Genomic DNA, 55,163 nt, shown 5'->3' with positions numbered 1-55,163 from the left:
TCACCAACACGATCTTGCCTTCATAATCCGCCAGCGACATTGCCTCGCCATCGTCCTCACGCTCAAAAGTCACGTCAGAAGCCGCTTGCGGCGCGTCATGGATCACGAGTTTCTTCATGTCCCCGTCGCGCAGCCCCGCGATGTCAGCCGTTCCGGCAAGGGCGGGGTTTGCACCTGCGACAAGCAGCGTATAAACGAAGCCGAGCACGAGATTTTTCATACGTCCCTCCAAGGGTATTCAACATGACCGACACGACCTCGAACAAAATGTGGGGTGGCCGTTTCGCCGCCGGACCGGACGCGATCATGGAGGCGATCAACGCTTCGATCGGGTTCGACAAACGGATGGCCGCACAAGACATCGCCGGGTCGCGTGCCCATGCCGCCATGCTGGCAGCCACGGGCATCCTGACTGATAACGACGCTGACGCGATACGGGAAGGGCTTCTCACGATCTTGTCAGAGATCGAAGAGGGCAAGTTTGAGTTCTCGGCAGCGCTTGAAGACATCCACATGAACGTCGAGGCGCGGCTGAAAGACCTGATTGGCGAGCCCGCAGGCCGTCTGCACACGGGCCGCTCGCGCAACGACCAAGTCGCGACCGATTTTAAACTCTGGGTGCGCGATCAGTTGGACGCCGCCGATGAGGGTCTGCAAGCGCTGGTCCGCGCGCTTTTGTCTCAAGCCGAGGCGGGCGCCGATTGGGTGATGCCAGGCTTTACCCATCTGCAAACCGCGCAGCCAGTCACATGGGGCCATCACATGATGGCCTATGTTGAGATGTTTGGCCGCGACCTGTCGCGCTTTCGCGATGCGCGTCGCCGTATGAACGAATGCCCGCTGGGGGCCGCCGCACTGGCTGGCACGTCCTTCCCGATTGACCGGGACATGACAGCCGAAGCGCTCGGCTTTGACCGCCCCGCCGCGAACTCCCTCGACGCCGTCAGCGACCGCGACTTCGCGTTGGAATTCATGGGCGCGGCAAGCATCTGCGCCATGCACCTGTCGCGCTTTGCTGAAGAGCTAGTCATCTGGTCCTCGGCACAGTTCCGCTTCGTGGCGCTGTCGGACCGCTTCTCGACCGGCTCAAGCATCATGCCGCAGAAGAAAAACCCCGACGCAGCTGAGTTGATCCGCGCTAAAGTGGGCCGCATTTTCGGCGCGAACACCGCGTTGATGATCGTGATGAAGGGGCTGCCGTTGGCCTATTCCAAGGACATGCAAGAAGACAAAGAGCAGGTCTTCGACGCTGCCGATAACCTGATGCTGGCGCTGGCCGCGATGACCGGAATGGTCGGCGATATGACCGCGGAGCGCGAGAACCTCGCCGCTGCTGCGGGCTCGGGATTCTCCACCGCCACCGATCTGGCCGACTGGCTGGTGCGCGTGCCGGGTCTGCCCTTCCGCGACGCGCATCACGTGACCGGCACGCTGGTCGCCATGGCCGAGGCGCAGGGCTGCGATTTGCCGGACCTTACGCTGGAACAGATGCAATCGGTGCACGCCGAGATCACTAAGGACGTTTTCGATGTGCTCGGCGTCGAAAACTCGGTAAACTCGCGCATGTCCTATGGCGGCACCGCCCCTGCGCAGGTGCGTGCCCAAGTCGAGCGTTGGAAGGAAATCCTGAAGTGAAACGCGCCCTCGCGACCCTTGCTTTGCTGAGCCTTGCCGCCTGCGGCGCGGATGGCGAACCAGTTAAACCGACAGCCAGCAGCACGATCACCATGTCGTCGTCGGGCGTGTCGGTCGGCACGGCTGTGGGTCTGCGGCGCGGGCCGTTCTCGCTGGCACTTGGGGTCGGGTCGTGAAGCCACTTTTGCAAATTACGCTGGTGGCCGGGACGCTTGGCTTGGCCGCTTGCACCCCGCCGCAGCCATCCGCGCGGCAAGAGGCGCCACCGCCAGCCGAACCGGGGATCAGCCTGTCGGGCTATGCCACCGTCGGCGTGGCAAAGACCTTCTGATGTCACCGTTGCGCATGCTCTACCTCGCCCTCGCGGTCTGGGGCACGATCCATCCGATGTATTACTTCGTCACATGGTTCAACGCCGAAGGCTGGAGCCTCAGCGCCATGGTCGATGCCTGGCACGCCAACGCCGCCGCCAGCGGGCTGGTCTGGGATCTGACCATCGCTGCCGTCACTTTGACCATCTGGATCATCGCCGAGGTCGCCGTGCGCCGGAATTTCCTCAGCTTGATTGCCATTCCCGCCACGTTCTGTATTGGGGTGAGCTGTGGCCTGCCGCTCTATCTTTTCCTGCGGACAGCGCCCATCAGATAAGCGGCGACGACATGGGGCCAAGCGCAGATGGATCATTTTCTCTATAAAGACGGTGTGTTGCATGCCGAAGACGTAAGCCTGGCCGAGATTGCCGCCGCCGTCGGTACGCCGGTCTATGTCTATTCCACCGCCACGCTGCTGCGCCATTTCCACCTCTTTGACGACGCGCTCTCGGGCATGGATCACTTGGTCTGCTACGCCATGAAAGCCAACTCCAACCAAGCCGTTCTGCGCACACTGGCGCAGGCGGGCGCGGGGATGGATGTGGTCTCGGGCGGGGAATACCGCCGCGCCAAGGCGGCAGGGGTGCCGGGGGATAAGATCGTGTTCTCCGGCGTCGGCAAGACCCGCGATGAGATCGAACTGGCGCTGACGGGCGGCATTCGGCAGTTCAACGTTGAGAGCGAGCCGGAGATGATCCTGCTTGATATCGTGGCGCGTGAGTTGGGCAAAGTGGCCCCGATCACCATCCGCGTGAACCCGGACGTTGACGCGAAAACTCATGCAAAGATCGCCACCGGCAAAAGCGAGAACAAGTTCGGCATCCCCATCGCCCGCGCCCGCGAAGTCTATGCCATGGCGGCCAATCTGCCGGGGTTGGAGATCGTCGGCATCGACGTGCATATCGGCAGCCAGTTGACCGATCTCGCCCCCTTTGAGCAGGCCTACGGCAAAGTGGCGGAACTGACCGAAGTGCTGCGCGCCGATGGGCATAACATCCGGCGGCTGGATCTTGGCGGCGGCTTGGGCATTCCCTATGAACGCTCCAACTCCGCCCCGCCACTGCCCACGGATTACGGCGCGATGGTGCAGCGCACGCTGGGGCATCTGGAATGCGAGATTGAGATTGAGCCGGGCCGTTTGATTGCCGGCAACGCGGGCGTCTTGGTGAGCGAGGTGATCTACCTCAAATCCGGCGAGGGCCGCGATTTCCTGATCCTTGATGCCGCGATGAACGATCTCATCCGCCCCGCCATGTATGACGCTTGGCATGACATCGTGCCGCTGAATGAACCCGCGCCGGGGGCAGAGCCGCGCCCGGTGGATATCGTCGGCCCGGTTTGCGAATCCGGCGATACGTTCGCCAAACAGCGGATGATGCCGGTGCTGGGGTCGGGTGATCTGGTGGCCTTCCGCTCTGCCGGAGCCTACGGCGCAGTGATGAGCAGCGAATATAATTCGCGGCCCCTGATCCCCGAGGTGCTGGTCAATGGCGATCAATTCGCGGTTATCCGCCCACGGCCAAGCTTTGACGAAATGATAAACCGCGATACCATCCCTGAATGGCTTTGACGGCATCCCGCCGCCGGGCCACCGGAGCGTGACGCATGGAAACATCCACTGACAAGACAGACGGGCTGCGCGCATTGCGGCGGCCCTTGCGGCTGACTTGGGCGGGGATGTGGGCCGAGGCGCTGGTGCAGGCGCTTTGGCCGATGCTGACGCTGCTGCTGGCGGTGCTGGCGCTGCTGATGATGGGGGCGCAGGACAATCTGACCGGTGATCTGCTTTGGGGTGTGCTGGCCGCTGTGGGCCTTGGGTTTCTCGGCACATTGGTTTTCGCGCTCCGGCGCTTTCGCATTCCCTCACAGGCAGAGGCCTTGGCGCGGCTGGATGCCAGCCTGCCGGGGCGGCCCATTCGGGCGCTTTTGGACGATCAGGCGATTGGCGCGGGCGACACAGCCTCGGCGGCGGTCTGGCAGGCCCATCAGAAACGTATGGCCGCGCGGGCCGCGCAGGCGCAGCCGGTCAAGGGTGACCTACGGGTCGCGCAGGCCGATCCCTATGCGCTGCGCTATGTGGCGCTGCTGGCTTTCGTCGTTGCACTGGTCTTCGGCTCGGTCTGGCGGTTGGGTGAGGTGACGCAGCTGACCCCCGGCGGGGCGGGCGGCACGCTGGCCTCTGGCCCGGTCTGGGAGGGGTGGGCCGAGCCGCCGCACCATACTGGGAAACCAACGCTTTATCTGAATGACCTTGAGGCCGGGGCGCTGTCTCTGCCTGCGGGCACGTTGATCACCCTGCGGCTTTACGGAGAGTTGGGTGCGTTGACGATGCAAGAAACCGTATCGGGCCGCGCGGGGGGCGCGACCTCAGAGCCCGCGCAGGATTTCACCCTGCGCCAAAGCGGCGAGATCAGCATCGAGGGTCCGGGCGCGCGGGCATGGCAGATTACAATGCTCCCCGACGCCGCCCCGCAGATCGAGCGACAAGGCCCGCCCGAGGTGACTGCTTTGGGCGAAATGAGCCTGCCGTTTGCCGCGCGGGATGACTACGGCGTCGAAGCAGGCGAGGCGCGGATCAGCCTTGATCTGGCCTCCGTCGACCGCCGCTATGGGTTGACCATCGACCCTGACACACGGCCCGAGATCGTCGTGCCGCTGCCCATGCCGATCACCGGTGATCGACGCGAGTTTGAAGAGAGCTTGATCGAGAATTTCTCGAAACACCCTTGGGCCAATCTGCCGGTATCTCTAGAGCTTTCCGTGCTCGACGCCGCCGAACAGCAAGCCGCGACGGAGGTGAGCCAGTTGACCCTGCCGGGGCGGCGCTTTTTCGATCCCGCGGCGGCAGCAGTCATCGAGATGCGCCGCGACCTTTTGTGGTCGCGGGCCAATGCCCCACGCATCGCGCAGGTGCTTCGCGCTGTAACCTATGCGCCGGGGGAGGACCTGCGATCGGATGTCACGGTTCTGCGGCTCAAGCAATTGATCCGCCGTCTGGAAATCCGGGCGCGTTATGGGCTGGACGAAGAGGTCAAGACCGAGATGGCCGAAGACCTCTGGGCGTTGGCGATTGAACTGGAAGAGGGCGTGTTGGCCGATGCGCTGGCGCGGATGCGCCGGGCGCAGGATCGGCTGAATGAGGCGATGAAGAACGGCGCGTCGTCGGCAGAGATTGCCGAGCTGATGGAAGAGCTGCGCCGCGCCACCGAAGAGTATCTAGAGCAACTGCAGCGCCAACAGGCGCAGGAGGGCGATGGCGAAGGCCAGCAGCCCCAAGGCGAGTCCATGCAGATGACGCAAGATGATCTGCAGCGGATGATGGACCGTATTCAAGAGTTGATGGAGCAGGGCCGCATGGCCGAGGCCGCAGAGGCGCTGCGCCAGTTGCAAGAGATGATGGAGAACATGCGCGTCACCCAAGGCCAGCCCGGCGAGGGCGGCAATTCACCGGGTGAGCAGGCGATGGAGGGACTCTCGGAAACCCTGCGCGAGCAACAGGGGCTGAGCGATCAGGCCTTCCGCGACCTGCAAGAGCAGTTCAATCCCGGCACTGGCGCGGGTGAGAATGAAGGCAACGAGGGCCGCAATGGCGGGCAGGGCCGCGGTCAGAGCCATGAGGGCCAGCAAGGGCAGGGCGGCCAATCCGGCGAAGACGGAGCCGAAGAGGGGCTGGCCGGGCGTCAGCAAGCGCTGCGCGATGAGTTGCGTCGTCAAGAAGGGCGTCTGCCGGGGCAAGGCACGCCCGAAGGGGATGCCGCGCGTGATGCACTGGACCGCGCCGGAGAAGCGATGGACCGCGCCGGCAAGGCCCTGCGCCGCGATGAGTTGGCCGAGGCGATCGACAATCAGGCACAGGCCATGGAAGCCCTGCGCGAGGGGATGCGGTCGCTTGGCGATGCGATGGAGCAAGAACAGGGCGAGGGCCAGCCCGGTCAAGGCACCGCTGAGGGCGACCGCCGGGCCGAGGCGCGCGATCCGCTGGGGCGCGAGCAGGGGGGCAATGGGGCCAATAGCTCGGACGCGCCGCTGGCGCAGGGGCCCGACGATCAGGGCCGCGCGCGGCGTTTGCTGGACGAAATCCGCCGCCGCTCGGGCGAGGCGGAGCGGCCCGAGGTTGAACGTGATTACCTCAACAGACTGTTGGATCGGTTCTAAGCGGGATCAGCCCTGTGACTGGGTCGCCACGGTGTCGAGCCAGACCAGCAGGTCTTGCAACTGCCCGTCCAGCCAAATGCGTGCGTCGTCCATCCATGCCACATAGGACGACAGGTAAGGATCGGCCTGCGGCAAGGATTGCGCAATCTGCGGCGCATAGACATAGACCGCCGCCAAGATGGCGGCCAAGGCGATCATCACGGTGAAGCCGCGCATGAACCCCCCGGATTTGCGCGGTTTTTCAGGGCGGTCGAGCGCGGCGGTGGGCGTTGGCCCCGCCTGCTGGCCCTGCGTGCGGTCGTGGCGCAGGGTTGAGTTGATCTCTTCGATATCGGGCAGCAGATCCCGGCGCGACGCGCTGCCGTAGGCGTCATTCTCGCGTTCGGGAACCGGCTCTCCGCGCATTTTGGCCATGCGCAGACGGGCCTCATGAGCGCGGCGCGCGTCTTGGTCCTCAGCCACACGATTATTTTCGGCGATGTCGGGGCGCGGGGCTTTCTTGGGCGCGGCATGGGGCGCGTCATCTAGGCCAAGGTCCGGTTGGCTTTCCAGCGGAGCAGACTGCCGACGTCGGCGGGCTTCTTGCTCTGCCGCGGCCTCTTGGCGCAGGATTTCCGCGATGGCAGGATCGAGCGGGCGTCGCACGGGTGCGGCGGCGGGTGCCGGACGCTCAGCCTCTTCTTCCGGGTCAAAGGAGTCGTTTTCGGAATCGCCGCCTTCAAGGTTGTCGTCTTCAAAAGCATCGTCTTCGATACCATCGTCCTCGTAATCCTCATCCCCGAAAGGCTGGAGATCAGGTAGACTGTTGGCCGCAGATGTTTCTTCATCCGCATCACCCGATGCGGGTTGCTTCATATGCATCATGTCATCGTCGAAATCTTCGTCAAAGTCGCTGTCGCCTTCTTCCGGCGCATTGTCGGGATGATGCTGAAACCACGTCTGCCCACAGTTGGAACATTGCACGTCACGCCCTGCCAACGGCATCACCTCATCGGGGACTTCGTATTGCGCGTCGCAGTTGGGGCAGATCAGCCGCATGGTCATTCCTGGGTTCGTTCGGTGCTCTCGGATCGTAACGGACAGCATATGTCCTAGAATAACGTAGGAAAAGTGATATCTGGGCAGGGTGCTGGGGTTCTGAGTGATTGAATCCTTTCCGGTGCTGAGGCACAACAGGTCGAAGTGTTTTAAGGTGGTTGCGTGATAGAGCTCGAAAATGTGGCCTACAGCTATGGCGGGGGCGAATTGCTGTCCGACATCACGCTGAAACTCGCCCCCGGATCGTTTCATTTCCTCACCGGCCCCTCAGGCGCGGGCAAGACCACCTTGATGAAGCTCTGCTACGGGGCCTTGCTGCCCACGGCGGGGCATCTGCGGATTTTTGGCACCGATGTGCGCGGGCTGGGCCGTGACGACATCGCGCTGATGCGTCGCCGGGTTGGCGTGGTGCATCAGGACGTGAAATTCCTCGACCATCTGCCGTTGACCGAGAATATCGCGCTGCCGCTAAATGTCTCTGGCCGTCAGGCCGAGGCCGGGGGCACCGATCTGGAAGAGTTGATGTCATGGGTCGGGCTTACCAACCGCGCCGACGCTCTGCCGCCTGAGCTGTCGGGCGGGGAGCGGCAACGGGCCGCCCTTGCCCGCGCGGTGATCATGTCGCCGGATGTGATTTTGGCGGATGAGCCGACGGGGAACATCGATTGGGAGATGTCGCAGCGGTTGCTTCGCCTGTTGATCGAGTTGAACCGCATGGGCAAGACCGTGTTGATCGCCACCCATGATCTGGGCCTGATCCGCGCCACCAAAGTGCATGTGCAGGCCCGCGTGCTGCGCATCGCCAATCGGCGCATTCAATTGGCGGGGGCGGATTTGTGAAGCGGTTCGACATCGGCGCCCTGCGCGCGATTTTCAAAGGCGACAGGCAGGCAGACCGCGTGGTGCCGCCCTCGGGTTTCACGGCGCAGCTGACCTTGTTTGCGGCGGGCGCAATGGCGTTTTTGGCGGTCTTTGCTTTGGCGCTGTCGCTCGCCTCGGGCCGCTTGGCGCAGGTCTGGGGGCAGGAGTTGGCGCAATCAGCCACGGTGCGCATCGTGGCACCGCTGGATCAACGCGCCGCCCAGACCGAGGCGGCGTTGAAGGTGTTGCAGACGACCAAGGGCGTCGCCTCGGCCCGCGCGCTGACGGATGCCGAACAGGAAGAACTGCTTGCCCCATGGTTCGGCCCGGAACTGGCGATGGAGAGCCTGCCAGTGCCACGGTTGATCGAAGTGGTCGAGGAAGGTGAAGGGTTAGACCCGGTGGGTCTGCGCCTGCGTCTGTCTGCTGAAGTGCCGGGTGCCGTGCTGGACGATCACAGCCGCTGGCGCGCGCCGCTGGTTGCCGCGGCAAGCCGGTTGCGGCTGCTTGGCTGGATCTCGACCCTGCTGATTGGGGCGGCGGTGGCGGCCATGGTGACACTGGCCGCGCAGGCGGCATTGGCCGCAAATGCGCAGGTGATCGCGGTGCTGCGCTTGGTGGGGGCGACTGACGACTATATCGCCCGTGCCTTCATCCGCCGTTTTACCCTGCGTGCGCTTTTGGGTTCGGCGGCGGGCACGGTGCTGGGCATGGTGGCCATCATCTTGTTGCCCGATGCAGGCGAAGCGGGCGGTTTTCTGACCGGCTTGGGCTTTCGCGGCTGGCATTGGGCGGTGCCGCTTATGGTGCCCTTCTTGGTCGGTGCGGTTGCCTTTGCCGCCACCGGGGCCGCTGCGCGGCGCACATTGAGGGAACTGACATGAAGCTGCTGCAATGGATCCGGTCGATCGTCTATATCGTTCAGGTGACCGTGGCCATGCCGGTGATCGGGCTGGCCTTCGCCCCATGGGCGATGTTCTCAAAACGTGGGGCCTATGCCGCCTGTAAGGCCTATGCTGGATGGGCCATGTGGTCGGCACGCTGGCTGATCGGGCTGCGCTGCGAGGTGCGGGGCAATGTGCCCGATGGCGAGGTTCTGGTGGCGGCAAAGCACCAGTCGTTCCTTGATATCATCATGATCTTCCACGCCTTGCCGCGTGCGAAATTTATCATGAAACGCGAGGTACTCTGGACCCCGGTGATCGGGCAATACACCAAGCGGATGCAGATGATCGCCGTGAACCGTGGCAAGCGCGGGCAGGCGATTACGCAGATGATGGCCGACGTGAACGCCGGTCGAGTGGAGCCAGGGCAGATCGTGATCTACTCCCAAGGCACCCGGGTCGCACCGGGTCTGAGCGCGCCTTACAAGGTCGGCACGGCAGTGCTTTACGATCAACTGGGGCAGGTCTGCGTGCCGGTGGCGACCAATGCAGGCTACTTCTGGCCACGTCGAGGGTTGTACCGCCGTCCGGGCTTGGCTGTGGTGGAGTTCCTCGCGCCAATTGAGCCGGGGTTGGACAAACGCGCCTTTATGGCGCGGTTGGAGCAGGAAGTAGAGAGCCACTCGGATGCGCTGCTGCGCGAGGCAGGGTGGCGGCCGGCTGAAGGGGCGTAGGCCCGGTTAAGCGATCTCCTTTCAAAAGGTCCCGCCCGGTGGTACACCGGGCAGCGTCATGCCAAAGGCACGCCTCCGGCATGACCCGCCCCCCTGGGACGACGCTTTCAGCACCACCCCGCGGGCCGGCGCTACCCTTCGCGTTTGTTCGGCACGCCGAGTAGGCCGCCGTAGCAGTGCTACGCGGGATGCGAAGATTGTCTCTCTAGGAAGCCGTTAAAGTGGCGGCGCCGCCGTTGGGAGGTGGAAAGAGCAGGCGTCACTCTGCATGTCTCTACGCATCGACATGACCCCGAGGGGCCTCGTCTTCCGTGAATGTCGCGACGTAGAGGGTTGTAGGGCAGGGGCGTAAAGATCGGGTTGTCTGAGCGTGCGTCCTACGCGCAACGAAAAAGGGCGGACCTTTGGCCCGCCCCAGTCGCTTACATGTGGATCGGCCCGTCACCGCAGGCCAGTGCGGCTTCGCGCACGGCTTCGGAATAGGTTGGGTGCGCGTGGCAGGTCATCGCCAAATCCTGCGCCGAGGCGCCGAACTCCATCGCCACGCAGACCTCGTGGATCAGATCGCCCGCGCCGGGGCCGATGATGTGGCAGCCGAGGATGCGGTCGGTTTCCTTGTCCGCGATCAGCTTGACGAAACCGTCACCGGCAAAGACCGCCTTGGCCCGCGCGTTGCCCATGAAGGAGAACTTTCCGACTTTGTACTCGCGGCCCGCTTCCTTGAGCGTCGCTTCGGTCTCGCCGACGCTGGCGACCTCCGGATGGGTGTAGATCACGCCGGGGATCACGCCGTAGTTCACATGGCCATGTTTGCCCGCGATGACTTCGGCGGCGGCCATGCCCTCGTCCTCGGCTTTGTGCGCCAGCATTGGGCCTTCGATCACGTCACCGATGGCGTAGACGCCTTTGACGGAGGTCTCCCAATGCTCGTTCACGGCGATCTGGCCGCGCTCGGTCATCTTGACGCCGAGATCATCCAGCCCCAAGCCTTTGACAACGGGTTTGCGGCCTGTGGCGACGAGCACGGTGTCGGCCTCGATCTCATGTTCGCTGTCGTCCTTGCGCAGCTTGTAGCTGACCGTGGCTTTGCCCTTGGCAACTTCGGTCTTCTGCACGGCGGCGCCCATGACAAAGTTGATACCTTGTTTTTTCAGCATCCGCTGGAAGGTCTTTTGCACCTCGGGGTCCATGCCGGGAGTGATCGCATCAAGGAATTCAACCACGGTGATTTCGGTCCCCAGACGCGCGTAGACGCTGCCTAGTTCCAGCCCGATGACGCCCGCGCCGATGACGACCATCTTTTTAGGGATCTTGCCCAGTTCCAGCGCACCGGTGGAGGTGACGACGGTTTTCTCGTCGACTTCGACGCCCGGCAGGGAGGCCGCTTCGGAGCCGGAAGCGATGATGATGTTGTTGGCCTCATGGACCTCATCACCGACCTTGACCTTGCCCGCTTCGGGGATCGATCCCCAGCCCTTGAGCCAGTCGATCTTGTTCTTCTTGAACAGGAATTCGATGCCCTTGGTGTTGGTCTCGATGGTCTTGTCTTTGTAGGTCAGCATCTGCTTCCAATCGACGGAAGGTGCTTTGCCTTTGAGGCCCATCTCGTCAAAATTATGCTCGGCCTCATGCAGCATATGCGTGGCGTGCAAGAGCGCCTTGGAGGGGATGCAGCCGACGTTGAGGCAGGTGCCGCCCAGCGTCTTTCGGCCCTCTACACAGGCGGTTTTCAGGCCCAGTTGGGCGCAACGAATGGCGGCAACATAGCCGCCGGGGCCGGAGCCGATCACGATGACATCATAGCTCGACATGGGTAGTCTCCTTAGCAGTCTGCTGTTGCAGGCAAGGTATGCGGCGCGCATATCGGGTGCAAGCGCCGCTGCCTGCGGGTGTGGGGAATAGATTAAATGAGCGCCGCCAGCAGCATCAGCATGGTCGCGGCAAAGCCGATGATCCAGATGACCGAGCGGTGTGGGCGCAGCCCGAAGGCATAGGCGGGGACGTAGAGCACGCGGGCGATCAGATAGACCCAGGCGCAAGCGGCGGTGAGGGCGGTGTTCTGGCCCGACATCTGCACCACGCCAACGGCAATGCCGAACAGGATTAGCCCCTCGAAGTGATTGTCCAGCGCCCGGCCCAGACGGGCAGTGCGGTCTGACAGTGCGCGGCTCGGCTCGCGGTCGCGGGCCGACATGGTGTAGCCGGAGCCGATCTCGCGGTTGGCGGGCACGGCATAGACCACGAATTGCAGCCCTTGCAGCAGGGCCGCGAGGGTCAGGACGGTCAGCTCAACGCTCATGCGGGTTTCACGAAATAGGCGGTGGAACTGGTCACCGTGCCCTTGTCGTCGCTGCTCAGCGCGTTGGACCGGGACAGCCAATCGTCGGCTCTCTTGCGGTCGTTCACGTTGAGCAGGACGGAGGCTTTGCTGCTGCTGTCGGCGTGTTGCCAGATTTGCAGCACCGACAGCCCCGCATCGCGGCGCGCTTCGGCGTCGGCGTCAAAGGCTTGTTTCCAGCTTGCGAAATCGGTGACGTCGAAGTGGCAGATCATCTGCATTTGGGTGCCCTTTCAGAGCGCGTGAAAATAAAGAACGGCGGTGGCGGCATAGCCCGCGAGCCAGGCCAGCGTGCGGATCGTCGGAACGCCGAGCGCATAGACGATGACGTAGATGATGCGGGCCAGCAGGAAGACTTGCGCGGCCAAGAGCGTGGCGCTGTTGTTGCGGCCCAGCATTTCGATCAGCAGCACGGCAGGGGCGAAAAGCGCCAATGCCACGACGGAGTTATTCAGCGCGCGCTCGAGCCGAGCGGTCATGCCGGTGGTGGTGCGGGTCTCGTCGCGCGAGGACATGAGATAGCCCATCGAGAGTTGCCGGGTGGCGCCCAGCACTTGCAAGAGGATCGTCAACATGACGAGAAGGCCATAGGCGGCGAGGAGGGTTGTTTCGGTCATGGATCAAAGCCTTTCAATATGTGGGTTACCCCACCAGCGGCAGATCGGCAGGGCGGGGCCAAGCCCCGCCCTATCTTATCACAGATCCATCAACAGACGGCGCGGATCTTCGAGCATCTCTTTGACGCGGACGAGGAAGGTGACCGCCCCTTTGCCGTCGATGATCCGGTGATCATAGCTCAGCGAGATATACATCATCGGACGGATGACGACTTCGCCGTTGATTGCCATCGGGCGGTCCTGAATCTTCGCCATGCCGAGGATACCGGACTGCGGCGGGTTCAGGATCGGTGCGGTCATCAGCGAGCCGTAGACGCCGCCGTTGGAGATGGTGAAAGTGCCGCCGGTCATGTCGGCCATGGTGAGCTTGCCGTCACGGGCCTTTTTGCCCATGGCGTTTACGGCTTTTTCGATCTCGGCAAAGGACATCGCATCAGCGTCTTTGATCACCGGCACCACGAGGCCCGTGGGCGTGCCTGCTGCGACGCCCATGTGGACGTAGTTCTTGTAGATGATGTCGGTGCCGTCGATCTCGGCGTTGACCTCGGGGATTTCCTTCAGCGCGTGGCAGCAGGCCTTGGTGAAGAAGGACATGAAGCCCATCCGCACGCCATGCTTCTTCTCGAAGTCGGCCTTGTAGGTGTTCCGCAGTTCCATGACCTCGGTCATGTCGACCTCGTTGAAGGTGGTCAGGATCGCGGCGGTGTTCTGGGCCTCTTTGAGGCGGCGCGCCATGGTCTGCTTGAGGCGGGTCATCTTGACCCGCTCTTCGCGCGACGCGTCATCGGGGGCGGAGGCGGGGCGCGGTGCGGCGGGTTTGCCTTCGGCTTTCGGTGCGGCGGTGGTGCCGGCGGCCACGGCCTTGGCCACGTCTTCCTTCATCACCCGGCCATCGCGGCCCGAGCCTGTGACCTGATCGCGGCTGATGCCAGCTTCGGCCATGGCTTTCTTGGCCGAAGGTGCGTCTTCGACATCTTTGCCATCGGCGGCTTTGGTTTCGGGCGCGGCACCGGCACCGGATTTGGCGTCTTCGCCCTTGGGGGCCGCGGCACCAGAACCGGAGGTCAGGACGGCCAGTGTGGCGGAGGCTTCAACTGTGCTGCCTTCCTCTGCGAGGATTTCGGCCAACACGCCAGCGGAAGGCGCGGGGACTTCGACGCTGACCTTGTCGGTTTCCAACTCGCAAAGCATTTCATCGGCTTCGACCTTGTCGCCGACCTTTTTGAACCAAGTGCTTACGGTCGCTTCGGTCACCGACTCGCCCAGTGTGGGTACTTTGACTTCAATGGTTTCGCCTTCGCGGGCAGCCACATCTGCCGAGCCTGCGTCGATCGCCTTGGGCGCATCGCCGCCCCGGTCGGACTGGGACACGGCCTCATCATCCTCGGTGGCTTCCTTGGCTTTCGGCGCGGCCGCAGAGCCGCTGTCGCCTTCGCTGACATTGGCCAGCAGGGCATCGACGCCCACGGTTTCGCCTTCTTGCGCCACGATCTCGCTCAGAGTGCCCGCAACGGGGGAGGGCACTTCGACGGTGACCTTGTCGGTCTCCAATTCACAGAGCATTTCATCCACCGCGACGGTATCGCCGGGCTTCTTGAACCATGTGGCAACGGTGGCTTCGGTGACGGATTCGCCCAGCGTGGGTACGCGTACTTCGCTTGTCATGGTCTTAGTTTCCTTTGATGGTCAGCGCCTCGTCGACGAGGGCAGCTTGTTGTGCTTTGTGCTGGCTAGCCAGACCCGTGGCGGGCGAGGCGGCGGTGGCGCGGCCCACATAGGAGGCGCGGCCATGTTTGGCGTCGATGCGGCCCAGAACCCATTCGATGTTGGGCTCGATGAAGGTCCAGGCACCTTGGTTCTTGGGCTCTTCCTGGCACCAGATCATCTCGGCCTGCTTGAAGCGTTCCAGCTCTTTGACCGCGGATTGCGCGGGGAAGGGGTAGAACTGTTCGAACCGCAGGATGTAGACATCGTCGATGCCGCGGGCGTCGCGCTCTTCCAGCAGGTCGTAATAGACCTTGCCCGAACACATGACGACGCGCTTGATCTTGTCATCCGCGACCAGCTTGGTGTCGGAATTGCCGTGCTGCGCGTCGTCCCAAAGGACCCGGTGGAAGCTGGAGCCGGTGGTGAATTCCTCGGCCTTGCTGACGGCAAGCTTATGGCGCAGCAGGGATTTCGGGGTCATCAACATCAGCGGCTTGCGGTAGCTACGGTGCAACTGGCGGCGCAGGATGTGGAAGTAGTTGGCGGGAGTGGTGCAGTTCGCCACGATCCAGTTGTCGCCGCCGCACATCGTCAGGAAACGCTCCAGACGGGCCGAGGAGTGCTCTGGCCCTTGACCCTCATAGCCATGCGGCATCAGGCAGACGAGGCCCGACATGCGCAGCCATTTGCTTTCACCTGACGAGATGAACTGGTCAAACATGATCTGTGCGCCGTTGGCGAAGTCGCCGAATTGCGCCTCCCAAAGCGTCAGCGCGTTGGGTTCGGCGAGGCTGTAGCCATATTCAAAGCCCAGAACCGCATATTCGCTGAGCATCGAGTCGATGACCTCATACTCGGCCTGACCCTCGCGGATGTGGTTCAGCGGGTAGTAGCGGTCTTCGTTGTCTTGGTTAACGAAGGCCGAATGGCGCTGGCTGAAAGTGCCGCGCGTGCTGTCTTGGCCCGACAGGCGGACCTTGTAGCCCTCGGTCAGCAGGGAGCCAAAGGCCATGGCCTCAGCCGTGGCCCAGTCAAAGCCTTCACCGGATTCAAACATCTGCTTTTTCGCTTCGAGCAGGCGCCCGATGGTCTTGTGCAGCGGGAATTTATCCGGTGCGCTGGTGATCGCTTTGCCGACTTCTTGCAGGGTTTCGGGCGCGATGGCCGTCTTGCCGCGCTGGTAGGACTTCTTCTTTTTGTCCATGTGGGACCATTTGCCATCCAGCCAGTCCGCTTTGTTCGGGCGGTAGTCTTTCCCGGCCTCGAACTCATCGTTGAGCTGGTTCTGGAAGGCGGTCTTCATGTCCTCGATCTCACCCTCAGGGATCAGACCGTCGGCCACCAGACGCTGGGTATAGAGGCTCAGCGTGGTTTTCTGTTTTTTGACGCTCTTGTACATCACCGGGTTGGTGAACATCGGCTCGTCGCCTTCGTTGTGACCGAAGCGGCGGTAGCAGAAGATATCGATGACCACGTCCTTGTGGAACTTCTGGCGGAATTCGGTGGCCACACGGGCGGCGTGGACGACCGCTTCGGGATCGTCGCCATTGACGTGGAAGATGGGTGCTTCGACCACCAGCGCGTTGTCGGTGGGATAGGGAGAGGAGCGCGAGAAATGCGGCGCAGTGGTGAAGCCGATTTGGTTGTTCACCACGATATGCATCGTGCCGCCGGTTTTGTGACCCTTGAGGCCCGAAAGCGCGAAACATTCCGCCACGACCCCTTGGCCAGCAAAAGCCGCATCGCCGTGCAGCAGAATTGGCATCACCGCCGTGCGGTCCTTGTCGTTCAGCTGGTCCTGCTTAGCGCGGACCTTGCCCAGCACCACAGGGTTCACCGCTTCAAGGTGCGAGGGGTTGGCGGTCAGCGACAGGTGAACCGAATTGCCGTCAAACTCACGGTCCGAGGACGCGCCGAGGTGGTATTTCACATCGCCCGAACCATCCACATCGTCAGGCTTAAAGCTGCCGCCTTGGAATTCGTTAAAGATCGCGCGGTAGGGTTTTTGCATCACATTGGCGAGCACCGACAGGCGGCCCCGGTGGGGCATGCCGATAACGATGTCTTTGACGCCCAACTGGCCGCCGCGCTTGATGATCTGCTCCATCGCGGGAACAAGGCTTTCGCCGCCATCAAGGCCAAAGCGTTTGGTGCCCATGTATTTGACGTGCAGGAATTTCTCGAAGCCCTCGGCTTCGACCAGCTTGCTTAGGATCGCCTTGCGGCCTTCTTTGGTGAAGTGGATTTCCTTGCCGTAGCCTTCGATCCGTTCCTTCAGCCAACCGGCCTGCTCAGGGTCGGAGATATGCATGTATTGCAGCGCGAAGGTACCGCAGTAGGTGGAGCGCACGATGTCGACGATCTGCTTCATGGTCGCGACTTCAAGGCCCAGCACCTGATCGATGAAGATCGGGCGGTCCATGTCGGCATCGGTGAAACCGTAGGACTTCGGATCTAGCTCTGGCTGGTTGCCAGTGTCGCGCATGCCCAGCGGGTCGAGATCGGCGGCCAAGTGGCCCCGGATGCGGTAGGCGCGGATCAGCATCAGCGCGCGGATGCTGTCGAGCACGGCTTGTTTGACCTGTGCGTCGGAAACCTCAACCCCCTTCTCGACGGCTTTGGCCTTGATCTTGTCGCCCGCGGCCTGTGCTTCGGCAGGTTCGGGCCAGACGCCCGTCAATGCGCCCATCACCTCGCCCGCAGGCGCTGGCGGCCAATCGCGGCGCGCCCAAGAGGGGCCAGCGGCCTCGGCCTGCGCGGTTTCGGCGTCATCGCCCATCGCTGCAAAAAACGCCTGCCATGCTTCGTCGACCGCATTGGGGTCATTGGCATAGCGGGCATACATCGCCTCAAGATACTCCGCGTTTTCGCCTTCCATGAAAGAGGACGCGTGGAACTGGTCGTTGGCGGGTTGGTCGGTCATTGGGTCACCTTTGTTCGGCGGGGCAGACGGGACGGGGTCAGAATCAGGGTCGGTCTATAGTGAGGCCGCAGGCGGGGGGCCATAGGCATTGGTATTGGGGTCGGAAGGGCGGGTCAGCCACCACAGGAAGATCAGCGAAACGATGAGTTGGATGAGGCCCAGAACGGCAAAAACTGCCATGCCGCCCATCATCGCGTCCATATTCTCCATATAAGCGGCTGAATCGCTGCCCATCATCATCGCATCGGGGTCGGGCATGGCGGGGGCAAACAGGCTGGTCAGCAGGCTCAGGCCCGCCGGAAGGGCAATGTACCAGCCCGGTTTGCCCGTGTCCTGCAAGCGCCGAGCGCCCACGGCCAGAAGGGGGATGATCACCGCCAGCGTAAAGACGAGGTTCAACGCCCACCAAATCAGCGAAGTGACAATGCCGCCGATGACGACAGCCAGAAAGAACCACCAATACTCAGATCGCGGGGCGCGGCCTTGAAAGCGGGCGTATTTCTCCGTCAGGCAGGTCTTGATCGCAGTTTGAAAATCCATTGTGCCCTCCTTCGCTATCGGCGCCGCCGGGTGGTCGTTTTGGTCTCGTACCGCGGAGGGTAGCCCTCCGCGGTCATTTTCAATGGGGCGGCCGCAGGGCCAGCCCGAAGGGGTTAACCCTTGCCGATCGCTTCCTTGACCGCTTCGCCCAGTGTCGCGGGGCTGTCTGCCACGACGATACCGGCTTCTTTCATCGCTTCGATCTTGCTCTCCGCGTCGCCTTTGCCACCGGCGACAATCGCGCCTGCGTGGCCCATACGGCGGCCGGGAGGGGCCGTCCGGCCCGCGATGAAACCAGCGGTCGGCTTCCAGCGGCCTTTCTTCTTTTCGTCGGCCAAGAACTGTGCCGCTTCCTCTTCGGCGGAGCCGCCAATTTCGCCAATCATGATGATCGACTGTGTTTCTGGGTCGGCGAGGAACATTTCCAGCACGTCGATATGCTCGGTCCCTTTGATCGGGTCGCCGCCGATGCCGACAGCAGAAGACTGGCCGAGGCCCATGTCGGTGGTCTGCTTGACCGCTTCATAGGTAAGCGTGCCCGAGCGCGATACAACGCCAACCGAGCCGCGACGGTGGATGTGGCCCGGCATGATGCCGATTTTGCAGGCGTCAGGCGTGATAACGCCGGGGCAGTTTGGGCCGATGAGGCGCGACTTGGAACCTTCGAGCGCGCGGGCGACGCGGGCCATGTCCAGAACCGGGATGCCTTCGGTGATGCAGACGATCAGCTCCATCTCGGCGTCGATCGCCTCAAGGATCGAGTCGGCGGCGAAGGGGGGCGGCACGTAGATCACGGAGGCGTTCGCCTCGGTCACATGCTTGGCTTCGTGCACGGAGTTAAACACGGGCAGGTTTAGATGCGTCTGACCGCCTTTGCCGGGTGTGACGCCGCCAACCATCTTGGTGCCATAGGCGATGGCCTGTTCGGTGTGGAACGTCCCCTGCGAGCCGGTCAGACCCTGACAGATGACTTTGGTGTTTTCGTTGACTAGTACGGCCATGATTTCTTCCTTGGTCGGTGATATTTAATCCCGGGGGCGGGCCCCGGGGGCGTCAGACGCGGTGCGCCCGGTTGGTGGGATGCGCTGTGGTTGGCGGGTTGCCGGGCCACAGCAGGATGGCGGCGAGGAACATGACCGGGATGCCAAGCTCCCCGATCTCCTCGACGACGAAGGCGGTGCGTTCGGCATCGGCAGAAATTTCGATCCCCAAGGGGGCGAGTTTCCGGGCGATGCCGTCGAGCAGTTTGTAAATCACGGTGAAACCGATCCCGAGCAACACGGCCCCGGCCCATGCCCGCCCCTGAAACAGGGCTGCAAGGAAAGGCCGGACGTGGCGCCACAGCATCAGCAGGATTGCACAGATGATCATCGCGAGGATCAGCGCCGCGACCAGTCGTTCGCCCAGTGGTACGTCTGCGCCGGTATATTGCCGGGCCTTGAACAGGCCGCGGGTGAACAGCGATTTGTCGAGGTCGAGCTCGCGTGCTGCCATGACGGCCAGCACCAGCGGTAGGTACCAGACCCGCAGAACCGCGCCGCGTAACGTCCAGATCAGCGCTGCAATGCACAGCAGGTAGCCCACAACGGAAAGGCTTTCGTAAAAGCCACCTTCCGCCAGCAAAGTTTCCTGAGTGGCGATGGGCAGTGTGTTCACGGTGAACATCTGCATGGCAAACGCCAGCCCTAGCGTCAGCAAAAGGGTCCAGCCCTGGCGTTGAGAGGCGGTCATTGTGACACCTCTCCGGTCAAACCAAGCCCATCATAAAGCCGGTCAACAGCCATGAAGGTCTGCGTTGCGCCCTCCGCTTGGCGGGTGCCAATATGCACCACGGCCACGCGACCGCGCAGCAATTCGCGCCCCTCGATCAACGCGGTGCCGGGGGCGGCGCTATGGGTGTCGGGCAGGGGGATCGCATCGCCAAAAACGGGCGGGGTGGCCATTTGCGCGCGCAGGGCGGTGATGGCCGCAGTGGTGTGATCGCCATCAAAGGCCACTTCGCAGCGCCGCTCTACACCGCGCGGGGCGTCATTTGGGCGTGGCTCTAGGCTGTCGTCCCAGAAGGTGAGGGCGAAAGGTGAATCATCGACGGTCATATTAGCGCGGGCTTGCGCCTCGGTCTGGCCAGCCTTGAAGCACCAGTCATTGAAGCTTGAGATCGCCACCTCTTCTGGTCCGCCAAAAGCGGGGGCGGCCAAAAGGCCGGTCAGGAGGAGGGGTGGCATCAGCGACATCAGAAAAGACGCTCGTTATCGTCGGCGAGAAAATCGAGAGCGCGCAGGGTCAACAAACCGGCGCCCATCACCATCAGGCTCCGGCCAATGGAGCCGGTGAGGTTGGACGGCAAGATCATCGCCAAGCCGTCACGCGATTTGCGCGCAGCGCGGGCCAGACCCCGGTCGAGGCGTTTTCTGTTCTCAGGCTCGGGCAGCCGCAGGGCATCAGGTTGCCATTGCCGGATCAAAAGCCCGGCCCCCAATAGCGCAATACCCGCGAGAACGGGAGAGGATTTGGGAGATTGATCCATGCTGACCTCGTTGCATCCTTGGGTTTGCGCGGCGCTGTTTCGTCGCATTTGCCCCTGCCGCAGCGGGGCGGCAAGAACGGTGGTATCGGCCACTCCCGCAGGCGCGGGGGCTTGTAGGAATGGCCGGGTAAGGGCTTAGCCTTTGACCGCTTTCACGATCTTTTGCGCGCCATCTTTCAGGTCGTCGGCGGCGATGACGTCAAGACCGGAGTTGTTGATGATCGCTTTGCCTTCTTCGACGTTGGTGCCTTCGAGACGGACAACCAGCGGCACTTTCAGACCGACTTCTTTCACCGCGGCGACAACGCCCTCGGCGATGACGTCACAACGCATGATGCCGCCGAAGATGTTCACGAGGATGCCTTTGACGTTCTCGTCAGAGGTGATGATCTTGAAGGCCTCGGTGACTTTTTCCTTGGTGGCACCACCGCCTACGTCGAGGAAGTTGGCAGGCTCGGCACCGTAGAGCTTGATGATGTCCATCGTCGCCATGGCAAGACCCGCGCCGTTCACCATGCAGCCGATCTCACCGTCGAGCGCGATGTAGTTCAGGTCATACTTGGATGCTTCGAGTTCCTTGGAGTCTTCCTCGGTCTCGTCGCGCAGGTTGGCGATGTCGGGCTGGCGGTACATGGCGTTGCCGTCGAAGCCAACTTTCGCGTCGAGCACTTTCAGGTCGTTGCTGGGCATGACGATTAGCGGGTTGATCTCAAGCATCTCCATGTCCTTCTCGATGAAGGCTTGGTAGAGTTGACCCATCAGCTTGACGCACTGCTTGACAGCGGTGCCCTCAAGACCCAGCGAAAAGGCAACGCGGCGGCCGTGGTAGGGCTGGTAGCCGGTGGCCGGATCGACGGAGAAGCTGAGGATTTTCTCAGGCGTCGCTTCGGCGACTTCTTCAATGTCCATGCCGCCTTCGGTGGAACAGACAAAGGAGATGCGGCTGGTCTGGCGGTCTACCAGCAGGGCGAGGTACAGCTCACGCTCAATGTCGGAACCATCTTCGATGTAGATGCGGTTGACCTGCTTGCCTGCGGGGCCGGTCTGGTGCGTGACCAGCGTCTTGCCCAGCATCTTTTTGGCTTCTTCAGCGGCTTCTTCCACGGATTTGGCAAGGCGCACACCGCCCTTTTCGCCAGCGGAGGCTTCTTTGAAGCTGCCTTTGCCGCGGCCACCTGCGTGGATCTGCGCTTTGACAACCCAAAGCGGCCCGTCCATTTCGCCGGCTGCGTTTTTGGCATCTTCTGCCTTCAGCACAACGCGGCCTTCGGAGACAGGGGCGCCATAGCTGCGCAGGAGGGCTTTTGCCTGATATTCGTGGATGTTCATGAAAACGGTCCCGTTTCTGTTCCAGTTGCCCCGTAGTATGGGGTTCACTCTCGTTCCTGTAAGGGTTTTTTCGGAGAAAGCTGGGTTTGACCAGCTAAAAATGTCATTTGTGATCACACGGTAAATGCGTGTGATCACAAATCCGCTCAACACGTCCGAATCGGCTGATTTTTGCTTGTAATGCGGGGGATAGCTGGCCTGCCCGAGAGGGCAGACCAGTGGTTTAGCGCGGCATGAGCGCCCAGTAATCGAGGTCAAGCAAAACCTCGGGGCGGTATTTACCCGCGTCGTCGCGCAGTTCAAACGGTGCGCCGCCTTTGGTGGCGACTAGCCGCAAGCGTATGGCCCCAATACCGGGGGCAAAGGTCTCGGCCTTGTCGAGCACTTCGGACCACGCGCGGACGGTATCACCGGCCAGACAGGGGTTGGCATGTGCCCCGCCGTTGAGGCCCACGACCATCTGCGCATTGGCCAACCCGTTGAACGACAGCGCCCGCGCCATGGAGATGACGTGACCGCCATAGATCAGCCGCGAGCCATCGGGGCGGGCGGAGGTGTCGAAATGCACCTTGGCCGTGTTCTGCCACAGACGGGTGGCCATCATGTGCTCGGCCTCTTCGATCGTCACGCCGTCCACGTGGTCGATCTTCTCCCCCACGGCGTAGTCGCCCCAGCGGTGCGGCTCTCCGGCGAGGGTGAAGTCGTAGTTGGTAAAATCGAGGCCCTGCGGGATGCGCAATTGATCCACGGTCAGGGCGTCGGGCAGATCGGGGACCGTGGTCTGGGGCGCCGGGGCGTCGGGATTGCCTTTGCGGACCATGACCCAGCGGACATAGTCCAGCACCCTTTCGTCATTGTGGTTCAGCCCCGTGGTGCGGACCCAGACAACGCCGGTCTTGCCGTTGGAGTTCTGCTTAAGGCCGATCACTTCGCTTTCGGCGCGCAGTGTGTCTCCGGGCCAAACGGGCAACAGCCAGCGGCCCTGCGCATAGCCCAAGTTTGCCACGGCATTAAGCGAGACATCGGGGACGGTTTTCCCAAAAACGATGTGAAAGGCGATCATATCGTCGAGCGGGCTGGCCTTCAGCCCGCAGGACTGGGCGAAACTATCGGCGGAATAGAGCGCGTGACGCGCGGGATATAGCGCATGATAGAGTGCGCGTTCGCCCGCGCCGACGGTGCGGGGCACCGCGTGATGCAGCACCTCGCCCAGTCGGTAATCCTCGAAAAAGCGGCCGCGGTTGGTCTTGCTCATTACTGCTCGCCCAGTTTGATGTCGGGCGAATAGGTGCCGGGGGCGTCCTTCACCACGGCTTGGCCGCAGCGCATGACCCCGGCTTTGTGGTCCCACGTTTGGGTCGGGGTACCGTAAAGCTCCCAGCCCTTGTTCAGCGCATCGGTGACCTTGTGGCAAAAGGCGGAGGTGTCTTCTTCGGAGAGGAAGCGGTAAACTTTCATGGGAGGCTCCGGATCAATTGGGAAAGGGGATAACGCCGAGCCATGTGTGAATGCCGGCGACGAGAACAAAGAGGATCGTGGAGATCACGATGAGGCGGATATAGGTGGCGCGGCCTGCGTGGGGCGGGGGTGTCCAGCCCGGCTCGGCCCGGTTGATGAGGATCACCTCGCTCACCGCCCAGCCCAGCATGGTGCCGAAGAGCAGGATGGAGGCGAGATCACCGTTCACCAGTAGGTGCGCAGTGGCCCAGATTTTCACGGCCAGCAGTTGCGGGTGGCGGGTTTTATAGGCGGGCCAGGCCTTGGCCCCCTTGGCGGCGCTTGAGCCGAAGACCCAGAAGGCCATGAGCATCAGAAGGTTGTTAAGGTGCGTCAGGAAGCTCGGCGGGTTCCAGACCGGAATGAACTCCGCCGCGCGGTAGCCCCAGATGATGAGGGCCAGCGCCACGACCAGTGCGGCGGCCACCGCGCCTCGGCCCGCGGTCCCCATCTGCGCCCGTTGGGCGGGCATCAGGCGTTTGAAAAGATGGGCACCGATCCAAAGGATCAGACCGAGGATAAGGATTGTCATGGCGAGGGCTCCGGGCTCATGGCTGCAATTGCCGCCAGTTTTGCCAGTGTTTCGCGGGCGGTGGCAACATGGAGATTTTCCACGATCTTTCCGTCGACGACCGCCACGCCCTGACCAGCGGCCTGCGCCTCTTCATAAGCGTCGATCTGGCGGCGGGCGAGTTCGGCTTCGTCCTCCGATGGGGTGAAGGCCGCATTGGCGATCTCGAGCTGCGCGGGGTGGATCAGGGTCTTGCCATCAAAGCCCATGTCGCGGCCCTGTTCGCATTCGGCGCGCAGCCCATCCTCGTCTTTGAACGCATTATACACGCCGTCGATGATCGCCACGCCATGCGCCTTGGCCGCGAGCAGGCAGAGGCCAAGACCGGTGATCAGCGGCAGGCGATCGGGACGGAAGCGGGTTTGCAGGTCTTTCGCCAGATCGTTGGTGCCCATGACCATAGCCTGCAACTGGCGATGTCCGGCGATGGCGACGGCGTTCAACATCGCGCCGGGGGTTTCCATCATCGCCCAGAGTTGCACGTCGCCGACAATCTCTGTCAGCGCTTCGAGATCTGCAGGGGAGCCGACTTTGGGCAGCAGAATCGCATCAGGTTTCATCGCAGCGGCGGCACGGGCGTCATCTGCCCCCCATTCGGTATCCAGCCCGTTAATCCGCACCACCCGCATCCGCGCGCCGTAGCCACCTGTGGCCAGCGCCTCAGCCAGTGTTTCACGTGCGGCGACTTTCTCCTCGGAGGAAACGGCGTCTTCGAGGTCAAAGATCACCGCGTCGCAGGCCAGTCCGCGCGCTTTGTCCAAGGCGCGTGGCTTGGAACCGGGGATGTAGAGAACGGAACGCAGCGGGCGGGTTGTGGCGGTCATGTAGGGCTCCTCGGGCAGGGCGGCACATGGGCCGCCTAACATTGTTGCGCACAGAGGGGCATTTTTGTGCAAAAACTTCAAGGCAAAATATGCCGCATTGCAGCGAGCGCTGTTGCGTAGCTGTTCCGGGCTGCGGGTTAACCACTCCTTCAGGCCTAGGGCGCAGTCTGACTGGCATCGCATCTGCAGCAGGATCACGACAGGCAGGTGCAGTCATTTCAACCAAGGCAGCCCGCGGGCCGGTGCGAAAGACAACGCATGGCCAACCTCAGGGGCCACGCCTTTTGACGCGAAGGCAGATGCTATGACCCGTCTAATGAAGATACTTCACCTTGCGGCCCTGACCGCGGCGTCGGCCCTCGTGCTGGCCACGACGACCGAGGCGCAGACGCCCCGCAATTGCGCCCCGCGCGATCATGTGGTGCTGCGGCTGGCCGATGGCTATGGCGAAACGCGGCAGTCGATGGGGCTGGGCGGCGATTATGCTGTGGTTGAGGTTTTTGCCTCTGACCAGACCGGCAGTTGGACGATCACGGTCACCGGCACCAATGGGATCACCTGTCTGGTCGCGTCGGGGCAGGGATTTGAAGAATTGGCCGAAGGGCTGCCGGCAAAGGGCAATGACGCCTGACAACACTATTATATAGTTAAAGCGCGGGCGGCCATTGGCCGCCCTTCTCGTGTTTGGGGTAGGGTGGTCAAAGCTATTTATTTCAGCCGCCTTGGAACTGGATGAGGCCATCCGGGTTGTGGTTCCAGAAGAGCGAACAACGCTCGCTATCTGGAAGGAGTATTACAATGAAACGTTTTCTGAGCACCACGGCCATCGTACTGACCATGTCCGGCGCAGCCTTTGCTGACGCGCATTCCGAAGGCTTTGGCAACGTCGCCGTTGAGCAGACAGACTTCCTGGCATCCGACCTGATCGGCATGCGGATCTACAACTCGGAAGCTGAAGTCGAAGCCGACGCGACCCTCGCAGCAGATGCTGAAAAAGAATGGGACGACATCGGTGAGATCAACGACATTATCGTGTCCCAAGATGGCGACGTGACTGCCGTGATCCTCGGCATTGGCGGCTTCCTTGGTATGGGCGAGCGTGACGTCTCCATTGCCATGGACAAGATCAAAATTCTGGCTGACGAAGACGGTGAGCGCTTCTTGGTCGTGAACACCTCGAAAGAGATGCTGGAACAGGCACCTGAATTCGAGCGTCCGATGGTAGAAGGCGAAGCCATGGACGGCGCGGCAATGAACGAAGCCGAGACCGAAACCGAGGAAATGGCCAACGAAGTTGAGACCGAGACTGAGGAAGCGGCTGCTGAGGTAGAGACTGAGACCGAAGAAATGGCTCAAGAAACCGAAGCCGAGACCGAAGAAATGGCCAACGAAGTAGAGGCCGAATCCGAAGAAATGGCACAAGAAGCTGAGCAGATGGCTGAGAATGCCGAAGCTGAGACCGAAGAAGCCGTTGAAGGTGAGAACACCACAGTCATCACCGGTGACGAAACCGTTGAGCGTGAAATGCTGCCGCGCCCCGAAGTTGAGCGTGAAGGCTATGCCGCTGCCGAAGCTGAAATGATCCAGCAGATGACAGCCGAAGACCTTGAAGGCTCCTATGTATACGGCGCCAACGACGAAACCGTCGGTGAGATCGACACCCTGCTGATCGGGGACGACGGCAAGATCGACCGTGTCGTGATTAACGTTGGTGGTTTCCTCGGTCTGGGTGAAAAGCCAGTTGCCGTGACCTTTGATGAACTGCAGATCCTGAAAAACGTCGAAGGTGATGATGTACGTATCTACATCGACAGTACCGAAGAGCGTCTGGAATCGCAGCCTGAGTACCAAGGCGAATAAGCCTTCGCTTTAGACTTGAGCTATTGGCCGCCCCTCGGGGCGGCCTTTTTCGTTTTAGCTACAGGGCTTAGCAACCTGCGATTGGTCGAACTTGCACGGGACGGTGCATTTCGGTATCTCCGGCGCAAATGAAACCTCTGTCGGAGACATGACCATGGCCAGACCCAAGATCGCGCTTATTGGCGCGGGGCAAATCGGCGGCACTCTCGCCCATCTCGCAGCACTGAAAGAACTGGGCGATGTCGTCCTTTTTGATATTGCCGAGGGCACACCTGAGGGCAAAGCTCTCGATATCGCGTCGTCCGGCCCCTCGGGCAAGTTCGACGCCACCATGTCGGGCACCCAGGACTATGCGGACATCGCAGGCGCGGACGTCTGCATCGTGACCGCTGGCGTTGCACGCAAGCCGGGCATGAGCCGCGATGACCTGCTGGGCATCAACCTCAAAGTTATGAAATCCGTGGGCGAGGGCATTGCCAAGCACGCCCCCGACGCCTTTGTCATTTGCATCACCAACCCGCTTGATGCGATGGTCTGGGCGCTGCGTGAATTCTCTGGCCTGCCGCATGAGAAAGTCTGTGGCATGGCGGGCGTGCTCGATTCCGCGCGCTTCCGTCACTTCCTTGCAACCGAGTTCAACGTCTCCATGAAAGACGTCACCGCCTTCGTTCTGGGCGGCCATGGCGACACGATGGTGCCGCTGGTACGCTATTCCACCGTTGCGGGCATCCCGCTGCCCGATCTGGTGAAGATGGGCTGGACCACGCAAGACAAGCTCGACGCGATCGTACAGCGTACCCGCGATGGTGGTGCCGAGATCGTTGGCCTGCTGAAAACAGGTTCCGCCTTCTATGCGCCTGCAACATCTGCGATTGAGATGGCTGAAAGCTATTTGAAAGACCAAAAGCGCGTGCTGCCTTGCGCCGCCTATGTTGACGGTGCCTACGGTCTGAACGGATTCTATGTGGGCGTTCCCACAGTGATCGGTGCCGGCGGTATTGAGCGTGTGGTCGAGATTTCGATGAACAAAGACGAACAGACCATGTTCGACAACTCGGTCAACGCGGTCAAAGGTCTGGTTGAAGCCTGCAAAGGCATCGACGAGAGCCTTGCGTAAGCCATAGACTCACCCGAGTCTGAAAGCGCGTCCCTTTGCGGGGCGCGCTTTTTTGATAGGACGGGAACGATACACATATTTTGTGATCACACGTTTGTAAGCTGTGATCACAAATTTGCACAGTTCGTCGTCAGACTGTCATTTTTCCATCGAAACACCGGCCAAACCCCGCAGATTCCCCGCAGTTCCCCGTGACAGTCCTGTAAAAACCGCTATCAAGATGCAAAGCACAGGACAAAGCACAGGACAAAGGACCGCGCCATGGCCGATGTGAACCGGGGTAACCGCCCGCTTTCCCCGCATTTGACGATCTACCGCCCACAATTGACCTCTATGACGTCGATTCTCACCCGGATCACCGGCAACGCGATGTTGATCACCGCGCTGTTGATCGTGTGGTGGTTCCTCGCCGCGGCGACGTCGGTTGAGTATTTTGATACCGTGAACGGGATCATGACCAGCTGGTTCGGTGATCTGGTGTTCACCCTGTCGCTTTTGGGTCTGTGGTATCACACGCTCGCCGGCATCCGACACCTGATCTGGGACACGGGCCGCATGCTCGACGTGCCGACCGCGGAAAAGCTGGGCTGGACCGCGCTGATTGGGTCGGTCGTGCTGACCATCCTGACCATCATCATCGTTTGAGGAGCGACACCATGGCATACATGACAGATCGCAAACGCGCCCGCGGCCTTGGCTCGGCGAAAACCGGTACCGCGCATTTCTGGGCGATGAAAGTCTCTTCGCTGGCGCTCTTGGTGTTGATCCCGCTGTTCGTCTTTACCTTCGGCAGCGCGCTTGGCGGTACGTACGAAGAGATCCTCGCCTATTACGCGCGGCCATTCCCGGCCATCGTGGCGGCCCTGACGCTGATCGTGGGCTTTAAACATTTCAATGACGGTGTGCAGGTGCTGATCGAGGACTATGTCCATGGGCTGGCCAACAAGATCGCCCTCATCGTGATGACCATCATCAGCTACGGCGCAGCAGCGGTCGGCGTTTTCGCCATCGCCAAGCTCGCCCTGTAACAATACGCCCAAACGGGAGACCGATTAAATGGCAGCATATGAATATGAAACCCACGAATATGACGTTGTCGTGGTGGGGGCAGGCGGTGCTGGCCTGCGCGCGACTTTGGGCATGGCGGAGCAGGGGCTGCGTACGGCCTGTATCTCCAAGGTTTTCCCGACACGAAGCCATACTGTAGCGGCGCAGGGCGGCATTGCCGCGTCACTGTCCAACATGGGCCCTGACAACTGGCAGTGGCATATGTATGACACGGTCAAAGGTTCGGACTGGCTGGGCGACACGGATGCGATGGAATACCTCGCCCGCGAAGCGCCTAAGGCGGTTTACGAGTTGGAGCATTACGGCGTGCCCTTCTCGCGCACCGAAGAGGGCAAGATCTACCAGCGTCCCTTTGGCGGTCACACCACCGAATTCGGCGAAGGCCCCCCCGTGCAGCGGACCTGTGCCGCCGCCGACCGGACCGGCCACGCGATCCTGCACACGCTTTACGGCCAATCGCTGAAGCAGAACGCGCAGTTCTTCATCGAGTATTTCGCCATCGACCTGATCATGTCGGATGACGGCGTTTGCCAAGGCGTGCTCTGCTGGAAGCTCGACGACGGCACCATGCATCTGTTCAGCGCCAAGATGGTGGTGCTGGCGACGGGCGGCTATGGCCGGGCTTATTTCTCGGCGACCTCTGCCCACACCTGCACCGGCGACGGTGGCGGCATGGCGGCCCGTGCGGGCCTGCCGCTGCAAGACATGGAATTCGTGCAGTTCCACCCCACCGGCATCTACGGAGCAGGCTGCTTGATCACCGAAGGTGCGCGCGGCGAAGGCGGGTATCTGACCAACTCCGAGGGCGAGCGTTTCATGGAGCGCTATGCGCCGACCTATAAAGACCTCGCGTCGCGTGACGTTGTTTCGCGCTGCATGACGATGGAAATCCGCGAAGGCCGTGGTGTGGGCGAGAACAAGGATCACATCCACCTGCACCTGAACCACCTGCCGCCAGAAACGCTGGATCTGCGCCTGCCGGGCATCTCTGAGTCGGCGCGCATCTTTGCCGGGGTGGACCTGACGAAAGAGCCGATCCCGGTGCTGCCGACGGTACACTACAACATGGGCGGCATCCCCACGAACTACTGGGGCGAAGTGCTGAACCCGACTGCCGACAACCCAGACGCCATCGCACCCGGCCTGATGGCCGTGGGCGAAGCGGGCTGTGCTTCGGTACACGGTGCGAACCGTCTGGGCTCCAACTCGCTGATCGACCTCGTGGTCTTTGGCCGCGCCGCCGCGATCCGCGCCGCCAAGATCGTTGACCCCGAGACGGCTGTACCGACGCCCAACATGGCTTCGGTCGAGAAAGCCTTTGACCGCTTCGACGGTCTGCGCAATGCCAAGGGCGGCACGCCCACGGCGGAGCTGCGCCTTGAGATGCAAAAGACCATGCAGGCCGATGCTGCCGTCTTCCGCACCGACAAGACGCTGGAAGAGGGCCGCGTCAAGATGATCGAAGTGGCCGACAAGCTCGACGATCTGCATGTCACCGACCGCAGCCTCGTGTGGAACTCTGATCTGATGGAGACGCTGGAGCTGACCAACCTGATGCCCAACGCCACCGCCACGATCACCGCCGCCGCTGCCCGCAAAGAGAGCCGGGGCGCACACGCGCATGAGGACTACCCGGATCGGAACGACGACGAATGGCGCAAGCACTCGCTGGCGTGGTTCGATGGCAATGACGCGAAACTCACCTACCGCGCCGTGCACCTCGATCCGCTGACCAAAGAAGACGAAGGCGGGATCGACATGAAGAAAATCGCCCCCAAGGCACGGGTGTATTGATGGTTCGCACAGCACTCATCGCGGCCACGTTTGCAGCTCTTTCGGGCTGTGTTGAAGTTCAGCAGGCAGTGGATGACACCGCCCGCCAAACTTCAAAAGGCGTGGTGACCGAAGTTCTGGCCACCCGCTTTCCACAGGTGCCTAAACAGCTGATCACCCCCTTCACCGATTGCATCATCGACAATGCCGACGCGCTGGAACTGCGCGAATTGGCCCGCGCCACCGTGGTCGGCGTGGACGACACAACAACGGGCACCGTGCGCACGATTCTGTCGCGCCCCGAGACCCGCACCTGCCTGCTGGCCGCCGCGCCTGCAGCTGGCATGACGCTTTAGGAGACGCACAATGGTTCAACTGACGCTTCCCAAAAACTCCCGCATGACCAGCGGAAAAACATGGCCCAAGCCGCAAGGCGCGACCGACCTGCGCGAGTTCCACATCTACCGCTGGAACCCCGACGACGGGAAGAACCCGGCGCTCGACACCTATTTCGTCGACATGGACGATTGTGGCCCGATGATTCTCGACGCGCTGATCAAGATCAAGAACGAGATCGACCCCACGCTGACCTTCCGCCGCTCCTGCCGCGAAGGCATCTGCGGCTCCTGCGCGATGAACATCGATGGCATCAACACGCTGGCCTGTACGTACGGCATGGAAGAGATCAACGGCGTGGTCAAAATCTACCCGCTGCCGCATATGCCGGTGGTCAAAGACCTGATCCCCGACCTGACCCACTTCTACGCCCAGCACGCCTCGATCCAGCCCTGGCTGGAAACCGAGACACCCGAGCCCCGCAAAGAGTGGAAGCAGTCGATCGACGACCGCGCCAAGCTCGATGGCCTCTATGAGTGCATCATGTGCGCCTGTTGCTCGACATCCTGCCCCAGCTACTGGTGGAACGGCGACCGCTACCTCGGGCCGGCCGCGCTGCTGCACGCCTACCGCTGGATCATCGACAGCCGGGATGAGGCGACGGGCGAGCGTCTGGACGATCTCGAAGACCCGTTCAAGCTCTACCGCTGCCACACGATTATGAACTGCGCCAAGACCTGCCCCAAGGGGCTGAACCCGGCAGCGGCGATCGCCAATATCAAGAAGCTGATGGTCGAACGGACCGTCTGATCAACACAAGGCCCGGCCAAGCGCCGGGCCTTTGGTTTTCTTATGATCCTACCCTTCGTCATCGTTATCGTCTTTGTGATCGTGCTGATCTTTGCCCGTCGCAACGCGCCCACGCGTGACTGCCGCTGGCGCGAAGACCGGACGGGCGACAAGGGCGCATTGCGCAAATACCACTGCGTCGCCTGCGGCGCCGAAGCCTATCGCAGTGAAGGCCCGCCCGACCGCTGCCTCAAGGGGCTCGACACCCCGCGTCTGTGACTTGCTTTTGCTCCTAGCCCACCGCAAGCTTGCCGGAAAAGGGGAGGCGGCAATGGGCAGTGAGCGTTTCAAAGCAGATGTGATCGTGGTCGGCGCGGGTCTGTCCGGCATGGTCGCCGCCCATGAGTCGGTGCTGCGCGGCCGCCGGGTTCTGCTGCTGGACCAAGAAGGCCCGCAAAGCCTTGGTGGGCAGGCGTTCTGGTCGCTCGGCGGTCTCTTTATGATCGACACGCCCGAGCAGCGCCGCATGGGCATCCGCGACAGCGCCGAACTGGCCTATCGCGACTGGATGGGCTCGGCCCAGTTCGACCGACCCGAAGACGCCAACCCCCGAAAGCTGGCGGAAGGCTTCATCGACTGGGCGGCGGGCGATATGCGCGGCTGGTTGCAAGGCTTTGGAATGCGCTGGTTCCCGGTCGTCGGCTGGGCCGAACGTGGCGGGGCTGGGGCCCACGGCCACGGCAACTCGGTCCCGCGTTTCCACATCACATGGGGCACCGGCACGGGCGTCGTCGCCCCCTTCACGCAGCTGATGCAGGACCATGCCGCCGCCGGCAAGCTGCGCCTCGCCTTCCGCCACCGCGTCACAGAGCTCGTCACCACCAACGGCGCAGTCACAGGCATCGCGGGCGAAGTATTAGAAGACAGCGACGCCCCCCGCGGCCAAAGCACGCCACGCAGTGTGACAGGCCAATTCGAACATGCCGCCGAAGCCGTGATCCTCACCACCGGCGGCATCGGCGCCAACCACGATCTGGTGCGGCAGCACTGGCCCACAGACCGCCTCGGCCCCGCGCCAAAACGCATGGTCAGCGGCGTGCCGGATTACGTCGATGGCAAAATGCACGCCATTGCCGCCGAGGCCGGGGCTGGGCTGATCAACGAAGACCGCATGTGGCACTATTGCGAAGGCGTCCAGAACTGGAATCCGATCTGGCCCAACCACGGCATCCGCATCCTGCCCGGGCCCTCGTCGATGTGGTTTGACGCCAAGGGCAACCGCATGGAAGCCCCCTGCCTGCCAGGTTTCGACACGCTCTCAACCCTGCGGCGGATCCTGCAAGCGGGTGAGCACAGTTGGTTCATCCTGACCCAAAAGATCATCGAAAAGGAGTTCGCCCTCTCCGGTTCAGAACAGAACCCCGATCTCACTTCCGGCAGCTGGCGGGAGGTACTCAAATCCCTCCTCGGCAAAGGCGCGACAGCGGCGGTGGAGGCGTTCAAAGACCACGGCGCGGATTTCATCGTGGCCGACGACCTCGACACGCTTGTCGGCCGCATGAACGCGCTCACCCCCGACGCGCCCGTGATCCTCGATCACCTCCGCGCCCAGATAGAAGCCCGCGATGGCCAGCTCGACAATCCCTTCGCCAAGGATGCTCAGATCACAGCGATCCGCGGCGCGCGCGCCTACCGCGGCGACCGCCTGATCCGCACCGCAAAACCCCACGCCATTCTGGACCCCGCAAACGGCCCGCTGATTGCCGTGCGCCTCAATATCCTCACGCGGAAATCGCTCGGCGGGTTGCACAGCGACACGAAAGGCCGCGTCCTGACCCCCAAAGGCAGCGTCCTCCCCGGTCTCTACGCTGCCGGTGAGGTCTGCGGTTTCGGCGGCGGCGGCTACCACGGTTACAACGCCCTTGAAGGCACCTTTCTGGGGGGCTGCCTCTACTCCGGGCGCCTCGCTGGTCAAAACGCCTGACGCCCTCCACCACAAAAGCCAAAGGCGCGACCCCCGCCGCGCCTCTTCATCCTTTTTCAAATACCGTCCGCACTCTCAGCGGCCGCCACGATCAGGCGAAAGCCGCTTCCAGCGCAATCTCGACCATATCGCCAAAGCTCTTCTCGCGGTCTTCCGAAGGAAGCGCCTCGCCGGTCTGCAAATGGTCGCTCACAGTCAGGACCGCCAGAGCCCGCCGCTTGTGCCGCGCGGCGAGCGTGTAAAGCTCCGCCGCCTCCATCTCGACGCCAAGAATACCGTGGCGCACCATCTGCTCGTCCAGATCGGGCCGTTCGGCATAGAAAACATCCGAGGAATAGATGCCGCCCACATGGGTTTTGGCCTCCAGTTTTTCAGCCGCTTCCACGGCGGCGCGGAGCAGGCCCCAATCGGCGCAGGGGGCGTAGTTCAATTCGCGGAAAATACCGGAAGAGGGGGAGGTGATGGTGCTGGCGGTCATGGCGATGATGACATCGCGGATGCCGACATGGGCCTGCATCCCCCCGCAAGAGCCGATGCGGATCAGAGTCTGCGCACCGTATTCCATCATCAATTCATTGGCGTAGATCGAAAGCGATGGCATGCCCATGCCGGAGCCTTGGATCGTCACGCGATTGCCGCGCCATGTGCCGGTAAAGCCCAACATGCCGCGCACCTCGTTAACCAGTTCAGCCCCTTCCAAGAAAGTCTCCGCCGCCCATTTCGCGCGGTATGGGTCGCCGGGCATCAATACGGTTTCAGCGATATCGCCGGGTTTTGCGCCAATATGGACGGTCATTTCTGTCTCCTGATGTTTGGCGCATTTTGCCTGTGGGGCGCGCGGTTCACAAGGGCAGTGATAGGCTGGCTCGGGTTGACGTAAAGTCCGCGCGGGGAAAGGCGGAAAGACGCCGTGTCAAATTCACTATTGCGTTAATGGCATGAAAAAGGCGCCGGTGAATACCCATTCACCCGGCGCCCAATTCTCGCAATTCGGGAATAGATTAGACTCGCATCGACTCCGGATCGCTGCCTTTTTCTACTTGGGCGCGAAACCAATTCGGCTGGCGGCCTTTTCCCGTCCAAGTCTGGGACGGGTTTTCGGGATTGGCAAACTGGGGTTTCGATTTCGGACCCGCAGCCGCTTTGCGCGGTTTCTTAACCTTTTTAGGTGCGGGTTTCTCATCTGCCAAGTCATTGAGGGAAAAGCCATATTCCGCCGCTGCCTTCTCGGCCGCTTTGCGTGCGGCACGCCGCTCACGCGACTGTGCTGCTTGCAGCGCCTTTTTGACATCCGACAGAAGTTTCTCCAGATCCTTGCGGCTCATGGATTTCAGGTCTTTTTCCATATCTGATATTTCCTTTCCAGATTGTTCTGGTCAGGGGAATTATAGGGCGAATTGCATAAATGCACGATATATTTTTGTCGGACTACTCTGCGGCGACCGATGTGGGGTCTGCGAGGGTAATGATATCCTGCATAATAATGTTTAATTCGAAGTCTTTCGGCGTATAGACCTGCGCCACCCCGGCAGCCCGTAAGCGGCTTGCATCGGCTTCGGGAATAATACCACCGACAATAACCGGCACGTGATTTAGACCCGCGTCATTCATACGTTTCATCAGATCTTCGACCAAGGGCACATGAGACCCGGAGAGGATCGACAAACCTACCACATGCGCGCCTTCCGTCTGGGCGGCCTCGACGATTTCAGAAGGGGTCAGGCGGATGCCCTCATAGCTGATGTCCATGCCGCAATCGCGGGCGCGCACGGCGATCTGTTCGGCCCCGTTTGAGTGACCATCAAGCCCCGGTTTGCCGACAAGGAACTTGAGCCTGCGCCCCAGTCGGTCGCTGACCGCATCCACCGCATCGCGCAGATCGTCCAGCCCTTCGGTTTTGTTGGATTGACCGGCGGAAACCCCGGTGGGGCCACGATATTCTCCGTGAACGGCGCGCATTTGGGCAGCCCATTCGCCGGTGGTGACGCCGGCCTTGGCCGCGGCGATGGAGGCGGGCATGATGTTCTCGCCCTTTTCCGCAGCAAGACGCAGATCGGCCAGTGCTTCCTTGACCGCCTGCGCGTCGCGCTCCTCGCGCCATGCCTCAAGGCGGGCCAACTGGTCGGCCTCTGCGCCCGGATCGGATTGCATGATATCACCCGCGCCGGTCATCAGCGGAGAGGGCGCACCCTGCTGCCATTTGTTCACGCCGACGACGATGGTTTCGCCGCTTTCAATTCGGCGCAGGCGGCCGGCGTTGCTTTCGACCAAACGACCCTTCATGTAATCAATCGCGGAAATTGCGCCACCCATTCCATCTAAGTTCGCCAATTCGGCACGTGCGCCTTCTTTAAGTAATTCAACCTTCGCGTCGACCGCCGGGTTGCCGTCGAAAAGATCGTCGAATTCTAGAAGGTCCGTTTCATGGGCCATGATCTGCTGCATTCGCATCGACCATTGCTGGTCCCATGGGCGGGGCAGGCCGAGAGCTTCGTTCCATGCGGGCAATTGCACAGCGCGGGCACGAGCTTTTTTCGACAGGGTCACAGCCAGCATTTCAATGAGAATACGGTAGACGTTATTCTCAGGTTGTTGTTCGGTCAGCCCCAGTGAATTGACCTGCACCCCATAGCGGAAACGCCGGAATTTTGGGTCATCCACGCCATAGCGCTCGCGGCAGATTTCATCCCAAAGGTCTACGAAGGCACGCATTTTGCACATTTCGGTGACAAAGCGGATGCCTGCGTTCACGAAAAAGGAAATACGGCCCACCAATTGCGGGAAATCTTCCGCGGGGACACGGGGCTTTAGGGCATCCAACACGGCCGTCGCAGTGGCCAGCGCAAAGGCCAATTCTTGCTCCGGCGTCGCACCGGCCTCTTGCAGGTGATAGGAACAGACGTTCATCGGGTTCCATTTTGGCACGTTGGTATAGCAATATTCGGCCACATCCGCGATCATCTTAAGCGAGGGCGCCGGCGGGCAGATATAGGTGCCGCGGCTGAGGTATTCCTTGATCAGATCGTTCTGCACCGTGCCCTGCAGCGCGGTCACATCCGCGCCCTGTTCCTCGGCCACGGCGATATAAAGCGCCAGCAGCCAAGGGGCCGTTGCGTTGATCGTCATGGAGGTGTTCATCTGCTCCAGCGGAATGCCATCAAATAGCGCGCGCATGTCGCCGAGGTGGTTCACCGGCACGCCAACCTTGCCCACTTCTCCGCGGCTCAGGAGGTGGTCGCTGTCATAGCCGGTCTGGGTCGGCAGATCGAAAGCGACCGAGAGACCGGTCTGCCCGCGCTCAAGGTTGGAGCGGTAAAGCGCGTTGGAGGCGGCGGCGGTGGAATGGCCCGCATAGGTGCGAATGAGCCAGGGGCGGTCTTTCTGCGGTTGCGTCATTGGGGCCTCTTGAATCTGTTTGGCAATAAAGTTGCGTCATGCTGTTGATAGGCGAAACAATGTGGCGCTGTCAATTCGCTGCGTTGCGGCATCGTCTGTGCCGCTGCGGCGCGGGTAGAAACAGATAAATATTGTCCTCTCAGTCCCGCGCTGTAAGGGTTAACCCATGACGCAGACCGTGCAATTGCCCCTTTGGCTGTTCATCCTCATCGTGGTTTTCGCAGCCGTCACGGCGCTGAGCCATTTTCTGCTGCCCTCGGTGCGCTGGTTCTTTCGCCGGCGGCTTGAACGGGCGGTGGCGCGTCTCAACAAACGGCTCACGCGGCCGATTGAGCCGTTCAAACTGGCGCGGCGGCATGACATGATTCAGCGGCTGATCTATGATCCTGAGGTCAGTCAAGAGATCGTTAATTACGCCCGCAGCAATGGCGTGCCCGAGAACGTCGCCTTTCAAAAAGCCCGTGATTATGCGCGTGAGATCGTGCCGCGTTTTTCCACCTTTGCGTACTTTAGCTTTGGCATCCGGCTGGCGCGGCTTCTGGCCAATGCGGTCTACCGGATCGAGACAGCGGCGAGCAACGAGACGACTTTTGCTTCTCTGCCCCGCGACGCCACGGTGGTTTTCGTTATGAACCACCGCTCGAACATGGACTACATGCTGGTGACCTACCTCGCCGCGCGGTCCTCGGCGCTGAGCTATGCAGTGGGGGAGTGGGCGCGGGTCTGGCCGCTAAGCACGCTCATTCGCTCCATGGGGGCCTACTTTATCCGACGCCGTTCGCGCGGGGCGCTCTATCGCAAGGTGTTGGCGCGTTATGTGCAGATGGCCACGGCTGGCGGCGTAACGCAGGCGTTTTATCCCGAAGGGGGGCTGAGCCTGACCGGTGCGCTCCAGCCGCCGAAGGTTGGCTTGCTGTCCTATGTGGTTGAAGGCTTTGACCCCGAGGGCGAACGCGACATCATCTTTGTGCCAGTGGCGATTAACTATGACCGCGTGCTGGAAGACCGGGTTTTGATCGCCGCCGGGCAGCGCGGCGACCGTCGCTTTGGTGCGCGGATCACGGTGGTTGTGGGCTTTGTCCTGCGCAAGATGTGGCGGCGAATGCGGGGGCATGACACGCGGTTCGGGACCGCTGCGGTGACCTTTGGTGATCCGTTGTCGTTACGGCGTACGGGGGCGGAGGTGCCGGTCTCGGAACTGTCGGAGATGTTGATGGACCGGATCGCACAGGCGATGCCCGTGCTGACGGTGCCGCTGATCGCGCGGGTCATGTTGCAGGCGCAAACCCCAATGAGCGAGTCGGAATTGCTGTCGAAGGTCGGCGCTACGCTGGGGCAGATGCCGCAGCGTAACCGCGTGCCAAAGCCCGAGGTTCTGCCCGAGCGCGTGGCCCGCGCCACGGCTCGGCTGATGAAACGTGGCGTCATTTCTGAAGGTGCACAGGGGTTGGAAATCGTGCGGGGGCAGGAGCCTGTTTTGGCCTTTTACGCTAATTCTATCGCGCATTTTCCGAGCGAAGATGCTGCACCTGCGGCGGAAATTGCTGCAACTGCTGGGTCATAAAATTACAAAAGTAGAGTGGCAGGGGTTGCAATGTTGCGCGGCGGGTCATATCCCAAAAGAGAGCCGCCGCGATTCTGCAGTGCGGCACAGACCTTTTAGACACCGATCACCGGCAGGAGGCCCACATGGCACTGGATACGAAACACGCCGACTATGACGCCCCGCAAAAAGACCTTTATGAAGTGGGCGAGATGCCCCCGATGGGTCACGTTCCAAAACAGATGTATGCTTGGGCCATCCGTCGCGAACGGCATGGCGATCCGGACAGCGCAATGCTGCAAGAAGTGGTCGATGTGCCAGAGCTCGACAGTCAAGACGTGCTGGTCTTGGTCATGGCGGCAGGCATCAACTACAACGGTGTCTGGGCCGCGCGCGGCGTGCCGATCAGCCCCTTTGACGGCCACGGCGAACCTTATCACATCGCGGGCTCTGATGCCTCGGGCATCGTCTGGGCGGTAGGCGATAAGGTCACGCGCTGGAAGGTCGGCGACGAGGTGGTGATCCACTGCAACCAAGACGATGGCGACGACGAGGAATGCAACGGCGGCGATCCGATGTATTCCCCCAGCCAGCGGATCTGGGGCTATGAGACGCCGGACGGCTCCTTTGCGCAGTTCACCCGCGTGCAGAGCCAGCAGCTTATGCCGCGTCCCAAACACCTGACATGGGAAGAGAGTGCCTGCTACACGCTGACGCTGGCCACCGCCTACCGTATGCTCTTCGGTCATGAGCCGCATGACCTGAAGCCGGGCCAGAACGTGCTGGTCTGGGGTGCGTCGGGTGGCCTTGGCTCCTATGCGATCCAGCTTATTAACACCGCAGGCGCCAATGCGATCGGCGTGATCTCGGACGAGAGCAAGCGCCAGTTCGTGATGGATTTGGGTGCCAAGGGCGTGTTGAACCGCAAGGACTTCAACTGCTGGGGCCAACTGCCCACGGTGAACACGCCGGAATATAACGAGTGGTTCAAAGAGGCCCGCAAGTTCGGCAAGGCGATCTGGGACATCACCGGCAAGGGCGTGAACGTCGACATGGTCTTTGAACATCCGGGTGAGGCGACATTCCCGGTCTCGACCTTCGTTGTGAAAAAAGGCGGCATGGTGGTGATCTGTGCCGGGACGAGCGGCTTCAACCTGACCTTCGACGTGCGCTATATGTGGATGCACCAGAAGCGTCTGCAGGGCAGCCACTTTGCCCATCTGAAGCAGGCGAGCGCGGCCAACAAGCTGATGATGGAACGCCGCCTTGATCCTTGCATGTCCGAGGTCTTTAGCTGGGCCGATCTGCCTGAGGCGCATATGAAGATGATGCGCAACGAGCATAAGCCGGGCAACATGTCTGTTTTGGTGCAGGCGCCGACGACCGGGCTGCGCACGCTGGAAGATACGGTTATGGCGCGCGACTGAACCTGACTGATAGATTAAAACCAGAACCCCCGTGGCCTCGGCTGCGGGGGTTTTTCGTTTGGCTGTAACCGGAACAGAGACTTAGTGCAGCCTGCCCCACCATTTAAGGGGGGGCGAAAAGCGCGGATGGTACGAATTCACGCACATGCTATGGTTGTATTAATCTGCCATTAACCAAAGCTGGGCGACTCTCATGCGAGATGATTGGATATTGGACGTATTGGCCGATCTAAGGGCTTTCGCCATGGCAAACCAACTGCCCCGTACTGCGGAACAGTTGGACGACGCGGCGCTTATCGCTCTGGCTGAAATGTCCGTGCAACGCGAAAGGGCCGCAGGCCGGGCGCATGAGGATAGAGCCGCATCTGGAACAAATTTGGGAAAGGCTGGCGCAGGCTGATGGGCAGCCAGCCCTTGAGCGCGCTTGCGCAGATCTGCGCGATCACTATGGCATTTTACATGTTGCCTATCATCGGGTTGATACGGCGGGTGCGCAATATGGCTGCGGCACCTATGGACCGCTCTGGCCAGAACGTTATCAGAACCGAAACTACCTGCGCATCGATCCGGTGGTCAGCGGCTGCTATCGTCGGTTTGAGCCAGTGGACTGGAAAGACCTTGATTGGTCCTCCCGTGCGGCGCGGAAATTCCGGCGGGACGCGCTGGATCATGGGGTGGGCGATCAGGGGTTTTCGGTGCCTATTCGGGGTCCGCATGGGCAGTTTGCGCTGTTTACCACCAATCACAGCTGCACCGACGCGGTCTGGGCCGCATTCACCGCGCGGCACCGGCGCGATCTGATCTGGGCGGCGCATTGTTTCAACGAAAAGGCGCTAGCGCTGGCCCCGGATCGTGCACCGGGGGCGGTGCAGGCGCTCTCCCCGCGAGAGGTGGATGCCATGACGCTGCTGGCGGTGGGCTATAGCCGCGCGCAAGTGGCCGAACGGCTGTCGATCTCGGAACACACGCTGCGCGCCTACGTGGAAAGCGCGCGGTTTAAGCTCGGGGCATCCAACACCACCCACGCCGTCGCACGCGCGCTGAGCCGGGGGCTGATCTTCGTCTGAGCCAGTTATTGCGCGAAATCAGAAGCGGGCTGGGCGAAGCCATCTGGCCCCCGGCGCAGGGCTCATTTAGGGTCGCCCAATGACATCTACTGCGCTCACCTATTCCGAAGACCAAGCCGCCGCCCATGACCGGGTGGCCGAGATGCTGCGCTCTGCGGGCATTGATCTGGACGATTCATTGTTGATGCCGCCTGCGGGCGGCCCGGATCAGGTGATGGCGGTGACCGGCAAGGCCGGATCGGGCAAAACGCTACTGCTGGCCGAGCTTTATCGTGCCTTGGAAGCGGCGGGCGTCGACATTGTGTCGGGTGATTACGAATCGCGCAAGAAACGTGAGAAACGCACGTTGGCGATCCTCGCGCCGACCAACAAAGCGGCGAGCGTCTTGCGTCTGCGCGGCGTGCCTGCGACGACGATCCATCGCATTCTCTACACGCCGGTTTACCACCCCGAATACGAGCGCATCGCGGAGTGGCTGACCGGGAATGGCGAAAAGCCCGACATCGAAGGGCTGAGCGAGGTCGCGCTGGACCGGGCAGCGGCGTTTTTCGCGAACAACAAATCCGTGCCCGGGGCGCTGGCGGCGGCGGGGCTGCGGGGCAGTGATTTCATCACCGGCTGGAAACGGCGGGAAGAGCCGCTCGACATTGGCTTTGTCGACGAAAGCTCGATGCTGGATGACAAACAGTTCGAAGACCTGAAAGAGATTTTCCCGACGCTGCTGCTGTTCGGCGATCCGGCGCAGTTGGCCCCGGTGGGGCAATCCGGCACGATGGTGTTTGAGAAGCTGCCCGAAAAGCGGGTGCTGAACCTCAACCGCATTCACAGGCAAGAGGCTGATAACCCGATCCTCGATATCGCCCATGCGCTGGCCGATCCACAGCTTGAGTTTCATGACTTTGAGCGGATGATCGAAGACGCGGCGCGCAAGGATGATCGCGTGGTCTGGGGTCAGCGGGTTGAAGTTGATCTGATGGCCCGCAGCCCGGTTCTGGTCTGGCGGAATGCCACGCGCATCCGGCTGATTAACGCCTTTCGCGCCGTGCATGGTGCGCCGGAGGATGCGCTGCTGGCGGGGGAGCCGCTGATCTGCGACGGGATCGAACTGCCGCTGAAGCATCGCAAGAAGCGGCTAGACCTCGAGGCGCGGGGCCTGATCAAGGGCGCGCAGGTGGTCTATCTGGGCGAGGGGCGTAAGCCGGGGTTCAGCCGGTTGCACGTTATCGGTGCCGAAGACCCGCAGGTCAGTGCGGCGTCGATCGTTAAAATCGAAAAACCGGATGAGGAAGAGCCCTTTATCCCCTTCGCCGCGCGGATGGGGGCGACCTTTCTGCACGGCGCGGCGGTGACGATCCACAAGGCGCAGGGCAGCCAGTGGGAAAACGTGCAGGTCTTTGCCCCCGATCTATACGCCGCCGCACGGATGGGGCGCTCTGAGGCCGGGCAACCGCTGTGGAAACGGCTGGCCTATGTCGCCATCACCCGCGCGCAGGAGCGGCTGATCTGGGTGGTGCGGAACCGTTTAAGCAAGCCGTCCGGCCCGCTGCGCGTGGACGATCTGCGTGCCGCCCCTGCAGCGGCGCTGACACTTGAGGCGACCGAGGACGGCGCGGCTTAGCGGCGCAGCAGCCCAAAGACGGCAGAGGCGCCCCAGCCCGCGGTAATGGCGATAAAGAGCGACAGCAGCCCGTAGATAAAGGCCTGCTCATGGGCGAGGTTGAATAGCCATCGCTCCATCCCGACTTTGCGCACGTCGATCACCGTTTCATATTGCGCCACCACATCGCCGCCACGGGTCAGAAAAATCCGCGTGTCATAGGCGCCCTCGGTGAGCGAGGCGGGCAGGGCGACGGCGGCGCGGAAAAGGGTTTGTTCGTCAACCTTTACGCCGTCTTCGATGACTTGGTAGAGGTTCGCATCCTTGCGCACGCGGATCAGCGCATCGGTGAATTGGGTGGGGTCTGCGATCTCCATCGGCGCACCGACAGAGCGGATGGCGCGAGGGATGGAGATGCGGTGGCGCAGGTCTTCGATACGTTTAAGCACTTCGGACAGCGGGCCAGAGGTGACCACGGCATAGAAGCTGGGCGCGCGGTCGACCTCAATTGCGTCAGTGTTGACCCAGATGCCAAAGCGCCGCTCTTTGCGCCGCACCATGATCGGGGTCGAGGGGCCAGAGACGGTAACGACCACTTCGAGCGGCGCGCCCTCAGGGATCGGCGTTTCACGTTTGACAGCGCCGTAGACGAGGATTTCGGACCCGTCGAAATTGGTGGTGATGGAGACTTCGGCTTGGCTGAGGCCCAGCACGATCTCCTCTTCCGCCGTGGCGGTGAGGGCCGTGAGCATCAGGCCAGCGAATGCGAGAACTGCGCGGATCATTCTGCCGCCACCGGGCTAAGGGAATAAAGCTCGGACGGCTCTAGCAGCAGATCGAGCGCCAGCTTGCCGCAGACTGCGAGGACCAGCACCGCCAGCAAGATGCGCAACTGTTCGGCCTGCATCCGCACGCCGATCCGCGTGCCAACCTGTGCACCCAGCACCCCGCCGACCAGCAAGAGCACCGCCAGCACGATGTCGACCGTCTGGTTGGTGGTGGCGTGCAGCATGGTGGTGAAACCGGTCACGAAAATGATCTGCAACAGCGAGGTGCCGATTACCACTTTAGTGGGCATGCCCAGCAGATAGATCATCGCGGGCACCATGATAAAGCCGCCGCCAACGCCCATGATGGCCGAGAGCATCCCGACCGCCGCGCCAACAAGCACCGGGGGGATCACCGAGATATAAAGCCCCGAGACACGGAAACGCATTTTGAACGGCAGCCCGTGGACCCAGTAGTGCTTCTTGCGCTGGACCCGGCCCCCCTTGCGGGTGCGGCGGATCGCGCGGAGCGATTCAAAGAACATCAACCCCCCGATGATCCCAAGAAAGACCACGTAGCAAAGGGTCACCAGCAGATCGACCTGGCCGAGCGACTTCAGGTAGTTAAAGATGAACATGCCGATGCCGGAGCCGATGAGGCCGCCCGCCAGCAACACCCAGCCCATTCGGAAATCCACAGTGCGCCGTTTGAGATGCGCCAGCAGGGCCGAGAAGGACGAAGCGACGATCTGGTTGGTCGAGGTGGCCACAGCCACGGCGGGGGGGATGCCGACAAAGAACAACAGCGGCGTGATCAAAAAGCCGCCGCCGACGCCAAACATGCCCGATAGGATGCCCACAATTCCGCCCAGTCCCAGAAGGAGGAAGGCGTTAACCGATACCTCGGCGATGGGCAGGTAGATTTGCATGACGTTTCCTAGCCTCTAACGGCCGCGCAGTTCAACATAGCTTGTCGCGATAAGGCGACCACTGAGATAGGTTGCGCCGATCCGGCCCTCGTGTGCAAGGGCCGGAAGGAAGTGTCAGCGTTCTTTCACATAGGGCTCGCCGCCCGCGCGGGGCGGGATCGCCTTGCCCACGAAACCAGCGAGGATCACCACGGTCATCAGATAGGGCAACGCTCCGAGAAGCTGGCCCTGAACCTTGATGCCAATGACCGCTTGGATCACGTCGGGCCGGGTTTCCAGCGCGCCGAAGAGGCCGAAAAGCAGCGTGGCCCAGAGCGCGTACCACGGGCGCCACTTGGCGAAGATCAGCGCGGCCAGCGCGATAAAGCCACGTCCCGCCGACATGTCTTTGACAAAGCCCGCTTGAAGCGCGGTGCTGAGGTACGCCCCCGCCACGCCGCAGAGCAGCCCGGCGATGCCCACGGCGGCATAGCGCAGACCCACGACCGAGACGCCAGCAGTGTCCACTGCGGCGGGGTTCTCGCCCACGGCACGCAGGCGTAGGCCGAAGCGGGTGCGGAACAGGATCCACCATGTCAGCGGCACGGCGAGGAAGGCGGCATAGACGAGGATCGAATGGCCCGAGATTAGCTCTTCGTAGAGCGGGCCGATTACCGGCACGTTCTCCATCGCCTCGGCGAAGGGCAGGGTGATCGGCTCGAAGCGGGCACCGCCAAAGAGCGAGGGCGTGCGGCCGCCCTGGGCGAACCAGTCCTGCGCGATCAGCACGGTCATGCCCGCGGCAAGGAAGTTGATCGCCACGCCGGAAATCAGCTGGTTGCCGCGGAAGGTGATCGAGGCGAGGCCATGCACGGCGCTGAGCGCCAGCGAGGAGGCGATGCCCGCCGCCAGACCGATCCAGACCGAGCCGGTGATCGAGGCGAGTGCTGCCGAGAAGAAGGCGGCAGCTAGCATCTTGCCCTCGAGCCCGATGTCGAAGACCCCGGCGCGTTCGGAAAACAGACCAGCAAGGCAGGCCAAGAGCAGCGGCGTGGCAAGCCGCACAGTGCTGTCGAGCAATTGGATGAGCGTGATATAGTCCATAGGTCAGACCCGCTTTCTCAGGGGGGTAATTTGGGTCATTCCGCGCCCTCCGACTGGGCGCTGCGCGGGTCGGGTTTCGGCTCGGCCTCGGAAGCCGTCGACGGCGGGCCGGGGCGGCGGAACATCAAGAAGAGACGTTCCAGCGGCATCCGCACCATATTGTCGAGCGCGCCTGTGAAGAGGATCACAAGCGCCTGGATCACGACGATCAATTCGCGCGGGATCGAGGTCCAGAGCGCCAGTTCCGCGCCGCCTTGGTAGAGGAAGCCAAACAGAAGTGCTGCGAAGAAGACGCCGACGGGGTGTGAACGCCCCATCAGAGCCACGGCGATGCCGATGAAGCCCGCGCCCTCGGTCGCGTTCAGCACCAGCCGCTCGCTTTCGCCCATAACGTTGTTGATCGCCATCAGGCCCGCCAGCGCGCCCGAGATGATCATCGTGATCATGGTGATGCGCACGGGCGAGATGCCGGCATATTTCGCCGCCGGCTGTGAATGGCCATAGGCGCGGATTTCATAGCCAAGGCGCGTGCGCCAGATCAGCATCCAGATCACCACGCAGGCCGCCACCGCCACCAGAAGCGAGACGTTGGCGGGCGCGGATTTGGAGAAGGCGATGCCAAAGGGGGCCAGCAACTCATGCAACGTTGGCAGATGCACGGCTTCGGGGAAGCGGGCGCTGGCCGGGTCCATGCTGCCGGGCGGGCGCATGAGGTTCACAAGCACGTAGTTCAGAAGTGCTGCGGCGATGAAGTTGAACATAATGGTGGTGATAACCACATGGCTGCCGCGCTTGGCCTGCAGCCAGCCGGGGATCGCGGCCCAGACCGCGCCAAACAGCCCCGCCATGACACCACAGCCGATCAGCGCCAGCGTCCAATGCGGCCACGGGATATAGAGCGCGGCAATGGCGACGCCCAAACCGCCGAGCATCGCCTGACCTTCGCCGCCGATATTAAAGAGCCGCGCGTGGAAGGCGACGGCAACGGCAAGGCCGGTGAAGATGAAGTTGGTGGCGTAGTACAGCGTGTAGCCCCAGCCATAGGTCGAGCCGAGCGCGCCCTTGACCATCAGCGTCACGGCGGCAATCGGATCTTCGCCGATGGCGAGGATCACCAGCGCCGAAAGGATCGCAGCCAGCAGCAGCGAGATCAGCGGCACGAGGATCACCTCGGCCCATTTTGGCATCACGTCCATTTCAGACCTCCTTGCTGGCGTCGCCGCCCGCGCGGGCGAGATTGGCCTCGACCTCGGCCACGCTGTGTTCATTCTCAGTGTTGGTGATGCCAGCCATCAGCAGCCCCAGTTCTTTCTCATTGGTCTGGTCGGGTGCGCGTTCGCCCATGATCTGCCCGTCAAACATCACCGCGATGCGGTCCGACAGGGCGAGGATTTCTTCGAGCTCGACCGAGACCAGCAGGATCGCCTTGCCCTGATCGCGTAGAGCGATGATCTGTTCGTGGATAAACTCGATCGCGCCAATGTCGACGCCGCGGGTGGGCTGGCCGATGAGCAGCAAGTCGGGATTGCGCTCGATCTCGCGGGCCAGAACAATTTTTTGCTGGTTGCCGCCGGAAAAATTCTTGGCCGCCAGCGTCGGGTCGGGCGGGCGCACGTCGAAGCGGGCCATCTTGTCTTCGGCGTCGGCGCGGATCGCGGCGTGGTCCATCAGCATGCCGCTGTTGAAGCGATCATCGTGGTGGTAGCCGAAGACGTTGTTCTCCCAAGCCTGAAAATCCATGATCAGGCCTTCGCGCTGGCGGTCTTCGGGCACATGGGCCACGCCGCGCGCGCGGCGCGACTGGCCGTCGCTCTTCTTGCCCGAGAGGTCCAGCGGGGTGCCGTTGAGGGTCACGCTGCCGGTGCCATCGGCATAGCCGCCCAGCACTTCTAACAGTTCCGACTGACCGTTTCCCGCGACACCCGCGAGGCCCAGCACTTCGCCCGCGCGGATCTGCAGGTCGATGCCGCGCAAGCGTTCGACGCCCTTGTCGTCGACAACGCGCAGGCCCTTGATGTCGAGGATCACCTCGCCCGGGGTGGCGGGCTCCTTGTTCACACGCAACAGCACCTTGCGCCCGACCATCAGCTCGGCCAGTTCCGGCGGCGAGGTCTCGGCGGTTTTCACGGTGGCGGTCATCTGGCCGCGGCGCATGACCGACACGGTGTCGGTGATCTCCATGATCTCGCGCAGCTTGTGGGTGATGAGGATGATGGTTTTACCTTCAGACCGCAGACGCCCAAGAATGCGGAACAGCTGGTCCGCCTCGGCGGGGGTCAGTACGCCGGTCGGCTCGTCGAGTATGAGGATGTCGGCCTGACGGTAGAGTGCCTTGAGGATCTCCACGCGCTGCTGCATGCCCACGCCAATGTCTTGGATCAGCGCGTCGGGGTCGACGTTGAGGCCGTAGTCCTCGGCAAGACTAACCAGCGTCTTGCGGGCCTTGGCGAGCGACGGCTTGAGCAGGCGGCCATCTTCGGCGCCCAGAATGATGTTTTCCAAAACGGTGAAGTTCTCGACCAGCTTGAAGTGCTGAAACACCATGCCGATGCCCGCCGCGATGGCGGCTTGGCTGTCGGGAATGTCGGTCTTTTTGCCACTGATGAAAATCTCACCCGCGTCGGCTTTGTAGAAGCCATAGAGGATCGACATAAGCGTCGATTTGCCCGCGCCGTTCTCGCCGATAATGCCGTGGATCGTGCCGGGCATGACGCGGATCGAGATGTCTTTGTTGGCCTGCACCGGGCCGAAGGCTTTGGAAATGCCCTTAAGTTCAATCGCGGGAGCGGTATCGGTCATATCAAAAGGTCCTGCGGGCGTTGCGGCCCTTGATCTGGAATTGCCCCATCTCTGTCCGGGTCACGGGGTCATGTTCGGAAAGGGCCGCGCCGATGATACGGCGCGGCCCTAAGGGTCAGTTTAGGTTAATCTAAGTTCAGAAGTCCAGCGCCGGGCAGCTGTCGTTCTCGTAGTAGGAGACCACTTTGATTTCGCCGTCGATGATCTTCTGGCGCGCTTCTTCGACTGCGGCCTTCATTTCTTCGGTGACGAGATCGGCGTTATGCTCGTCCATGGCGACGCCGACACCTTCTTCGGCAAGGCCGAGGGTAACGACTTCGCCAACTTCGAGGTCTTCGCCCGCCATCATCGCGTCATAGACGGCGACATCGACGCGTTTCAGCATCGAGGTCAGGACTTTGCCCGGGTGCAGGTGGTTTTGGTTGCTGTCCACGCCGATCGACAGGATGCCCTCGTCGGCGGCTGTTTGCAGCACGCCAACGCCAGTGCCGCCCGCCGCGGCATAAACCACGTCAGCGCCTTGGTTGATCTGTGCCTTGGTGATCTCGGAGCCCTTGACCGGGTCGTTCCAGGCTGCCGGGGTGGTGCCGGTCATGTTGGCGACGATCTTGGCGTCGGGGTTGGTGGCCATGACGCCTTGGGCATAGCCACAGCCGAAGTGACGGATCAGCGGCACGTCCATGCCACCGACAAATCCAACGGTGCCGGATTTGGAGGCCATCGCGGCCATGACGCCGACGAGGTAGGAGCCTTCATGCTCGGCAAAGCTGACCTGACGGACGTTGGGCAGGTCGAGCCAGTTGACGTCAACCACGGCGAATTTCGTGTCTGGGTAGTCAGGCGCGACTGTGGAGAGCGGATCGGCCATGGCGAAACCCATGGTGATGATCGGGTTGGCCCCGGACTCGGCAAAGCGGCGCAGGGCTTGCTCTCGCTGTGCTTCGGACTGCATTTCGATCTCGGCGAACTTGCCGCCGGTTTCTTCGGCCCAGCGGGTCGCGCCGTTGAAGGCTGCCTCGTTGAAGCTTTTGTCGAATTTGCCGCCAAGGTCAAAGATCAGCGCGGGTTCGGCCAGCGCGGCGCCCGATGTCAGGGCCATGCCTGCGGCTGCGCCGAGGAATTTCGTCATGAGGGTCATTTATCGTCTCCCGGTTGTGGTGCCGGGCGGTCTGGCAAATGCTGCCGCCACGGCGTTTGTGGATCATTCGATCAGGTGTAATTTAGGGCGCAGGCGGGGGGTAGGGTCAACCGCTTTTTGCGGTCAACGCTGCGAGATCGCCACAGTGACCATGGGTCAACCTGCGTTGCAGAATGCATGCATCAACCGCCACCGCATCCTTGCGCGCATAATAGGCACGGCGGATGGCGATTTGGGCAAAGCCTTCATCCACGTAAAGCGCGCGGGCCGGGTAATTGTCGGCGGCGACCTCAAGAAAGGCGCTGTCGCAATCCACGGGCAGGGCGGCCAGCCAATCGCGCAGCAGGGCACGGCCAAGGCCTTGGCGCTGGTGAGCGGGGGCGACGGCAAGGGTCAACAGTTCGGATTCGCCCGCGATGGTCCGGGTCAGGGCAAAGCCACCGGGGCGGGTAAAAAGCTGCACGAAGGGGCTGTCGAGCAAGCTGGCGAACTCCGCTTCCTGCCACGGCCTGTCTTGGGTAAAGGCGGCGGCATGAAGGGCGGCAAGCTCTGCCGCTGTCACGGCAGCAGCACCGGCGCAGCGTCGCGTGCGGGTGCGGCATCGGCGGGGCGCAGGTAAAGCGGCGCGGGACGTGGTGGGGTGTTGTCATAGCGGCGGGCGGTAATGCGGGCGATAGCTTCGGCCACTGGCATCGCGGGGGGCTCTCCGCCCGAGCCGATAAGGGGGCCGGTGAAGATGGGGAGAGTGGCGGCGTCGTAAAGAGCGGGGGTGGAAATCGCTGCGTTGTCAAAGCCTTGAAGGAAGACCTGTTCGCGGCGAGCATCAACGGCGCAGGCGCAGGGGCCGGTATGGCCCTCCCGCAAAGCGTCAAAGGCATCGACCCCGACCGCTGGAATGCCAAGGCCAAGCGCCAGCCCTCGCGCGGCGGAGACGGCGATGCGGATGCCGGTGAAATTGCCCGGACCGATGCCGACGCCAAGCGCCGTGAGGTCGCCATAGGCCACATTGGCCTCATCCAGCAGTTCTTCGCAAAGAACCAGCAGCCGTTCGGCTTGGCCCTTGGTCATCGGTTCAACCCGTGCCGCCAGCACCCGGTCGCCCAACAGCAAAGCGGCCGCGCAATGCGCGGCCGATGTGTCGAAGGCCAGAATCAGCGGCCCGCTTGCGCTATGCTCAGGCAACCGGGCGAACCTCTGTCACCTCGGGGATGTAGTGGCGCAGCAGGTTTTCGATGCCCATTTTCAGCGTTAGCGTGGAAGATGGGCACCCGGCGCAGGCACCTTGCATGTGCAGATAGACAACGCCGCGCTCAAAGCCGTGGAAGGTGATGTCGCCACCATCTTGGGCAACGGCAGGACGCACCCGGCTGTCCAGCAACTCTTTGATCTGGCCGACGATTTCACCATCCTCACCGTCATGTGCGGCGTGGCCCGATGTGGGCTGGTGGTCGGAGGCCATGACCGGCTCACCGGATTGAAAGTGTTCCATGATCGCGCCCAGCAGGGCGGGCTTCACATGGTCCCATTCCACGGCGTCTTGTTTGGTCACAGTAACGAAATCGGTGCCGAAGAACACGCCCGTCACACCCTCAACTGCAAAGAGCCGTTGGGCCAGCGGCGATGTCGCCCCGGCATCGGGGGTCGGGAAATCAGCGGTGCCCATCTCCAGCACGGTCTGACCCGGCAGGAACTTGAGCGTTGCGGGGTTCGGAGTGGATTCGGTCTGGATGAACATAGGGTTTACCTCGCTTTCGGCGTGGGTCTGATATGCGCCCGCAGGGGCTGCAAGTCAAGGTTTAGAACCGTTCTAAATGGCGAATGGCTGTGTCAGATGGGGGCGCGATCAGGTGATTGCCTCCAGCCGTTCCTTACTGAGATCACCCGGCACAATGGTGATCGGCACTGGCAAGGCACCGGCAGAGCGCGACAATTGCGTGACCAGCGGGCCGGGGCCTTTCTTGCGGTCACCGCTGGCGCCGAGCACCAGCACACCGATGTCCGGGTCGTCTGAAAGCTGTTGGATAATCTCATCCGTGGGCTCGCCTTCGCGGATGATCAACTCAGGATCGACGCCCTGTTTGTCGCGCATCCATTTGGCGAAAACCTCGAAATGCACTTCGATCCGTTCCCGGGCCTCTTCGCGCATCAGGTCACCGACACCGATCCAATGGTTGAACTCTTCCGGCGGGATCACCGACAGGACAGCCACGCCGCCCCCGGTGCGCGCCGCGCGCAGGGCGGCAAAGCGCATGGCATTCAGACATTCAGTGCTATCGTCCAGCACCACTAGGAATTTCCGCATCAAACCCTCTCTCCGCACCTCCTCCCGGTGCGGTGTGATCATGGCGCGGGCGGGCGGCGCTGGCAATTGCTTTTGCGCGCCGCTGCCGCCCGGACCTTCAGCCGCGCTGACTTGCGGCCCAATCCCAATACATTTCGCGCACTTGGCGGGTCACCGGGTTCTGGTTCGCCCCGGTGCCATATTGCGTGTCGTCGAAGGCGCTGACGGGGGTGACCTTCATCATATTGCCCGACAGGAACACCTCATCGGCTGCATGGAAATCGTCAAAGCTGAGGACGGTCTCATGCACCTTCATGCCCGCCTCGCGCATGTTCGACATATGCCGCGCGCGGGTGATCCCGGCAAGGAAGGTGCCATTGGGGATGGGGGTGAAAACCTCACCATCTTTGACCATAAAGACGTTCGCGCTGGCGCTTTCGGCGACATTGCCCATGGCATCGGCCACGAGTGCGTTGCCGAAGCCCTTGGAACGTGCCTCGACCATCATGCGGGCGTTGTTGGGGTAGAGGCAGCCCGCCTTGGCGTTGACCACGTTGTCCTCCAGCACCGGGCGGCGGAAGCGGGTGCGGGTGAGGCTGGTCGCGGCCTCTGGCGGGGCCATGGGGATCGCCTCAAGGCTGATGGCGAAGCCGGTCGCACCTTCGCGCGGCACGATGCCCAGCTCATCGCCGGCCAACGCCCAATACATCGGACGGATATAGACTGCTTGATCGCGCGAATAGCTCTTCAGCCCTTCACGGCACATTTCGATCATGTCCTCGGTCTCGACCGTTGGTGTGATCATCAGCGCCTTGGCAGAGCGGTTGATCCGGGCGCAATGCGCATCCAGATCGGGGGCGAGTCCGTCAAACAGCCGCGCCCCGTCGAATACGGTAGTGCCCAGCCATGCGCCGTGGTCCGCCGCCTTGATAGTGGGCAGATCGCCGTCGTGCCATGCGCCGTTGAAGTAGGTTTTGATGTCTGTGCCGGTGGCCATGTGACGATCCTTAGGAATTGCTGCGGTAGATGCCCTCGGGCAGGTTTAAGGCCGCTGTCAGATCGCGCAATTGCGCGGGGGACAGGGTGATCTTGGCCACACGATCTGTGCGCGCGTCCCATTGCTCGATCGTGATCTCCTCTGCAAAGGCAGAGACGGTCACGTCCTCGCGCAGGGGGGCGTCGGATTCGTCGATCAGGGTGATGACGGTGGCGTCGAATTCATGCTCAATGGTAAACATGAGGGCACATTAGGCTTTGTGCTCGCGAGCGCAAGACAGGCTTTCTGCGGCCAAGCGCAAGGTCAGGTTCGGCCGGTCGTCAAAGCTCCGTGAACGGGGGTGGCAGCGGGGGCGTCTCATGATAGAGAGAGGGTTGGAAAAACCGAGCGAGGAATTGTCGTGAGATTTATGAATGCCCTCGGCGCATTTGGCGTCATCGCCCTGCTTTCGGCCTGTGACGTGGCGCCGGTTCAAACGGGACCGATCCTCACCGACAGGCCCAGCACAACGCAGGCGCCCAGCCCAAGGCTGAACGCCAGCGCTACGGCGCGGAGTTTCGTGCAGGTGATCCGGACGCTTGAGCCGGTTGCCGAGCGTGAGTGCCGCAACCGCACCACAGGGTTGAACTGCGATTTCAATATCGTGGTGGATGACCGTCCCGGCCAACCCGCCAACGCGTTCCAAACGCTTGATAAAAATGGCCGTCCGATCGTTGCTTTCACCCTAGCGCTGATCGCAGACGCCCGTAACGAAGATGAATTGGCCTTTGTTCTGGGCCATGAGACCGCGCATCACATTGCAGGCCACATTGCCCGTCAGCAGCAAAACGCCATGGCAGGTGCCGTGATCTTTGCCGGGATCGCCACACTGAGCGGCGGTGACGCGACTGCCGTGCGCACGGCGCAGGAGTTGGGTGCAGAGGTGGGTGCACGACGGTATTCTAAGGACTTTGAACTAGAGGCCGACGCCCTTGGCACGATCATCACTGCGCGGGCCGGCTACAACCCGCTGCGCGGGGCCGAGTTCTTTACCCGCATTCCCGATCCGGGTGATCGTTTCCTTGGCACGCATCCGCCCAACAGTTCCCGGATCGACACCGTGCGCCGTACCATGGCAGGGCTGTGACGGTTTGCTCAAACTGGGGCATGTGCTGAACGACCGCGGGTCAAAATACGCGGTGTCGGGCTGTGATGCCCGGGACCGTGCTGAGGTTGACGCGGCGCTGAAAGACCTCAAGCGCGACAAATCCTACGCCAAGGCCACGCATAACACTTGGGCGGTGCTGCTGTCAGACGGCGGCCCGTTGAAGGGTGATGACGGCGAATCCGGTGCCGGGATGGTGATCGTGCGGATGCTGGAGCGGGAAGGGCTGGAGGATCATCTTATCGTGGTGACGCGCTGGTATGGCGGGAAACACCTTGGCGGCGACCGCTTTCGTCATGTCCAGACCTGCGTGCGGGCCTACCTTGATGAATTCGCGGCCTAGAGGCTCAGCGCAATCGCGGCAAAGAAACAGGCCGTGGCGATCAGCACAAAGACATGCCAGATCGCGTTTTGATAGCGCATGCCGGGGTGAGCGTAGATCAGCGTACCCGCCGAATAGGTAAGGCCGCCGACCGCCACCAGCGCCAGTGCGGCACCGGGCAGATTGTGCCACATCGGATAGATCAGCAGGACGGAAAGCCAGCCCATCCCGAGGTAAAGCGCCAGTGATCCACGTGCATCGGTGCGCCAGAACCAGAGTTTGGCCACTGCGCCGATCACGGCCAAAGCCCAGACCACGCCGAGGATGCCGTAAGCAAAGCCCGATCCGATTACCATGACCAGCGGCGTATAGGTGCCCGCAATCTTGAAATAGATCGCCGCATGATCGACACGGCCTAAAAAGGCGCGGCTGCGGTCGAAGGGCAGCAAGTGATAGACGGCGGAGGCGGTGAAAGATGCGAGGATGCAGGCGGCGTAAACCGCCGTGGCGGTCAACTGCCCCTCTTGTCCGGCGGCGTGGATCATCAGCAGGATGCTGGCAGGAATAGCAAAACCGAGGCTGAGCACATGCACGGTGCCGTCAGCTAAAGTCTCAGCGATGGAGGTCGGATAGCTCATAATGGAAAGCTAGCAGCGAAGCGCTTCGCTGCCATAGGTGACGAGGCGTAAACCGCGCTGACACGGCAGATCAGCGCGGTTTATTGCCGTCGATCCAACGCGACATCAGAGTTTTGTCGCGAAAACATTCCTGCGGTACGTCACGGCGTTTCAAGCGCGCGATGCGTTCGGCAAAGGCGACCTGTTTGGCCGAAGGGTAGGCGGCAAACGGCCCCTCTAGCGCCTGCGGCCTATGAGCGTCGATCCATTCCGAAACCGCTGCGCGGTCTGCTTCGATCCCATCGGGAAGGTCATCGCCGGTTCGTTTGGCAAGAGAGCGGGCATATTGCATCTGTTTTTCGGTCGCGGGCATGCGGCGGTCGGCCTGTTTGGGCTGCGCACTGTCGCTGCCGCGCGGCGGGCGACCCTGTTGGTCAGGGTCGAAGATGCCGGGAAACTGAGGTTGAAAAGACATGCGGTCATTCCTCTGCTGCTGCGTTCTACATATAGAACAGAAAGGGAACGCCTTCAAGTCTCTCCGTATTTTCGCCCTTTCTTGAAGGTATATCTAGTAGCGG

The 55,163-nt window shown here is 62.0% G+C and carries 60 protein-coding genes (1 of these 60 only partly in view); 25 read left to right on the top strand and 35 right to left on the bottom strand.

All coding sequences use genetic code 11. The features are described from left to right. Window positions 1-220 carry the beginning of a TlpA family protein disulfide reductase gene (locus tag K3759_RS12555; protein ID WP_259982257.1) on the bottom strand. Its footprint begins 350 nt before the window's first position, so only the first 220 of its 570 coding nucleotides appear in the window; its start codon is at window positions 218-220; its stop codon lies beyond the left edge, outside the window. A 23-nt stretch (window positions 221-243) separates the two neighbouring features. Here K3759_RS12555 and argH point away from each other — a divergent pair, with 23 nt between their 5' ends. Genes argH through K3759_RS12525 form a run of 6 tightly spaced genes read left to right on the top strand, consistent with a single transcriptional unit; the run spans window position 244 to window position 6,161 of the window. Further along, entirely contained in the window at window positions 244-1,635 is a 1,392-nt protein-coding gene (gene argH / locus K3759_RS12550) for an argininosuccinate lyase (protein ID WP_259982256.1), read from the top strand. Continuing rightward, the gene (locus tag K3759_RS12545; RefSeq protein WP_067628460.1) at window positions 1,632-1,811 is read left to right on the top strand and encodes a hypothetical protein; all 180 of its coding nucleotides are present in this window, start codon (window positions 1,632-1,634) and stop codon (window positions 1,809-1,811) included. Before argH ends, K3759_RS12545 begins: the two co-directional genes overlap by 4 nt. Then, a complete protein-coding gene (locus K3759_RS12540; RefSeq protein ID WP_259982254.1) occupies window positions 1,808-1,966 on the top strand; it encodes a hypothetical protein in 159 nt (52 codons plus the stop codon). The genes K3759_RS12545 and K3759_RS12540 overlap by 4 nt, the downstream gene beginning before the upstream one ends. Then, entirely contained in the window at window positions 1,966-2,283 is a 318-nt protein-coding gene (locus K3759_RS12535) for a DUF2834 domain-containing protein (protein WP_093928401.1), read from the top strand. Before K3759_RS12540 ends, K3759_RS12535 begins: the two co-directional genes overlap by 1 nt. 27 nt (window positions 2,284-2,310) lie before the next feature. Next, on the top strand, window positions 2,311-3,576 hold the full coding sequence (gene lysA / locus K3759_RS12530; protein WP_259982252.1) for a diaminopimelate decarboxylase: 1,266 nt from the start codon (window positions 2,311-2,313) through the stop codon (window positions 3,574-3,576). A 35-nt stretch (window positions 3,577-3,611) separates the two neighbouring features. Then, complete coding sequence (locus tag K3759_RS12525; protein ID WP_259982250.1) at window positions 3,612-6,161, top strand: DUF4175 domain-containing protein; 2,550 nt, start codon at window positions 3,612-3,614, stop codon at window positions 6,159-6,161. A 6-nt stretch (window positions 6,162-6,167) separates the two neighbouring features. Here the strand turns inward: K3759_RS12525 and K3759_RS12520 are convergent, their stop codons facing one another. Continuing rightward, entirely contained in the window at window positions 6,168-7,199 is a 1,032-nt protein-coding gene (locus K3759_RS12520; RefSeq protein ID WP_259985639.1) for a zinc-ribbon domain-containing protein, read from the bottom strand. Between the two features lie 162 nt (window positions 7,200-7,361). On the opposite strand from K3759_RS12520, the gene K3759_RS12515 reads away from it, so the two are divergent. Genes K3759_RS12515 through K3759_RS12505 form a run of 3 tightly spaced genes read left to right on the top strand, consistent with a single transcriptional unit; the run spans window position 7,362 to window position 9,678 of the window. Then, window positions 7,362-8,039 carry a cell division ATP-binding protein FtsE gene (locus K3759_RS12515; RefSeq protein WP_259982248.1) on the top strand — a complete coding sequence of 226 codons (678 nt, stop codon included), beginning with the start codon at window positions 7,362-7,364 and terminating at the stop codon, window positions 8,037-8,039. Then, window positions 8,036-8,944, top strand: coding sequence for an ABC transporter permease (locus tag K3759_RS12510; protein ID WP_259982245.1), 909 nt, complete (start codon window positions 8,036-8,038; stop codon window positions 8,942-8,944). Before K3759_RS12515 ends, K3759_RS12510 begins: the two co-directional genes overlap by 4 nt. Next, complete coding sequence (locus K3759_RS12505; RefSeq protein WP_259982242.1) at window positions 8,941-9,678, top strand: 1-acyl-sn-glycerol-3-phosphate acyltransferase; 738 nt, start codon at window positions 8,941-8,943, stop codon at window positions 9,676-9,678. The genes K3759_RS12510 and K3759_RS12505 overlap by 4 nt, the downstream gene beginning before the upstream one ends. A gap of 422 nt (window positions 9,679-10,100) precedes the next feature. Here the strand turns inward: K3759_RS12505 and lpdA are convergent, their stop codons facing one another. From lpdA to K3759_RS12425, 16 genes are all read right to left on the bottom strand, one after another. Continuing rightward, window positions 10,101-11,489, bottom strand: coding sequence for a dihydrolipoyl dehydrogenase (lpdA, locus tag K3759_RS12500; protein WP_259982240.1), 1,389 nt, complete (start codon window positions 11,487-11,489; stop codon window positions 10,101-10,103). A gap of 92 nt (window positions 11,490-11,581) precedes the next feature. Continuing rightward, on the bottom strand, window positions 11,582-11,977 hold the full coding sequence (locus K3759_RS12495) for an MAPEG family protein (protein WP_259982239.1): 396 nt from the start codon (window positions 11,975-11,977) through the stop codon (window positions 11,582-11,584). Further along, window positions 11,974-12,237: a hypothetical protein gene (locus K3759_RS12490; RefSeq protein ID WP_259982237.1), complete on the bottom strand. Its 264-nt coding sequence runs from the start codon at window positions 12,235-12,237 to the stop codon at window positions 11,974-11,976. The genes K3759_RS12495 and K3759_RS12490 overlap by 4 nt, the downstream gene beginning before the upstream one ends. A 12-nt stretch (window positions 12,238-12,249) precedes the next feature. After that, the gene (locus K3759_RS12485; protein WP_259982235.1) at window positions 12,250-12,633 is read right to left on the bottom strand and encodes an MAPEG family protein; all 384 of its coding nucleotides are present in this window, start codon (window positions 12,631-12,633) and stop codon (window positions 12,250-12,252) included. Window positions 12,634-12,711: 78 nt separating this feature from the next. Then, window positions 12,712-14,298 carry a 2-oxoglutarate dehydrogenase complex dihydrolipoyllysine-residue succinyltransferase gene (gene odhB / locus K3759_RS12480; protein WP_259982234.1) on the bottom strand — a complete coding sequence of 529 codons (1,587 nt, stop codon included), beginning with the start codon at window positions 14,296-14,298 and terminating at the stop codon, window positions 12,712-12,714. A gap of 4 nt (window positions 14,299-14,302) precedes the next feature. Next, window positions 14,303-17,263: a 2-oxoglutarate dehydrogenase E1 component gene (locus tag K3759_RS12475; protein WP_259982233.1), complete on the bottom strand. Its 2,961-nt coding sequence runs from the start codon at window positions 17,261-17,263 to the stop codon at window positions 14,303-14,305. Window positions 17,264-17,317: 54 nt separating this feature from the next. Beyond that, window positions 17,318-17,803: a DUF805 domain-containing protein gene (locus tag K3759_RS12470; protein ID WP_259982231.1), complete on the bottom strand. Its 486-nt coding sequence runs from the start codon at window positions 17,801-17,803 to the stop codon at window positions 17,318-17,320. Window positions 17,804-17,916: 113 nt separating this feature from the next. Continuing rightward, complete coding sequence (gene sucD / locus K3759_RS12465) at window positions 17,917-18,804, bottom strand: succinate--CoA ligase subunit alpha (RefSeq protein ID WP_259982229.1); 888 nt, start codon at window positions 18,802-18,804, stop codon at window positions 17,917-17,919. A gap of 52 nt (window positions 18,805-18,856) precedes the next feature. After that, window positions 18,857-19,534, bottom strand: a complete 678-nt coding sequence (locus K3759_RS12460) for a hypothetical protein (protein WP_259982228.1) — start codon at window positions 19,532-19,534, stop codon at window positions 18,857-18,859. Next, window positions 19,531-20,028: a hypothetical protein gene (locus K3759_RS12455; RefSeq protein WP_259982226.1), complete on the bottom strand. Its 498-nt coding sequence runs from the start codon at window positions 20,026-20,028 to the stop codon at window positions 19,531-19,533. The genes K3759_RS12460 and K3759_RS12455 overlap by 4 nt, the downstream gene beginning before the upstream one ends. Window positions 20,029-20,036: 8 nt before the next feature. Then, entirely contained in the window at window positions 20,037-20,330 is a 294-nt protein-coding gene (locus K3759_RS12450; protein WP_259982223.1) for a hypothetical protein, read from the bottom strand. 135 nt (window positions 20,331-20,465) lie between these two features. Next, on the bottom strand, window positions 20,466-21,659 hold the full coding sequence (sucC, locus tag K3759_RS12445; RefSeq protein WP_259982221.1) for an ADP-forming succinate--CoA ligase subunit beta: 1,194 nt from the start codon (window positions 21,657-21,659) through the stop codon (window positions 20,466-20,468). A gap of 223 nt (window positions 21,660-21,882) precedes the next feature. Continuing rightward, window positions 21,883-22,914 carry a MaoC family dehydratase gene (locus K3759_RS12440; protein WP_259982220.1) on the bottom strand — a complete coding sequence of 344 codons (1,032 nt, stop codon included), beginning with the start codon at window positions 22,912-22,914 and terminating at the stop codon, window positions 21,883-21,885. After that, window positions 22,914-23,117, bottom strand: a complete 204-nt coding sequence (locus tag K3759_RS12435) for a DUF1737 domain-containing protein (protein ID WP_259982218.1) — start codon at window positions 23,115-23,117, stop codon at window positions 22,914-22,916. Before K3759_RS12435 ends, K3759_RS12440 begins: the two co-directional genes overlap by 1 nt. 13 nt (window positions 23,118-23,130) lie before the next feature. Beyond that, a complete protein-coding gene (locus K3759_RS12430) occupies window positions 23,131-23,688 on the bottom strand; it encodes an NnrU family protein (RefSeq protein WP_259982215.1) in 558 nt (185 codons plus the stop codon). Continuing rightward, a complete protein-coding gene (locus K3759_RS12425; RefSeq protein WP_259982212.1) occupies window positions 23,685-24,551 on the bottom strand; it encodes a CoA ester lyase in 867 nt (288 codons plus the stop codon). Before K3759_RS12425 ends, K3759_RS12430 begins: the two co-directional genes overlap by 4 nt. Before the next feature lie 304 nt (window positions 24,552-24,855). Here K3759_RS12425 and K3759_RS12420 point away from each other — a divergent pair, with 304 nt between their 5' ends. The 10 genes from K3759_RS12420 (at window position 24,856) to K3759_RS12375 (ending at window position 33,478) form a co-directional block, all read left to right on the top strand. Beyond that, on the top strand, window positions 24,856-25,182 hold the full coding sequence (locus K3759_RS12420; RefSeq protein ID WP_259982210.1) for a hypothetical protein: 327 nt from the start codon (window positions 24,856-24,858) through the stop codon (window positions 25,180-25,182). Between the two features lie 167 nt (window positions 25,183-25,349). Further along, entirely contained in the window at window positions 25,350-26,411 is a 1,062-nt protein-coding gene (locus K3759_RS12415) for a PRC-barrel domain-containing protein (RefSeq protein WP_259982208.1), read from the top strand. Window positions 26,412-26,565: 154 nt separating this feature from the next. Further along, the gene (gene mdh / locus K3759_RS12410) at window positions 26,566-27,528 is read left to right on the top strand and encodes a malate dehydrogenase (RefSeq protein ID WP_259982206.1); all 963 of its coding nucleotides are present in this window, start codon (window positions 26,566-26,568) and stop codon (window positions 27,526-27,528) included. 261 nt (window positions 27,529-27,789) lie between these two features. Then, the gene (gene sdhC, locus K3759_RS12405; protein ID WP_243261179.1) at window positions 27,790-28,173 is read left to right on the top strand and encodes a succinate dehydrogenase, cytochrome b556 subunit; all 384 of its coding nucleotides are present in this window, start codon (window positions 27,790-27,792) and stop codon (window positions 28,171-28,173) included. An 11-nt stretch (window positions 28,174-28,184) separates the two neighbouring features. Next, window positions 28,185-28,556, top strand: coding sequence for a succinate dehydrogenase, hydrophobic membrane anchor protein (gene sdhD / locus K3759_RS12400; RefSeq protein ID WP_067940260.1), 372 nt, complete (start codon window positions 28,185-28,187; stop codon window positions 28,554-28,556). A 28-nt stretch (window positions 28,557-28,584) separates the two neighbouring features. Then, window positions 28,585-30,390: a succinate dehydrogenase flavoprotein subunit gene (sdhA, locus tag K3759_RS12395; RefSeq protein WP_259982204.1), complete on the top strand. Its 1,806-nt coding sequence runs from the start codon at window positions 28,585-28,587 to the stop codon at window positions 30,388-30,390. Next, the gene (locus K3759_RS12390; protein ID WP_259982203.1) at window positions 30,390-30,725 is read left to right on the top strand and encodes a hypothetical protein; all 336 of its coding nucleotides are present in this window, start codon (window positions 30,390-30,392) and stop codon (window positions 30,723-30,725) included. Before sdhA ends, K3759_RS12390 begins: the two co-directional genes overlap by 1 nt. A 10-nt stretch (window positions 30,726-30,735) precedes the next feature. After that, a complete protein-coding gene (locus tag K3759_RS12385; protein WP_259982202.1) occupies window positions 30,736-31,515 on the top strand; it encodes a succinate dehydrogenase iron-sulfur subunit in 780 nt (259 codons plus the stop codon). A gap of 42 nt (window positions 31,516-31,557) precedes the next feature. Next, the gene (locus K3759_RS12380) at window positions 31,558-31,773 is read left to right on the top strand and encodes a hypothetical protein (RefSeq protein WP_259982200.1); all 216 of its coding nucleotides are present in this window, start codon (window positions 31,558-31,560) and stop codon (window positions 31,771-31,773) included. 52 nt (window positions 31,774-31,825) lie between these two features. After that, window positions 31,826-33,478, top strand: coding sequence for an FAD-binding dehydrogenase (locus K3759_RS12375; protein ID WP_259982198.1), 1,653 nt, complete (start codon window positions 31,826-31,828; stop codon window positions 33,476-33,478). A 91-nt stretch (window positions 33,479-33,569) separates the two neighbouring features. Here the strand turns inward: K3759_RS12375 and deoD are convergent, their stop codons facing one another. The 3 genes from deoD to K3759_RS12360 all read right to left on the bottom strand — a co-directional run bounded on the left by deoD (window position 33,570) and on the right by K3759_RS12360 (window position 36,874). Then, window positions 33,570-34,274 (bottom strand): purine-nucleoside phosphorylase, encoded by a 705-nt coding sequence (gene deoD, locus K3759_RS12370; protein WP_259982197.1) that lies wholly within the window; start codon window positions 34,272-34,274, stop codon window positions 33,570-33,572. Between the two features lie 205 nt (window positions 34,275-34,479). Then, window positions 34,480-34,824 carry an H-NS histone family protein gene (locus K3759_RS12365; RefSeq protein WP_259982195.1) on the bottom strand — a complete coding sequence of 115 codons (345 nt, stop codon included), beginning with the start codon at window positions 34,822-34,824 and terminating at the stop codon, window positions 34,480-34,482. Window positions 34,825-34,906: 82 nt separating this feature from the next. Then, entirely contained in the window at window positions 34,907-36,874 is a 1,968-nt protein-coding gene (locus K3759_RS12360) for a protein meaA (RefSeq protein WP_259982194.1), read from the bottom strand. Window positions 36,875-37,040: 166 nt separating this feature from the next. Here K3759_RS12360 and K3759_RS12355 point away from each other — a divergent pair, with 166 nt between their 5' ends. From K3759_RS12355 to K3759_RS12340, 4 genes are all read left to right on the top strand, one after another. Next, window positions 37,041-38,438 carry a 1-acyl-sn-glycerol-3-phosphate acyltransferase gene (locus tag K3759_RS12355; RefSeq protein ID WP_259982193.1) on the top strand — a complete coding sequence of 466 codons (1,398 nt, stop codon included), beginning with the start codon at window positions 37,041-37,043 and terminating at the stop codon, window positions 38,436-38,438. A 125-nt stretch (window positions 38,439-38,563) separates the two neighbouring features. After that, on the top strand, window positions 38,564-39,844 hold the full coding sequence (gene ccrA / locus K3759_RS12350) for a crotonyl-CoA carboxylase/reductase (protein ID WP_243261172.1): 1,281 nt from the start codon (window positions 38,564-38,566) through the stop codon (window positions 39,842-39,844). A gap of 347 nt (window positions 39,845-40,191) precedes the next feature. Continuing rightward, entirely contained in the window at window positions 40,192-40,911 is a 720-nt protein-coding gene (locus K3759_RS12345; RefSeq protein ID WP_259982192.1) for a LuxR family transcriptional regulator, read from the top strand. 79 nt (window positions 40,912-40,990) lie between these two features. After that, window positions 40,991-42,529, top strand: a complete 1,539-nt coding sequence (locus K3759_RS12340) for an ATP-dependent RecD-like DNA helicase (protein WP_259982191.1) — start codon at window positions 40,991-40,993, stop codon at window positions 42,527-42,529. Here the strand turns inward: K3759_RS12340 and K3759_RS12335 are convergent. The 12 genes from K3759_RS12335 to K3759_RS12280 all read right to left on the bottom strand — a co-directional run bounded on the left by K3759_RS12335 (window position 42,526) and on the right by K3759_RS12280 (window position 52,743). Then, window positions 42,526-43,293, bottom strand: a complete 768-nt coding sequence (locus tag K3759_RS12335) for a TIGR02186 family protein (RefSeq protein ID WP_259982189.1) — start codon at window positions 43,291-43,293, stop codon at window positions 42,526-42,528. The genes K3759_RS12340 and K3759_RS12335 overlap by 4 nt on opposite strands. Continuing rightward, a complete protein-coding gene (locus tag K3759_RS12330; protein WP_259982187.1) occupies window positions 43,290-44,204 on the bottom strand; it encodes a sulfite exporter TauE/SafE family protein in 915 nt (304 codons plus the stop codon). Before K3759_RS12330 ends, K3759_RS12335 begins: the two co-directional genes overlap by 4 nt. Window positions 44,205-44,318: 114 nt before the next feature. Beyond that, window positions 44,319-45,287: an ABC transporter permease gene (locus K3759_RS12325; RefSeq protein ID WP_259982186.1), complete on the bottom strand. Its 969-nt coding sequence runs from the start codon at window positions 45,285-45,287 to the stop codon at window positions 44,319-44,321. Between the two features lie 35 nt (window positions 45,288-45,322). Further along, entirely contained in the window at window positions 45,323-46,483 is a 1,161-nt protein-coding gene (locus K3759_RS12320; protein WP_259982184.1) for an ABC transporter permease, read from the bottom strand. A gap of 1 nt (window position 46,484) precedes the next feature. Next, a complete protein-coding gene (locus K3759_RS12315; protein WP_259982182.1) occupies window positions 46,485-48,086 on the bottom strand; it encodes an ABC transporter ATP-binding protein in 1,602 nt (533 codons plus the stop codon). A 136-nt stretch (window positions 48,087-48,222) separates the two neighbouring features. Then, on the bottom strand, window positions 48,223-49,224 hold the full coding sequence (locus tag K3759_RS12310) for a BMP family protein (RefSeq protein WP_259982180.1): 1,002 nt from the start codon (window positions 49,222-49,224) through the stop codon (window positions 48,223-48,225). Window positions 49,225-49,330: 106 nt separating this feature from the next. Further along, window positions 49,331-49,786 (bottom strand): GNAT family N-acetyltransferase, encoded by a 456-nt coding sequence (locus tag K3759_RS12305; RefSeq protein WP_259982179.1) that lies wholly within the window; start codon window positions 49,784-49,786, stop codon window positions 49,331-49,333. Next, window positions 49,783-50,406: a tRNA (adenosine(37)-N6)-threonylcarbamoyltransferase complex dimerization subunit type 1 TsaB gene (gene tsaB, locus K3759_RS12300; protein ID WP_259982178.1), complete on the bottom strand. Its 624-nt coding sequence runs from the start codon at window positions 50,404-50,406 to the stop codon at window positions 49,783-49,785. The genes K3759_RS12305 and tsaB overlap by 4 nt, the downstream gene beginning before the upstream one ends. Beyond that, window positions 50,399-50,959, bottom strand: a complete 561-nt coding sequence (locus K3759_RS12295) for a NifU family protein (RefSeq protein ID WP_093928438.1) — start codon at window positions 50,957-50,959, stop codon at window positions 50,399-50,401. Before K3759_RS12295 ends, tsaB begins: the two co-directional genes overlap by 8 nt. Window positions 50,960-51,067: 108 nt before the next feature. Continuing rightward, window positions 51,068-51,526, bottom strand: coding sequence for a universal stress protein (locus K3759_RS12290; RefSeq protein WP_040700546.1), 459 nt, complete (start codon window positions 51,524-51,526; stop codon window positions 51,068-51,070). A 97-nt stretch (window positions 51,527-51,623) separates the two neighbouring features. After that, complete coding sequence (locus tag K3759_RS12285) at window positions 51,624-52,502, bottom strand: branched-chain amino acid aminotransferase (RefSeq protein ID WP_259982176.1); 879 nt, start codon at window positions 52,500-52,502, stop codon at window positions 51,624-51,626. Between the two features lie 10 nt (window positions 52,503-52,512). Continuing rightward, complete coding sequence (locus K3759_RS12280) at window positions 52,513-52,743, bottom strand: hypothetical protein (protein ID WP_007117540.1); 231 nt, start codon at window positions 52,741-52,743, stop codon at window positions 52,513-52,515. A gap of 168 nt (window positions 52,744-52,911) precedes the next feature. Here K3759_RS12280 and K3759_RS12275 point away from each other — a divergent pair, with 168 nt between their 5' ends. Both K3759_RS12275 and K3759_RS12270 read left to right on the top strand, forming a co-directional pair. Next, on the top strand, window positions 52,912-53,628 hold the full coding sequence (locus tag K3759_RS12275) for a M48 family metallopeptidase (RefSeq protein WP_259985638.1): 717 nt from the start codon (window positions 52,912-52,914) through the stop codon (window positions 53,626-53,628). A gap of 4 nt (window positions 53,629-53,632) precedes the next feature. Further along, complete coding sequence (locus K3759_RS12270) at window positions 53,633-53,989, top strand: YigZ family protein (RefSeq protein ID WP_259982175.1); 357 nt, start codon at window positions 53,633-53,635, stop codon at window positions 53,987-53,989. Here K3759_RS12270 and trhA read toward each other — a convergent pair. Together trhA and K3759_RS12260 are read right to left on the bottom strand one after the other, a co-directional pair. Continuing rightward, window positions 53,986-54,606 (bottom strand): PAQR family membrane homeostasis protein TrhA, encoded by a 621-nt coding sequence (gene trhA, locus K3759_RS12265; RefSeq protein WP_259982174.1) that lies wholly within the window; start codon window positions 54,604-54,606, stop codon window positions 53,986-53,988. The two genes, K3759_RS12270 and trhA, sit on opposite strands and share 4 nt — an antisense overlap. Before the next feature lie 70 nt (window positions 54,607-54,676). Then, entirely contained in the window at window positions 54,677-55,060 is a 384-nt protein-coding gene (locus tag K3759_RS12260; RefSeq protein WP_093928444.1) for a hypothetical protein, read from the bottom strand. Window positions 55,061-55,163 lie beyond the last annotated feature (103 nt).

The sequence above is a fragment of the Sulfitobacter sp. W027 genome (assembly GCF_025143985.1).
In the GTDB taxonomy this organism is placed as follows: domain Bacteria; phylum Pseudomonadota; class Alphaproteobacteria; order Rhodobacterales; family Rhodobacteraceae; genus Sulfitobacter.
The sequence above is the reverse complement of the archived record's forward strand: the minus strand, read 5'-3'. Positions and strand labels throughout refer to the sequence as shown.

Coding starts and splice junctions, on each gene's coding strand:
- argH (WP_259982256.1), top strand. CDS start 244: ATGACCGACACGACCTCGAACAAAATGTGGGGTGGCCGTTTCGCCGCC.
- K3759_RS12535 (WP_093928401.1), top strand. CDS start 1,966: ATGTCACCGTTGCGCATGCTCTACCTCGCCCTCGCGGTCTGGGGCACG.
- lysA (WP_259982252.1), top strand. CDS start 2,311: ATGGATCATTTTCTCTATAAAGACGGTGTGTTGCATGCCGAAGACGTA.
- K3759_RS12525 (WP_259982250.1), top strand. CDS start 3,612: ATGGAAACATCCACTGACAAGACAGACGGGCTGCGCGCATTGCGGCGG.
- K3759_RS12520 (WP_259985639.1), bottom strand. CDS start 7,199: ATGCGGCTGATCTGCCCCAACTGCGACGCGCAATACGAAGTCCCCGAT.
- K3759_RS12505 (WP_259982242.1), top strand. CDS start 8,941: ATGAAGCTGCTGCAATGGATCCGGTCGATCGTCTATATCGTTCAGGTG.
- lpdA (WP_259982240.1), bottom strand. CDS start 11,489: ATGTCGAGCTATGATGTCATCGTGATCGGCTCCGGCCCCGGCGGCTAT.
- K3759_RS12495 (WP_259982239.1), bottom strand. CDS start 11,977: ATGAGCGTTGAGCTGACCGTCCTGACCCTCGCGGCCCTGCTGCAAGGG.
- K3759_RS12490 (WP_259982237.1), bottom strand. CDS start 12,237: ATGCAGATGATCTGCCACTTCGACGTCACCGATTTCGCAAGCTGGAAA.
- K3759_RS12485 (WP_259982235.1), bottom strand. CDS start 12,633: ATGACCGAAACAACCCTCCTCGCCGCCTATGGCCTTCTCGTCATGTTG.
- odhB (WP_259982234.1), bottom strand. CDS start 14,298: ATGACAAGCGAAGTACGCGTACCCACGCTGGGCGAATCCGTCACCGAA.
- K3759_RS12475 (WP_259982233.1), bottom strand. CDS start 17,263: ATGACCGACCAACCCGCCAACGACCAGTTCCACGCGTCCTCTTTCATG.
- K3759_RS12470 (WP_259982231.1), bottom strand. CDS start 17,803: ATGGATTTTCAAACTGCGATCAAGACCTGCCTGACGGAGAAATACGCC.
- sucD (WP_259982229.1), bottom strand. CDS start 18,804: ATGGCCGTACTAGTCAACGAAAACACCAAAGTCATCTGTCAGGGTCTG.
- K3759_RS12460 (WP_259982228.1), bottom strand. CDS start 19,534: ATGACCGCCTCTCAACGCCAGGGCTGGACCCTTTTGCTGACGCTAGGG.
- K3759_RS12455 (WP_259982226.1), bottom strand. CDS start 20,028: ATGCCACCCCTCCTCCTGACCGGCCTTTTGGCCGCCCCCGCTTTTGGC.
- K3759_RS12450 (WP_259982223.1), bottom strand. CDS start 20,330: ATGGATCAATCTCCCAAATCCTCTCCCGTTCTCGCGGGTATTGCGCTA.
- sucC (WP_259982221.1), bottom strand. CDS start 21,659: ATGAACATCCACGAATATCAGGCAAAAGCCCTCCTGCGCAGCTATGGC.
- K3759_RS12440 (WP_259982220.1), bottom strand. CDS start 22,914: ATGAGCAAGACCAACCGCGGCCGCTTTTTCGAGGATTACCGACTGGGC.
- K3759_RS12435 (WP_259982218.1), bottom strand. CDS start 23,117: ATGAAAGTTTACCGCTTCCTCTCCGAAGAAGACACCTCCGCCTTTTGC.
- K3759_RS12430 (WP_259982215.1), bottom strand. CDS start 23,688: ATGACAATCCTTATCCTCGGTCTGATCCTTTGGATCGGTGCCCATCTT.
- K3759_RS12425 (WP_259982212.1), bottom strand. CDS start 24,551: ATGACCGCCACAACCCGCCCGCTGCGTTCCGTTCTCTACATCCCCGGT.
- K3759_RS12420 (WP_259982210.1), top strand. CDS start 24,856: ATGACCCGTCTAATGAAGATACTTCACCTTGCGGCCCTGACCGCGGCG.
- K3759_RS12415 (WP_259982208.1), top strand. CDS start 25,350: ATGAAACGTTTTCTGAGCACCACGGCCATCGTACTGACCATGTCCGGC.
- mdh (WP_259982206.1), top strand. CDS start 26,566: ATGGCCAGACCCAAGATCGCGCTTATTGGCGCGGGGCAAATCGGCGGC.
- sdhC (WP_243261179.1), top strand. CDS start 27,790: ATGGCCGATGTGAACCGGGGTAACCGCCCGCTTTCCCCGCATTTGACG.
- sdhD (WP_067940260.1), top strand. CDS start 28,185: ATGGCATACATGACAGATCGCAAACGCGCCCGCGGCCTTGGCTCGGCG.
- sdhA (WP_259982204.1), top strand. CDS start 28,585: ATGGCAGCATATGAATATGAAACCCACGAATATGACGTTGTCGTGGTG.
- K3759_RS12390 (WP_259982203.1), top strand. CDS start 30,390: ATGGTTCGCACAGCACTCATCGCGGCCACGTTTGCAGCTCTTTCGGGC.
- K3759_RS12385 (WP_259982202.1), top strand. CDS start 30,736: ATGGTTCAACTGACGCTTCCCAAAAACTCCCGCATGACCAGCGGAAAA.
- K3759_RS12380 (WP_259982200.1), top strand. CDS start 31,558: ATGATCCTACCCTTCGTCATCGTTATCGTCTTTGTGATCGTGCTGATC.
- K3759_RS12375 (WP_259982198.1), top strand. CDS start 31,826: ATGGGCAGTGAGCGTTTCAAAGCAGATGTGATCGTGGTCGGCGCGGGT.
- deoD (WP_259982197.1), bottom strand. CDS start 34,274: ATGACCGTCCATATTGGCGCAAAACCCGGCGATATCGCTGAAACCGTA.
- K3759_RS12365 (WP_259982195.1), bottom strand. CDS start 34,824: ATGGAAAAAGACCTGAAATCCATGAGCCGCAAGGATCTGGAGAAACTT.
- K3759_RS12360 (WP_259982194.1), bottom strand. CDS start 36,874: ATGACGCAACCGCAGAAAGACCGCCCCTGGCTCATTCGCACCTATGCG.
- K3759_RS12355 (WP_259982193.1), top strand. CDS start 37,041: ATGACGCAGACCGTGCAATTGCCCCTTTGGCTGTTCATCCTCATCGTG.
- ccrA (WP_243261172.1), top strand. CDS start 38,564: ATGGCACTGGATACGAAACACGCCGACTATGACGCCCCGCAAAAAGAC.
- K3759_RS12345 (WP_259982192.1), top strand. CDS start 40,192: ATGAGGATAGAGCCGCATCTGGAACAAATTTGGGAAAGGCTGGCGCAG.
- K3759_RS12340 (WP_259982191.1), top strand. CDS start 40,991: ATGACATCTACTGCGCTCACCTATTCCGAAGACCAAGCCGCCGCCCAT.
- K3759_RS12335 (WP_259982189.1), bottom strand. CDS start 43,293: ATGATCCGCGCAGTTCTCGCATTCGCTGGCCTGATGCTCACGGCCCTC.
- K3759_RS12330 (WP_259982187.1), bottom strand. CDS start 44,204: ATGCAAATCTACCTGCCCATCGCCGAGGTATCGGTTAACGCCTTCCTC.
- K3759_RS12325 (WP_259982186.1), bottom strand. CDS start 45,287: ATGGACTATATCACGCTCATCCAATTGCTCGACAGCACTGTGCGGCTT.
- K3759_RS12320 (WP_259982184.1), bottom strand. CDS start 46,483: ATGGACGTGATGCCAAAATGGGCCGAGGTGATCCTCGTGCCGCTGATC.
- K3759_RS12315 (WP_259982182.1), bottom strand. CDS start 48,086: ATGACCGATACCGCTCCCGCGATTGAACTTAAGGGCATTTCCAAAGCC.
- K3759_RS12310 (WP_259982180.1), bottom strand. CDS start 49,224: ATGACCCTCATGACGAAATTCCTCGGCGCAGCCGCAGGCATGGCCCTG.
- K3759_RS12295 (WP_093928438.1), bottom strand. CDS start 50,959: ATGTTCATCCAGACCGAATCCACTCCGAACCCCGCAACGCTCAAGTTC.
- K3759_RS12290 (WP_040700546.1), bottom strand. CDS start 51,526: ATGCGGAAATTCCTAGTGGTGCTGGACGATAGCACTGAATGTCTGAAT.
- K3759_RS12285 (WP_259982176.1), bottom strand. CDS start 52,502: ATGGCCACCGGCACAGACATCAAAACCTACTTCAACGGCGCATGGCAC.
- K3759_RS12280 (WP_007117540.1), bottom strand. CDS start 52,743: ATGTTTACCATTGAGCATGAATTCGACGCCACCGTCATCACCCTGATC.
- K3759_RS12275 (WP_259985638.1), top strand. CDS start 52,912: ATGAATGCCCTCGGCGCATTTGGCGTCATCGCCCTGCTTTCGGCCTGT.
- trhA (WP_259982174.1), bottom strand. CDS start 54,606: ATGAGCTATCCGACCTCCATCGCTGAGACTTTAGCTGACGGCACCGTG.
- K3759_RS12260 (WP_093928444.1), bottom strand. CDS start 55,060: ATGTCTTTTCAACCTCAGTTTCCCGGCATCTTCGACCCTGACCAACAG.